The sequence below is a fragment of the Nonomuraea sp. NPDC050556 genome (genome assembly GCF_044457355.1).
In the GTDB taxonomy this organism is placed as follows: Bacteria; Actinomycetota; Actinomycetes; order Streptosporangiales; family Streptosporangiaceae; genus Nonomuraea.
This window is the reverse complement of record NZ_JBITGU010000001.1, coordinates 63,900-118,872: the sequence shown is the minus strand read 5'-3', so window position 1 is coordinate 118,872 and position 54,973 is coordinate 63,900. Positions and strand designations below refer to the sequence as shown.

Genomic DNA, 54,973 nt, shown 5'->3' with positions numbered 1-54,973 from the left:
GGTCGGCGGGCACGTCCTGGGCGGCGGCCGCCTGGTCGAAGGCGGCGCGGAGGGGGGCCGTACGGGCGGCGAGGGCGGGTTGCCCGGCGAAGATCAGCAGGAGTGCGACGAATGCCGCTAATCGTGCCATGAGCGCTCCTTGAAAACGGGGGGTGTGGCTGCAGAGTAAGAGGGTTCATGACAAATGTCGATAATTGACATCACTCTGGTAGTAGATGAAAATTTTCGCCTGTGACCCGATTAGCGGCCGTCGTCGCGCTCGTGCTCTCCCTCTTCGTCACTCCCGTCGCTTCCGCATACGCCGCCGTATGCACCCCGGATCCCGCGACGCCCAAGCGTCAGTTCAGGGCCATGTGGATCTCCTCCGTCGCCAACATCGACTGGCCGAGCCGTACCGGGCTCAGCGTCCCGGCGCAGCAGGCCGAGTTCCGCTCGTGGCTCGACCTGGCGGTCTCCAGGCGCATGAACGCCGTGGTCGTGCAGGTCAGGCCGACCGCCGACGCGTTCTGGCCCTCGACGTACGAGCCCTGGTCGCAGTGGCTCACCGGCACCCAGGGCGGCAACCCCGGCTACGACCCGCTCGCCTTCATGGTCGCCGAGGCGCACGCCCGCAACCTGGAGTTCCATGCCTGGTTCAACCCGTATCGGGTGTCGAACCAGGACGATCCGACCAAGCTGGTGGCCACGCATCCGGCCAGGCAGCACCCGGACTGGCGGTTCGCCTATGGCGGGAAGCTCTACTACAACCCGGGCATCCCCGCCGTGCGCGCCTTCATCGAGGACGCGATCATGGACGCGGTCGGCCGCTACGACGTTGACGGCGTACACCTGGACGACTACTTCTACCCGTATCCGGTCAGCGGGCAGGCGATTCCCGACTCGGCCGCCCATGCGCAGTACGGTTCCGGGCCGATCGCCGACTGGCGCCGCTCCAACGTCGACAAGCTGGTGCAGGAGCTCGGCGCCCGCATCCACACGGCCAAGGCGCACGTGGCGTTCGGGATCAGCCCGTTCGGTATCTGGCGCAACGCCTCCACCGATCCGCTGGGGTCGCAGACGTCGGGGCTGCAGTCGTACGACGCGATCTACGCCGACAGCCGGCGCTGGGTCAAGCAGGGGTGGATCGACTACATCAACCCGCAGCTCTACTGGCACATCGGGTTCGCCGCCGCCGACTACGCGGTGCTCACCGCCTGGTGGTCGGACGTGGTCAGGGGCACGAACGTGCAGCTCTACGCGGGGCAGGCGGCCTACCGGGCGGGGGCGTCCGGGCAGGACGCGGCCTGGCAGGACCCGGCGGAGCTGAGCGACCACCTGACCGACAACCGGCGACATCCCGAGGTGCTGGGCGACGTCTACTTCAGCGCCAAGGACGTGCGCGCCGACCGCATCGGGTCCTTCTCGCGGCTGGCCGCCGACCATTACACGCGCCCGTCCTTCGTTCCGTCTCGTGGTACGGCGAGCGCGCCTGCCGCGCCGACGATCACCACGGCGACGGCGGGGTCGGGCGGGGTCTCGCTCAGCTGGCAGGGGTCGGGGACGGCATACGCCGTATACCGAGCCGACGACCCGTGCTGGGCCAGCGACGCGCGCAACCTGCTCGGGACAACCAGGGGCACGTCGTTCACCGACACGACGGCCACGTCGGGCACGTATTACGTGACCGCGCTCACCAGGACCCACCAGGAGAGCACGCCCAGCGCGGGGAAGACGGTGGACGGGTCCGGCGGCCCGATCGTCGTGGACGCGGTCGAGGCGGGGGCGGCGTGGGGGGTGTCCAGTTACTCCTCTCAGCGTTACGGGGCCGACTACCGGTTCGCCAACCCGGTCGCGGCGAGCGACCCCGCGTGGTTCCGGGCTTCGGTTCCCGCTGCCGGTAGCTATCGGGTGGAGGTCTGGTATCCGGCCGATCCTGGATACAACAGCGCGACGCCGTACATCGTGGCTGCCGCTGGGGGTAACCAGACGGTGATCGTCGACCAGCGGAGCGGCGGGGGGCAGTGGCGGGTCCTCGGCACGTACGCGCTCAACGCCGGGACGGGCAACGTGGTGGGGGTCAGCAGGTGGACCTCCGCGACCGGCTACGTGATCGCCGACGCCATCCGCCTCACCCGAGTCCCCTGACCACGGCCACCTTCCCGGCCATCGCGCTCCCTCAACGCGCTGGATCTGACGACACTCCCCCGGTGTCGTGAGATCCAGCGCTCCCCGAAACACGCAACCTCCCTGACACGCTCAGGCCCTTGCGGGGCGTGCCGGGCCGGGTCTCGTGGGGAGCGTAGGTCTGGAGTGCGCTCGGGGCCGTGGCCTACTCGGGTCCCGCCGCACGCTCCAGCCCGGGGGCGTGCTCGGGGGCCTCGGCGGGTTCTGCGATGTGTACGGTGACCGCTCGGAACTGCTCCGGTGAAGCCTGCAGTACGGCGAGCCTGGGGTCGGGCACCGTCAGGAACGGGCCGGTCTCCAGGTCGAACACCCCCGCCAGCCGCCGGTCAGCGCGCAACGCGTCCACCGCCTTGCGGTCGCCGCCGAACACCACGCCCTCCAGCTCACCCAGACGCGGCACCACCACCCTGACCACCGTGTCCGCCGCCGCCTCGAAGGCCTTGTCCGCCTGGTTGGCGCGGCGTCGCGCGAACCGCTGCTGCGACCACCCGCCCGCCGCCGTGCGTCCCTGCACGAGGCGGGAGCCGACCTTGGAGGCGACCAGGTCGGCGCCGTCGAACACGCCTGCGGCGTACCCGCCCATCCTGACCAGCACCACCCCCAGGACGCGCCTGCGCTGGGCGTGCGTCACCAGCGACGACACCCACCGGCCACCGGCCCGCAGCGGCGGGAAGGGGACGGAGAAGGTCGCCACCGCGCCGTCCCGGGCGACGAGCCTCACCTCGGTGGTGGATCCTGTGGCTTCGAACGGCCCGTGGCGGGCGGCGAAGCCGTCGATCCACCTGTTGAGCCGCTCGGGCGGCACCGCCACCCGGCGTCCCCCGCCCTTGGCCGGTCGTGCCGTCATGCGGGCAGCGTATCGCCCACCCCAGGACAACGCGTCTGACCGACCTCCCCTCTGAGGGGCTCGCGTCCCTGAAGGGTGACCGTCCCTTGAGGGGATGCAGTGGGTGGGAGGGTGCCATGGGGAGCGGGGCGGGCGCGGCTCAGGGGGTGGGGCGCCGTGAGGGCGGAAGGGCGTGAGGGCGGGGTGCGATAAAGGATGGGCCGTTCAGGGGGTTGTGGGCGGTCGGTTGGGGTCTTTTGGTGCTGGTGGGAGTCCTGTCGGGGAAGAGTCGGTGAACTTCCAGCCAGAGGGCTTCACGCTCTGGTGGAATACGCCGGATCATCTCCACCGTGTCCGTTCAGACGATCCCGGTGGTGGATCTCGACACCGGGGGTGTCATCGCGCTGCACACGAGCCTGCCCAACATCGAGGCGGCTCGCACGGAGGCATTACCGCTCCTCCTCGACCTCCCCATCGACCTCGTCGTAGGCGGCACCGGCGCCCTCGCCCCGCTCCACGAAGCCCTCAGACGGGCCGGCAAGCGCCCCAGAGAGGTCATCCTCGTCGTCCGCGGCCAGTGCCCCGACCAGGACCGCCGCGCCCTGATGGTGGGCCTCGACGGCCTGCGCGCCATCGGCTACCTCCTGGCCTTCGCCGGCCCGGGCGGCTTCGACGGCATCCCCCTCGACCTGGTCTGCGACGCCGCGCCGTACCTGCTGGTCCTCCCCCCGGAGCTGGTCACCCCCAGGCGCGCCCCGGTGTCGCTGTCCATGGTGGCGCTGGCCCGCGGCCTGGGCGCGCACGTCCTGGCCCAGGGGGTGGAGCACGAGCAGCAGCTGGCCGCGCTCAGATCCTGGGGTGTACGGCTGGCGCAGGGCCCGCTGCTCGCCCCGGGACCCGGAGGCCGGGTGCACGTGCCGCTCCCCATGCCCGAGCAGACCGACTACGCCATGGCGCTCGGCCCCCGCGTCCAGGAGCTGCTGCTGCCCGCCGTGACGCTGCCCGAGGCGGCGAACGCGGAGGAGGTGGTCGAGGCGTTCGGCCACGAGCCGTCGATCACGAGCGTGATCCTGGTGGACGAGTACCAGCGGCCGAAGGCGAGCCTGGACCGCAGCAGGTTCCTGCTGTCGTTCGCCGCCCGCTACGGCCACGCGCTGCACGGCAAGAAACCCGCCCAGCGCCTGGCCGACCCGCCGCGCACGGTGCCGAAGACGACGCCCGCGATCGCCGCGATGCAGGTCGCGGGGCGCGACTCCGAGCGCGTCTACGACGACCTGGTGGTCACCGACGAGCTGAACCGCTGCCTGGGCATCGTCCGGGTGTCCGACCTCATCAGACAGGTGTCAGAAATGGAGTCAATTCGCCGCTGATTACCACTATCCTCACGCACCATGATCACCAAATGGTGCTTAGGACCCCTCGTCGCCGTGATCCTCGCCGCCGGTTCACCCGCGCTGGCGGCGGACGGCGCCGCTAAGCTCACCGCCGACCTGCACATCAGCCAGGCCAACCCCACCCAGACGCTCGACTCCTACGCCTGGCTGTCGGTCTGCCCCGCGACCTGCGGCACGACGGCCGACGCCGAGCGCCGCGCGCTGACCGCCTTCACCGTCTCCGGCGTGCCGGACGGCGCCACGGACGTGACGATGACGCTGCAGGTCACCGCCGCCAGGACCACGGACACCGCCCTGTCCGTGCACCCGGTGACGCAGGGCTGGTCCGAGGACACCGTCTCCTGGAACGCCAAGCCCGCCTTCGGCGCCGCGCTCGACCAGCACACCGGGTTCGTGAACGGCCAGGCCGTCAAGCTGGACGTGTCGAAGGCCTTCACCGGCAACGGCGACTACTCCTTCGGCCTGACCGCCTCCGCCGGGGCGCAGGCCGTCCTGCACTCCTCGCGCGCCGCGGGCGACCTGGGCCCGCGCCTGCTCGTCAGCTACACCGAGGGCCCGGTCGTGGCCAAGGGCCCGCTCCCCTTCGACCTGCCGTCGAAGCCGGCGCTGCGCGCGTCGAAGAAGAAGGTCTTCGCCCACTACTTCACGCCCTATCCCCTGTCGCTGGACAACAAGGCGCCCAGCGCCGACTACTACGCGCGCAACTACCTCAACCCGGCCGGTGAGAGCGGCAAGCACGCGGCCTACGGCGGCCTGCTGCGCGACCGGCCGCTCGGCCGCGACCCGCTGTCGGGCGACTACCAGCTGGCCGACATGGAGAAGGAGGTCCGTACGGCTGCCGCGGCCGGGATCGACGGCTTCACGCTCGACATCCTGTCGCTGACCAGCCAGCACTGGACCCGCGACAAGCTGCTCATCAAGGCGGCAGCGGCCGTCGACCCGGGCTTCTCGGTCATGCTGATGCCCGACATGACCGCCCTGACGGCCGACGCGCCGACCCTGGCCAAGGCGATGGCCGAGCTGGCCGCGTCCAAGGCGGTGCACCGGCTCGACGACGGCCGCGTGGTCGTCTCGCCGTTCAAGGCGGAGAACAGGACGCCCGCCTACTGGGCGGAGTTCGTCAAGGCGATGAAGGCCGACCACGGCATCCCGGTCGCCCTGGTGCCGGTGTTCCTGAACTTCACCGCCAACTACAAGAACTACGCCGCCGTCAGTTACGGCTTCTCCAACTGGGGCAACCGCAGCCCGGCCCAGCAGGCGGGCGTGGCGAACAACATCACCCTCGCCCACAACGCGGGCAAGATCTGGATGCAGCCGGTCGCGCCCCAGGACGAGCGCCCCAACCAGGGGATCTACGACGAGGCGCGCAACACCGAGAACCTCCGCACCACCTGGGAGAACGCCCTGGACGGCGGCACCGACTGGGTGCAGCTGACCACGTGGAACGACTTCTCGGAAGGCACCCAGGTCGCGCCGTCGCCGCACAACGGCTCCCTGTGGCTGGACCTGTGCTCCTACTACCTGACCAGGCTCAAGACCGGCAAGGCCCCGGCGATCGTGCGCGACACGCTCTACCTGACCCACCGCACGCAGTTCGCGGCGGCCAGGCCGGACTCAGGCGGCCAGACGAAGTTCATGACGTTGCGCGGCGGCTCCAGCCCGGCGCGCGACAGCGTGGAGGTGCTGTCGTTCCTGACCGGCGCCGCCACGGTGAACGCGACCGTGGGCGGGTCGGCGCAGAGCTACGCGGCGCAGGCCGGGATCTCGGCCAGGCTGTTCCCCCTGGCGTACGGGACGAACAAGGCCTCAGCCGTACGGCAGGGCAGGACGGTCGCCGCGGTGACCAGCCCCTTCGCGGTCGTCAAGAGCTTCGCCGCGCAGGACCTGCAGTACGTGGGCGCCACCAGCGGGCGGCCCTAGGGCGTCCAGCGGGCGGTGTCGGTGATCTGCGTCAGCGTCGCGATCCGCCCGTCGCGCACGGTCAGGACGTGGGCGAAGGCCGCCTCGAAAGGTGTGCCCGCCTCCCTGACCGTGCCGCGGTAGTGCCCGAGCACCACGCACCGCTCCGTCCCCTCCCAGACGTAGTCCTCGGGGACGGGGGCGGTGTCGTAGGCGCCGAAGATGACGCCCCAGCAGTCGCGCATCGCCGCCTGCGGCCCGTGGTGCTCTCCCCCGACGCCGAGCGGCATGCCGTCGCTGACCCTGAGCACGAACTCGGGGTGCAGCACGGCGAGCATCGTCTGGGGGTCGTGGCTCTCGAACCCCTTGTACAGCTGTTCCACCAGTTTTAGCGACATGTCTCCAAAACTACGGCAAGGGCGGCCGTCTCCGCCATCCCGGCCGCCCCTTCCGGGATGGGCGTGCCCGCCGTGAGGTGCCGCCTGACGGCCGCGAGGGGCACGTCGACCAGCGCGAACACCACCCGGTCCAGGTCCGCGCCGCTGCGCCGGGCCAGGTCGGCCATGGCCCGCTTCGTGGCGTCGTTGAGCCGCGCCAGCTCCTCGCCGAGCTCGTCCGGCCAGCGTTCGGTCAGGTCGCCGGCGTGGTGGGTGAGCAGCAGCCTGGCCTCGTCGGGGTGCGCCGCCGACCAGTGCACGGTGTGCGCGGCGGCCTGCCGTACGGCCTGGGGCAGGTCGTCGGCGGCGATCGCCGCCAGGAAGCCCTCCTGGAAACGGCGCACGGTCCTGATCCACAGGTGGGCGAGCAGCAGGTCGCGCGAGCCGTAGCGGTGGTAGACCGAGCCGCTGGGCGCGCCGAGCCTGGCCGCGATGGCGGTGATCGTCACCGCCCCGTGCCCGCTCTCCGCCGCGACGGCCGCCGCCGCGTCGAGGATGCCGTCCTGGTCGAACTTCGCCGGTCTCGCCACTCCAGCACGGTAACGACTGCGCGCGGCCTCTGGGCACGCCGACACGTCCAGGATAGGAAGGGGGCGTGAATCAGCCGTTGAACAGACGGGCCCTGCTCCTGGCCGGTTCCGGGCTCGCACTGGGCGCCTGCACGCCCGCCGTCGAACCCGTCGCGCAGCCAAAGGGCTTCGACCCCAAGGACTGGGCGTCCGTACGCGCCCAGTTCGCTCTCGCTCCCGGGTTCGCCAACTTCGCCGCTTTCGTGCTGGCCTCCCACCCTGCTCCGGTACGGCAGGCCATCGCGCGGCACCGCGAGGGGCTCGACGCCGACTTCGAGGGATATCGGGGCACAGACGACGCCGAGATCTCCGCTGCGGCCGCCAGGTTCCTGGGTGGCAAAGAGGGACAGGTCGCCCTCACCGACAGCACCACGATGGGTCTCAGCCTGCTCTACACCGGTTTCCGCCTGGAGCCAGGACAGGACGTGCTGACCACCGAGCACGACTTCCTGGCCACCCACGAGGCGCTGCGCATGCTGGCGGCGCGCACCGGCGCCGCCGTACGGAAGGTCAGGCTCTACGACGACCCGGCCAAGGCTTCGGTCGACCGGATCGTGTCCGCCGTCAAGGCCGGGATCCGGCCGCGCACCCGGATCGTCGCGATCACGTGGGTGCACTCCAGCACCGGGGTGCGGCTGCCGGTCAGGGCGATCGCCGACATGATCGCCGAGGTGAACAAGGACCGCGACGAGAAGGACAGGGCGCTGCTGTGCGTCGACGGGGTGCACGGCTTCGGCGCGATCGCCGACGGCGTGGACGACCTGGGCTGCGACTTCCTGTCCAGCGGTACGCACAAGTGGCTGTTCGGGCCGCGCGGCACCGGGATCCTGTGGGCGAGGAGCTGGGCGCCGCTCGACCCGGTGATCGCCAGCTTCAGCGCGGAGGCGTCAGAGGCGTGGTTCAGCGGGAGTCCCACGGTCGCGCCGAGCGCGGCGCTCATCACGCCGGGCGGGTACAAGGCGTTCGAGCACCGGTGGGCGATGCCGGACGCGTTCGCCTTCCAGGAGGCGATCGGCAAGGAGCGGATCCAGCAACGCACCCAGGACCTGGCGACCAGGCTCAAGAACGGCCTGGCGGGGATGACCTCGCTGCGGCTGGTCACGCCGGTCTCGCCGGATCTGTCGGCCGGGCTGGTGTGCTGCTCGGTGGCGGGCACCATGGCCGGGAACATCATGATGACGCTGCGCGACAAGCACAAGATCATCGCCAGCGTGACGCCCTACCGCGAGCAGTACCTGCGCTTCGGCACCAGCATGGTCAACACCCCGGAACAGGTCGACCAGCTCATCAAAGCCCTCACGACCCTCTAGAACGCCCGGCGGAATGCACCCCGGACAACCCCATGGGGTCTTCTAGAGCCAGCCCTGTGTCTGGGCGCGCTGGACGGCCTCGATGCGGTTGCGCGCGTGCGTCTTCTGGATGGCCGACGACAGGTAGTTGCGCACCGTGCCCTCCGACAGGTGCAGGTGCAGCGCGATGTCGACGATCGTCGAGCCGTCCGCCGAGGCGGCGAGCACGTCGCGCTCGCGCACCGACAGCGGGTTGGGCCCGGCGCTCAGCGCCGCGGCCGCCAGCGTCGGGTCGATCACCCGCTCGCCCCCGTGCACCCGGCGGATCGCCGCCGCCAGCTCCCTGGCCGGGCTGTCCTTGACGAGGAACGCCACCGCCCCCGCCTCCATCGCCCTGCGCAGGTAGCCGGGCCTGCCGAACGTCGTCAGGATCATCACCCGGCACCCGGCCACCTCGCGGCCGATCCGCGCCCCCGCCTCGATGCCGTCCAGTCCTGGCATCTCGATGTCGAGCAGCGCGATGTCGGGGCGCTCCCTGGCCGCCACCTCGACCGCCTCGACCCCGGTGGCCGCCTCGCCGACGACCTCGATGTCGGGCTCCAGCCCCAGCAGCGAGGCCAGCGCGCCGCGCACCATGCCCTGGTCCTCCGCCAGCATCACCCGGATCACGTGCGCGCCTCCACACCCACGGGCACCAGCACCCGCAACGCGAACCCGCCCGGCCGCGGGCCCGCCTCGAACGTGCCGCACGCGGCCTGCACGCGTTCGCTGAGGCCCTGCAGTCCGCTGCCCATCTCGTACGGCGAGCCGTTCCTGCCGTTGTCCACGATCTCCAGGGTGGCGCGAGATCCGTCGAACGTCACGCTGATCCGGCAGCGCGTCGCACCGGCGTGCCGTACGACGTTGGTGACGCCCTCGCGGGCCGCCCAGCCCAGCAGGCCGTCGATCGGGTCGGGCAGCGGCGTGCCGCTGACCGTCACCACGGGCTCCACCCCCGCGGCGCGCAGCACCGCGCGGGCGTTGTCCAGCTCGTCGGACAGGTTGCGCTGGCGGTAACCGGTGACCGCCTCGCGCACCTCCACCAGCGCCTGCCTGGCCACCGACTCGATGTCGGCGACCTCGGCGCGCACCCGCTCCGACCCCTCGGCCTCGGCCAGCCGTCCGGCGAGCTCGCTCTTCAGCACGATCAGCGACAGGCTGTGGCCGAGCAGGTCGTGCAGGTCGCGGGCGATGCGCAGCCGCTCGTCGCCCGCCGCGAGCCTGGCCACCTCGCCCTGCGCCTCGTGCAGCCGGTGCGCCAGCAGCCGGGTGCTGCGCACGCTGATGAACAGGACACCGAGGGTGAAGACCTGCAGCAGGAAGATGATGATCGTGCCGGGGTCGACGTGGTCGACGATCCCGCAGGCCACGACCGTCGCGCCCATGAGGAGCATTCCGGCGAACGCGCCGCGCGGCGGCAGCATGAAGCTGTACAGGACCGTGGTGTAGACGGGCAGCGTCATCCAGGCGTCGCCGAAGACCAGCGCGAACACGATCGCCATGACGGTCGTCAGGGCCAGCAGGTGGTAGGACCAGCGGCCGCGCTGGGTCAGCGTCAGGGGGCTGAGCGTCGTGGCGATGTAGGAGGTGACGAAGGCCGCCAGGGAGATCGCCCCCCAGACGGCCTTGGCTCCGGTCAGCTCCCCGGAGATGATCTCCAGGACCGGGAAGGCCAGGTAGATGAGCCCGACCGACATCCCGAGCAGTCGCCTCTTGCGGTCACGCGACCCGTCCGCCGTGCCGCCGAAGGTCAGCGCCTCGGTCAACTTCATGCCCGCAGCGTAGCCCGGCGGTAGGCGAACGTCGCCGCCAGTCCGAGCACCACGCCCCACGCCGCCACGATCAGCACGTCGGCGAGCCCGAGGCCCTGGCCCGAGGCGATGCCCCAGCCCATGCCCGCGTAACGGTAGGACGGGGTGATCTCGGCGATGGACTTCATGAAGCTGCCCATGACCTCGGCGGGGAACCACAGGCCGCCCAGGATCGCCAGCGCGAACATCCCGATCATGACCACCGGCTGGGCGGACTCCGCACTCAGCAGCGAGCCGATCGTCAGGCCGAGCGCGATGAACGGGATGGCGCCGATCCACATCGTCACCAGGATGCCCAGCCACTGCCCGGGCGACAGCGAGACGTGCTCGATCAGCATCGCCGCCAGGCTGACCAGCACCAGCGCGGGCAGCACCAGGATCAGCGCGGCGACCAGCTTCGTCATGATGATCATCCAGTTGGGCAACGGGGTGATCTGCAACTGGCGCAGCCATCCCGACTGCCGCTCGGTCGCCCACGGCACGGCCGAGCTCATCATCGAGGAGGCGAGCGCGCCATAAGCCGCCATCGACACCATCAGATAGACCTTGGCCTGCATGCCGCCGCCCTGCATGACCTGCTCGCCGTAAATGCTGGCGTTGAGCAGGTAGAGGCCGACGGGAAAGGCGATGACGAAGATGATGAACCGCTTGTTGCGCAACGTGCGCAGGATCTCGACCTTGACGTAGTTGAGCATGGCTCAGACCTCCTTGGTGAGGGCGAGGAAGGCGTCTTCGAGGTCGGCGCCGTTGAGCTGCAGGTCGCGGATGTCGAGCGTGGTGCCCCGGTAGAGCGCGGCCACGGTCGCGTCGGTGTCGGAGGTGCGCAGGGTGACGCCGCCCGATCCGATCTCCACCGAGGTGACGCCTGGCAGCAGGTCGAGGCCCGCAGCGGGCTGCTCGCCGAGGGTGAAGCGCACGGTGTGGCCGCCCACGCTCGTCTTGATCTCGGCGGCCGTGCCGTCGGCGACGAGCCTGCCCCTGGCGACCACGAGCACGCGGTCGGAGTACTCGTCGGCCTCCTCCATGTAGTGGGTGGCGAACAGCACGGTCCTGCCGCCTGCCGCGTAGGCGCGCATGGCGTCCCAGAACCGCATGCGCGACTCCACGTCCATGGCGGCCGTCGGCTCGTCCAGCACCAGGACGCGGGGCGCGCCCGCGATCGACAGGGCGAACCTGACGCGCTGCGTCTGGCCGCCGGACAGCTTGTCCGCCCGGCGCTTGACCAGCTCGGACAGGTCGGCCATCTTCAGGATCTCGTCGAGGTCGAGCGGGTTGGGGTAGAGCCGCCTGACCAGGTCGATGAGCTCCAGGACGGTCAGGTCGGGGATGAGCTGGCCGCTCTGCAGCATGGCGCCCACCTCGCCCTTGGCGACGGCCTCGTCGGGGGTGGAGCCGAAGACGGTGATCGTGCCGTGCGTGGGGCGCATCAGGCCGAGCAGCATGTTGATGGAGGTGGACTTGCCCGCGCCGTTGGGGCCGAGCATGGCGACTGTCTTGCCCGGCTCGATGGAGAGGGACAGCTGGTCGACGGCGAGCACGTCCCCGTAGGACTTGCTCACCTCGTCGAACACGATGGCGTTCATGTGATCAACGCTAGAAGCGGCGGGATGTGGCGGTTAGTGCCGACCATCCGGTGCTCGCGGTGACATTTGTCAGACCAGCCTCTCGACCAGACCGGAGTCGAGGTCGTAGCGGGCGCCGACCACCCGCGTCATCAGCGGATCGCGTCGCAGCGCCGCCACGACGCCGAGGACGTTCTCCCTGATCATCGCCTCGACGTCGCCACGCGCCCTGGCGTAGGCGGGCCGGAGGGCGCTCACGATCCTGGGCAGCTCGCCGGGGAGCGTGGCGTGCTCGCGCAGGGCGTGCGCCGCGGCGGTGACGGCGCCGCACCGCTGGTGGCCGAGGACGACGACGAGCGGGGCCTTGAGCTCCTGCGGGCCGTACTCCACGGCCGCGGTGACGAGCGGGTCGAGCGTGTGCGCGGCCGTACGGACCACCAGCAGGTCGCCGACGCCCGCGTCGAACACGACCTCGGGCGGCACCCGCGAGTCGACGCAGGACAGCACCACGGCGAACGGCGCCTGCGCGGCGGACACCTCACGCCTGCGCTGGGGGCTCTGGTGCGGGTGCCTGGCGGCGCCGGACGCCCACCGGCGGTTGCCCGCGACGAGCGCGGCCCACGCCGCGTCAGCCCCCCGCCCGGCCAGGCTGTTCCCGCCCGGCTCCGCCTGGTCGTCGCGGCGTGGTTCCGCGCGGCCCATGGCGATGCCGCCCAGGAAGCCCGCGCCGGTCAAGGCGGCGCCCGCCACGAGGGCGCCGCCGAACACTGCATTACGCCTGGTGATCCTCTTGTCACTCACAGTGCAGATGATCGAGCCCAGGCGAACCCGTGGCTATAGGCGGCAGGCGTAGATGTCCGTCACCAGGATGGCGCGCGCACCGATGTCCCACAGGCGGTCCATGACCTGCTGGTGGCCCTTGCGCGGGACCATGGCGCGCACCGCCACCCACCCCTCGCGGTGCAGCGGCGACACCGTGGGGCCCTCCATGCCCGGGGTGAGCGCGATGGCCTCCTCGATGCGCTCGGCCCGGATGTCGTAGTCCATCATCACGTAGTCGCGCGCGTGCAGGACGCCCTGCAGGCGGCGGATCAGCTGCTCGACGCCGGTGTTCTCCGGCGCGCCCTCCTGCCGGATCAGCACCGCCTCGGACCGCATGATGGGCTCGCCGAACACCTCCAGGCCCACGTTGCGCAGCGTGGTGCCCGTCTCGACGACGTCGGCGACCGCGTCGGCCACGCCCAGGTGGATGGCGGTCTCCACGGCGCCGTCGAGCTTGATGACCCGCGCGTCGACCTGGCTGTCGCTCAGGTATCTGCTCAGCAGGCCCGCGTAGGAGGTGGCGATGCGCAGGCCCTCCAGGTCCTTGACGGACTGCATCGTGCCCGCCCTGGCGGCCAGGCGGAACGTCGAGCCGCCGAAACCGAGCGGCAGGATCTCCTCGACCGGGGCGCCGGAGTCGATGAGCATGTCGCGGCCGGTGATCCCGGCGTCGAGCGTGCCCTCACCGACGTACACGGCGATGTCGCGAGGGCGGAGGAAGAACAGCTCGCAGGAGTTCTCCTCGTCGAAGACGACGAGCTCCTTGCTGTCCTTGCGCGACCGGTAGCCGGCCTCCTTGAGAATGATCTGGGCGGCCTCGTTGAGCACGCCCTTGTTGGGTACGGCCAGACGCAGCATCTTCGGCGATCCTTGGGGTTGCGAGCGGGTGGGGGCGAGGTGGCGCCTACAGATGTTTGTAGACCTCGTCCAGCCCGATCCCCTTGGCGATCATGAGAACCTGCACGTGGTAGAGCAGCTGGGAGATCTCCTCGGCGGCTCGTTCCCTGGACTCGTGCTCGGCGGCCATCCAGCTCTCGGCGGCCTCCTCGACGACCTTCTTGCCGATGGCATGGACACCTGCGTCCAGCGCGGCCACGGTGCCGGAACCCGCCGGCCGGGTAAGCGCCTTGTCGGACAGCTCGGCGAACAGCTCTTCGAAGGTCTTCATGGTCTCTCTCGACGGTCGGCAGATGTGCGGAACCAGCCTAGTCGTATCGATTCCCCGCCGACCCCCAGGTCCACAACCCGAGACACCCCGGTTCGCGGGCATGCTCGTATCGCCTGTGTTACGGCCGGCTCACATCGCCCGACGTTGAAAAGTTGAAGTTTCTCGCACTTGAATTCGACTATTGACCGCCGTTACCGATCATGTCACGCTCCCCCTGAAATGATCTAGTGCCCGGGATTCGCCACGAAAGGCAAGGGCTCAATGGGGCATTTATCAACCCTTCGCACCATCTCCAACTCCCTCCTCTCCCTCGAGGTCGACGACGCGGAATCCGCCTCGTTCTCCTCCTGGACCGGCCACGTCCGCTACACGCCGAAGTACGGCGGCCGGAAGGTCACCCCCGAGACCTGGGGGCTGGAGCTAGCACCCGTTTCATCCCTGGCGGCGGGCGTCAACTCGGTCCGCGGCAAGGAGCGCGAACGCTTCTCGCTGAACGGCGGCGAGGTCGTCGTCTACGACTGCGGTGACCCGTCCGACGCCCGGTGGGCCGCCTGGGTAGGCCCGTGGAACATGGCGCACGGCCTCTTCTACGCCCCCGAGTGGGAGTCGTCCGACATCGTCGAGGTGTTCAGCCGCGTGACGTGGGTGGACACCCCGGAAGGCATGACGGCCGACGGCGGCTCGCGCTTCAACGTCTCCACGCAGTTCTACGCGGCCTCGGTCGCGGGCGTCGGCACGCTCATGGTCGAGTCCAAGCAGGCCGGGCTCAGCCGGGTCCCCCAGTGGCGCGGCTTCGGCGCGGCCTCCGGTGAGATGTGGCGGCTGCCCGCGCCTCCGACCGGCGAGGAGACGCCGTTCCTGCTGGCCACCAGGTCCGCCATCGCGACCCTGTACCCCTGGGACGCTCCGGCGGCAGCGGGCAGGACGGGCGTCGCCGCCCGCACCGCGGCGGGCAGCGCGCAGACGGCCGCCGACTTCCTGAGCAAGGTCAAGCGCCTCGAGTGGCAGGCCTGACGTGGAGCCGTTGACAGCGGTGGTCATCATCCTGGCCATCCTCGTCGCCCTGCTGTTCGCGGCAGGCGCCGGTCTCTACCGGCGGGTCCGCGAACTGGAGCTGGCCACCTACAACGGCGTCGGGATCCGCCTGGGGGCCACCGGCCAGGAAAGCCAGGCGACCGCGCTGGCCGCCCCCGGCGTCACCACCATGGTGATCAAGGTCAACCGCCGCTGCCCGGTCTGCGAGGACGTCCTCATGGCCGCGGCCAAGCTGGCCGTCACCCTTCCCCAGGACCTGTCGTTCACGGTGCTGTCCGACGATCCGGAGTTCGACAAGCCCCTTCCCGAGTCCATCAGAGTGATCAAGGATCCGGCGGTCTGGCGGGCGGTCAGCGTGCCGTACGCCCCGGCCCTGCTGGTCGTGCACGAGAACGGCGTCGTGGGCTTCACCTCTCCGGTGGGGTCGGGAGAGGCGCTCACGGAGATCGTCGAGCGGGCCGTACCCATGAGAAAGGACGTGCAGCTGTGAAGGCTGAAGACCGCACCTCGATCCTCGGTCAGATTCCCAGCGCCGAGGAGATGCCCGTCCAGGCACAGCCCACGCTTGTGGGCGCCAAGCGGGAGGGCTGGAGCAGGCGGCGCCTGCTCGGCATGGCGACCGGCGCCGCGGTGGCGACCGGGCTCGGCATCCTCGACCTCCTGCCCTGGTCCAAGCCGCGCGCCGCGGAGGGCGCCGCCTACACCGCGTGGGAGACGTGCCACGGCTACGCGACCTCCAGCCAGGTCTGCACCCCGGCGACGGCGCTGTACTCCGGCAACTGCTCGGGCTCCTGGCACCGCAACGACGGCGCCAGCGGCACCTGCTACAACCTCAGGTACACCCACTACGCCAGCACCTGCGACGGCAACAACGCGTGGAAGTGGTACGGCGGCAGCACCAGCAGCCTCCGCCGCAAGTGCTCCGACGGCTGGTACGAGTACCACGACTGCGGCGGCGGCAACGTCTCCCGCTTCTCGATCTGCCGCACGGCGATCTGACCTGATCGCATGAGCGACTCCACGACCACTTCCGTCCGCCTGCTGGTGCCCGGCCTGGCGTTGATCGTCGCAGCCGAGGCGCTGGTGCTGTCCCTACGGCTGGCGGGCGCGGACACGAGGGGATTCACCTGGTTGGTGGCCGCCCTCGTCGCCGGCTTCTCCCTCTCCGGCTCGGTTTGAAGCCTGAACAGCGCCTGGGTGCTGTCCTCGTCGGTCCGGCGGGGTGCTGATATCGCCGGCTTCATCGCCGGGTTGTTCGTGGGAGCGGGCGCCGTCACGTTCGTGCTGGTGGTCGTCGGGTCGGTGATCCGGGTTCCGTTCCCCACGGTGGTCCTGCAGATCCTGGTCGCGGCGGCGGCGGTCGTCTTCCTGCTCCGCGAGCTGGATGTGCTCTCCTTCCCGTTGCTCCAGAACGCGCGGCTGGTGCCGCAGTTCGTCACCAGGATTCCCTTCTGGGGCGCCGTGCAGTTCGGCGCCGAGATGGGCACGGGAATGCGCACGTATTCGCCGACGGGATTGCCGCACATCATGGCGATCTCGATCATCTTCCTCGCTTCCTGGCAGGAGGCGCTCCTGGCGGGCGCGGGCTTCGCCGCGGCGCGGGCGATGATGATCGTCATCTTCACGCTGGCGCGGAACAAGATGGCGGCGGACACGGCGTTCTATTTCACTCTCCCGAGGTTGAAGATCCTCTTCGCCCTCCTCGCGATGCCCGTGGTGGCGATGCTGGTGATCGGTTGATCACCGTCGTCGCCCGCTACGGGCTGGGCATCGTCCTGGTCCTGGCCGTCCTGGGCAAGGTGCGGCACTTCGCCGCGTTCGGGAACAGCCTGGCGGCCTTCGGGCTGTCGGGACGGCTCGCCCGGGCGGGCGCCTTCACGGTCGTCACCGTGGAGGCGCTCGCCGCCCTGGTCGCCTTCTCGCCCGTCGCCGACCCAGTCGTGGGGGTGCTCGGCACCGCGCTGGGCCTGGGGTTCACCGCGGCGCAGACGTACCTGCTCATGATCGGAGACCAGTCCGTCTGCCTGTGCTTCGGCCCGGCGGAGCGGGTCTCGCTCCGCACCTGGGGCAGGGCGGCGCTGGTCCTGGTGCTCGGGCTGGCGGTCTGGATCTGAGCACGGCACTCAACCTTTCGCCCGTCTTGGTGAGTGTGTGGGGGTGAGGTACGCGACGGAAGGTGACAGGTGGCAGACGACGGGTTCCGCGAGTTCGTGGCCGCGCGCGGCCTGGCGCTGTCGCGCACCGCCTACCTGCTCACCGGGGACCACGGCCTGGCCGAGGACCTGGTGCAGGAGGCGTTGGTCAAGGTCGCCGCCCGCTGGCAGAAGCTGGTCAGGAAGGGCGACCCGGAACCCTATGTCCGCAGGGTCATGCTCAACCAGCTGCGCACGTGGCGGCGGCCTCGCCGGTTGACCTTCTTCCTCACCTCGCAGCTGCCTGAGCCTTCACCGCGTGCGGACGAGTCATCGCAGACCGACCTGAAGGTCGCGCTGGTGCGGGCGCTGGGCGTGCTCGGGCCGAAGCAGCGGATCGTGCTGTATCTCCGCTTCTACGAGGACCTGACGGAGAGCGCCGTGGCGGCCGAGCTCGGGTGTTCCGTCGGCACGGTCAAGCGGCACACGCACGACGCGCTGAGACGGTTGCGTCAGGTGGCTCCCGAACTACTCGAAGCGGAGGTGCGCTCGTGAACCCCCACCTCGGTGAGGCGTATCACCGGCTCGACCAGGACGCCCGCGACTACACCGACGCCGGTAGGGCACTGGGGACGCTGCGCGCGAGGCGGAGGCGGCGGGCGGTGGTGGCCGGGGTGCTGGCGATCGCCCTGGGCGTCGGCGTCCAGCAGTGGCTTTCCCCTCGTGGGGACGGCACGGCCACGGTCGCGTCGGCGCCGCCTTCCGTGCCTGCCATACAACCTCCAGCCGACGCCCCACCACTGCCTGTCACCGGGCCTGTGGGGCGGGGGGCGCTGGTGTACACGGCCTGCCAGTCCGCGTGCCCGACCTTCCTGGTGCTCACCGACGGCACGCAACGCCTGCTGGGGCAGCGGACCGTCTACCCACCGGGCAACATCACCCTCTCGCCGGACGGGCGGTGGCTCGGGCGGCCGGTCGACGGAGGATACGAGGTCAGGGACCTCCTGGGCAGCGCCGTCCACCACCTGGAGCCACCGGTGGGTGGGGGTGCTGACAGCGCGTACAGCCCGTGGGCGTGGTCTGCGGACTCGCGGCGGCTGATCGCCGGATACCACGCGAGCGGGAACGTCTCATCGTACGTGGTCCTGGACCTGTCGAACGGCGTTCACACTCCGCTCTCGGTGCCCGAGGGGCAGGAACCGGTGGGATTGCTGCCATCGGGCGCCCCCATCCTCCTGACCTCCAGCCCGTCCCCGCGGAACCGCCTCACCCTCCAGCACGACGGAAAGACCGTGGTGCTGACATCCGACGAAGGCGTGTTCTCGGACACCGACCACGGGGTCTCGATCCAGGTGTACGGCGAGAGCCTGTTCGTGCTGGAGTACTCCGCCGACCGGATCGCCGTTCTGACCTTCAACGCCGACGGCAAGCGACAGAACCGGGTGGCGCTATCGGCCGACGAGTTCCCCGTCGGCCCTGTCGCGGGCGGCTTCGCCATCATCCGCCTCCCCAACGACCAGGCCCGCGGCCGACAGCAGCTGGAGTCCGTCTCCCCCACCGGCCGCATTCCCCTCTTCGACCTCCCCGGCCAGGCCGCCATCGTCCTCCCCGGAGGCACACGCCACTAGGACCTCTTGCGTGTCCGCCCGGCCGGGCGCCGCAGCTTCGGCGATCATCGCCTCCATCAACCGCTCAAACAGCGGCGCCCTGACAACGGCCACCCCATCCAGGGCCCATCTGGTGGGGCAGGGGTATCCAGAGGGGCGGGTATCGCGGGGTCGTGTGTTTGCTTGCCATGCACTGACGCGAGCTGCCAGAGGTCGCGCGCCACAGCGGGACCAAGGGCGGGCGGGTGGGGAGTAGGGCACCGGATGGGGGCTAAGCGCAGGTGGCGGGAAAGCGAAAGGGCCCGTTGTGCCTCATGCGAGGTACAACGGGCCCTGTTCGTTCAGAGACTAACGGCCGTAGCGGCGGCCGCCGGTGGTGCCGCGGTCGGCGCGGTAGCCACCGCCGCCGCCCGTGTTACCCGAGCGGTACCCACCCGAGCGCTCCTCAGTGCGAGGAGCCCCGGCGCGGTAACCGTCACGGGGACGGTCCTCCGTACGAGGAGCACCCGCGCGGTAACCGTCACGAGGACGGTCGTCCGCACGGTAAGCGCCGCGGTCGGCGGAGAACGGACGGCCGCGGTCGCCACGGTCGTCGGAGCGGAAGCCGCCCCCACGCGGGCTGTCGTCGTTCGTGCGGTAACCACTGCGCGCACCACTGTCAGCCGAGAACGGGCGTCCACGGTCGTCGGAGCGGTAACCGCTAGAGGGTGCCGGGCGCTCCGAACGGTAGCCGCCAGAGGTGGCCGGGCGCTCAGAGCGGTAACCGCCCTCGTTCCCCCCGCGGTAACCGCCACCACCGGTGGACGGACCGCCGCGGTAACCACCCTGCCGGCCCTCACCGAAGGTGCGGGTCTCGCCGGAAGCGGCAGGCGCCGCACCGTCGTGCCGGCGCGGACGGCGCTCGCCGTCGAACTCCCGGCGCGGCCCACGACGGCCGCGACGGTCGCCGCCGCCACCACCGTGCGAACCCTCACGACGAGGACGCAGCGGCTTGCGGACGTCGGGCTCCCAGACCGGGATCGACTCGCCGCTCGGCTGGCGAGCGCCGGCGATCTCGGCCAGGCGCGGGTGACCCGGCGTGGCCTTGAGTCGGAACGGGTGGATCCCGGCCCGCTTGGTGAGCGACTCGGTGGAGCGGCGCTCGTTCGGCAGGACCAGGGTCACGACGGTGCCCTTCTCCCCCGCGCGAGCGGTACGGCCACCGCGGTGCAGGTAGCTCTTGTGGTCCTGCGGCGGGTCGACGTGCAGCACGAGGCTGATGTTGTCGACGTGGATGCCGCGGGCCGCGACGTCCGTGCAGACCAGGACGTCGACCTGGCCCTCCTTGAACTCGGCCAGGATGCGGGTGCGCTGGTTCTGGCGCTTGCCGCCGTGCAGGCCGCCCGACTTCACGCCGACGCGGGCGAGCTGCTTGCACAGCCGGTCGACGCCGTGCTGGGTGCGGACGAAGATGATCGTCCTGCCCTCGCGGTTGGCGATCTCGGCGGTGATGTCGAACTTGTCGTCGCGGGTCACCTGCAGCACGTGGTGCTCCATGGTGTCGACCGGGGAGGTCGCGGGCGCGATCGAGTGGTGGATCGGGTCCTTCATGAACCGGCGCACCAGCTTGTCCACGTCACCGTCGAGGGTGGCGGAGAACAGCAGCCGCTGGCCGTCAGCGGGCGTCATCGCCAGCAGCTCGGACACGACGGGGAAGAAGCCGAGGTCGCACATGTGGTCGGCCTCGTCGATGACGGTCACGTCGACCTCCTCCAGCGAACACTCACCCTGGCGGATGAGGTCGCCGAGGCGGCCGGGGGTGGCGATCACGATGTCGACGCCGCGGCGCAGCGCCTCGACCTGCTTGCCCATGGACATGCCGCCGACGACGACCTTCATCCGCAGGGACAGGCCGCGGCCGAGCGGCTCGAGAGCGTCGTGGACCTGGAGCGCGAGCTCGCGGGTCGGCACGAGGATGACCGCGCGGGGGCGGCCGGGGGTCGGGCGTCGGCCGGAGATGCGCGCCATGGTGGGCAGGCCGAACGCGAGGGTCTTGCCGGAGCCGGTCTGGCCACGGCCGAGCACGTCGTTACCGGCCAGAACGTCGGGAATCGTGGCGCTCTGGATGGGGAACGGGCTGTTGATGCCCTGACGGGACAGGCCGGTGATGAGCGGCTTCGGCAGGCCGAGCAGCTCGAATTCCGACGGGCCCTGCTCCTCGACGGAGGCGATTTCGGGCATAACAGCGTCAAGCATGGTCACGAAGGTCGTGCCTTTCAGTCGAAGTGGCGCGTCACTTCTGCGAAAAGGACGAGCCGGGACGTACGGCGGTGCCGTACACAGTGCAAGACACGGGCGTTCCCTCTGGAACGACCGCTGGGGTGGGGACTGGCCCCCCTGTCAAACGGGGGCCGTCTACGCGCACCCAAGTGCCGGCCGCAGGCGGCTCACGCATACTGATGCGTCAGGTGCACATGTTGCCAAACGCACGGAAGGACACGGTGTATTCCCGAGCGCGCGGCTCGGACTTTCCGGGCCTTGGCAGGCTGAAGCGGCTGACACCGAGGCGTCAGCCGTACAGCGGATCAGATCTTCAGAAGATCAGACATTGAAGCCTAGCATACGAAGCTGGTCACGACCGTCGTCGGAAATCTTGTCCGGGCCCCACGGGGGCAGCCAGACCCAGTTGATCTTGACGTCGGAGACCATGCCGTCGAGCGCGGAGTGCGCCTGGTCCTCGATGACGTCGGTCAGCGGGCAGGCCGCGCTGGTGAGCGTCATGTCGATGGTCGCGACGGGCTTGTCGGCGCCCTCGGCGGGGTCCAGGTTGAGGCCGTAGATGAGGCCGAGGTCGACGACGTTGATGCCGAGCTCGGGGTCGACGACGTCCTTGAGCGCCTCCATGACCTCGTCGTGCGTGGTCTCCCCGTCGAACCCGACGGGCGTCTCAACAGGCTTGCTCACAGTGCCTCCTTCGTCGGCCCTGTGGCAAGCAAGCTTGACGAGCCTATTTGTCGTTCGCTGCGCTCTCTCACGATGCCGTACTCCTCACAACAGCGTCCTTGTAGGCCATCCACGACAGCAGCGCGCACTTGACGCGGGCCGGGAACTTGGCCACACCCGCGAACGCCACGGCGTCGCCCAGCACGTCCTCGTCCGGCTCCACCTTGCCCCTGCCCTGCAGGAGCCTGGTGAACTCGTCGACGACCGAGAGCGTCTCCTCGACGGTCGAGCCGGTGGTCAGCTCGTGCAGGACCGAGGCGGCCGCCTGGCTGATGGAGCAGCCCTGGCCGTCGTAGGACACGTCCTCGACCTTGCCGCCGTCGCCCAGCTTGACCCGGAGCGTGATCTCGTCGCCGCACGTGGGGTTCACGTGGTGAACCTCGGCGTCGTACGGCTCGCGCAGCCCCCGGCCCTGCGGGTGCTTGTAGTGCTCCAGGATCAGCTCCTGGTACATCGACTCGGAGATCATGGCTATGCGAACACCTTCTGCACATGATGGAGGCCGCGCACCAGGGCGTCGATCTCGCCCGTGGTGTTGTACAGGTAGAACGACGCCCGCGTGGTCGCCGGTATTCCGAACCTCAGGTGGAGCGGCCGGGCGCAGTGATGACCCACCCGTACGGCGATGCCGAACTGGTCGTCCAAGATCTGCCCCACGTCGTGCGGATGAATCCCGTCCAGCGTGAACGACAGGATGCCGCCCCTGTCCTCCAGCGAGTCAGGGCCGATCAGCCGCAGCGCGGGGACGCTCCGCAGCGCCTCCAGCCCGTAGGCCGTCAGCTCCCGCTCGTGCGCCTCGATCGCGTCCATGCCGACCGCGTTGAGGTAGTCGACCGCCGCCCCGAGGCCGATGGCCTCGACGATCGGCGGCGTGCCCGCCTCGAACTTGTGCGGCACGGCCGCGTAGGTCGAGTGGTCCATCCAGACCGCCTCGATCATCTCGCCGCCGCCCAGGAACGGCGGCATGGCCTCCAGCAGCTCCTGACGCCCCCACAGGACCCCGATGCCGGACGGGCCGAGCATCTTGTGGCCGGTGAAGGCGACGAAGTCGACGTCCAGCCCGGCCACGTTCACCGGGTGGTGCGGCACGGACTGGGAGGCGTCGAGCATGACGAGCGCGCCGGCCGTGCGGGCCAGGCGCACGACCTCGGCGACCGGGTTGACCGAGCCGAGGACGTTCGACTGGTGCGCGATCGAGACGATCTTCGTCCGCTCGGTGATGACGCCGTCGGCCAGGTCGAGCCGGCCGTCGTCGGTCACGCCGAACCACTTCAGCGTCGCGCCGGTGCGCTGCACGAGCATCTGCCACGGCACGATGTTGGAGTGGTGCTCCATCTCGGAGATGACGATCTCGTCGCCGGGGCCGAGGGTGAAGCGCGGGTCGGTGTTGGTGCGGTTGCCGAAGGAGTAGGCGACCAGGTTGAGCGCCTCTGAGGCGTTCTTGGTGAAGATGACCTCGTCGCGCGACGGCGCGCCGATGAACGCCGCGATCTTGTCGCGGGCGTCCTCGTAGGCCTCGGTGGACTCGCTGCCGAGCACGTGCATGGCGCGGCCGACGTTGCTGTAGTGGTTCGCGAAGTGGTCGCGCATGGTCTCGACGACCTGCGTCGGCTTCTGCGAGGAGTTGCCCGAGTCGATGTAGATCAGCGGGCGCCCGCCGGGCAGCTCGCGGGACAGGACCGGGAAATCCTTCCTGATCCTGTCCACGTCGAACGTCTCGCTCATTACGCCGATGCCTTCGTGTAGGCCTCGTACCCCTCGGCCTCAAGCTTGTCGGCCAGCTCGGGGCCGCCCTCTTCGACGATGCGGCCGGCGGAGAAGACGTGCACGAAGTCGGGCTTCACGTACCGCAGGATGCGCGTGTAGTGCGTGATCAGCAGGACGCCGGTGTCGCCGGAGGCGCGGAAGCGGTTGACGCCCTCCGACACCACGCGCAGCGCGTCGACGTCGAGGCCGGAGTCGGTCTCGTCGAGCACGGCGATCTTCGGCTTGAGGAGCTCCATCTGGAGGATCTCGTGGCGCTTCTTCTCGCCGCCGGAGAAGCCCTCGTTGACGTTGCGGGTGGCGAAGGCGGCGTCGATGGACAGGGCGTCCATGCCGGCCTTCAGGTCCTTGGCGAACTCGCGCAGCTTCGGCGCCTCGCCGCGCACCGACGTCACCGCCGAGCGCAGGAAGTTGGAGACGCTGACGCCGGGAACCTCGACCGGGTACTGCATGGCCAGGAACAGGCCGGCGCGGGCCCGCTCGTCGACGGTCATCTCGAGCAGGTCGACGCCGTCGAGCAGCACCTGGCCACCGGTGATGGTGTATTTCGGGTGACCGGCGATCGCGTAGGCGAGCGTCGACTTGCCGGAGCCGTTGGGGCCCATGATGGCGTGGGTCTCCCCGGCCTTCACGGTGAGGTTGACGCCGCGCAGGATTTCCTTGTCCTCGACGGCGACGTGCAGGTCACGGATCTCAAGGGTGGACACGTTATGACTCCTTCGAGAGCGAGACGAGAACGTCGTCGCCGTCGATCTTGACTCGGTAGACGTTGACTGGCTTGGTGGCGGGCGGTCCTGTGGGCTTGCCGCTTCTGACGTCGAAGCACGAGCCGTGCAGCCAGCACTCCAGGGTGCCGTCGTAGACCTCGCCCTCGCTGAGCTTCACCTCGGCGTGCGAGCACACGTCGTGCAGCGCGAAGACCTCTTCGCCCTTGCGCACCAGCGCGACGGGGGTCTCCCCCACCTCCAGGCCGATGACGCCCCCGTCGGGGACGTCACTGACCTTGCAGACCTTCTCGAAGCTCATCGCGCGAGCTCCGCATCCAGTGCGGTGAGCACACGGTCGCGGATCTCTCCGATCTCGATCTTCTCGACGAGCTGGCCGAGGAAGCCCCTGATGACCAGGCGGCGCGCCTCGTCGTAGGGGATGCCGCGGGCCTGAAGGTAGAAGATGTGCTCGTCGTCGAGGCGGCCCGAGGCGGACGCGTGCCCGGCCCCGGCCACTTCGCCGGTGAGGATCTCCAGGTTGGGCACCGAGTCGGCGCGGGCGCCGTCGGTGAGGATCAGGTTGCGGTTGAGCTCGTAGGTGTCGGTGCCCTCGGCCTCGACCCTGATGATCACGTCGCCGATCCAGACCGCGTGGGCGTCCTCGCCCTGCAGCGCGCCGCGGTAGTCGACGTTGCTCTTGCAGTTGGGCTGCGAGTGGTCGACGAGCAGGCGGTGCTCCAGGTGCTGGCCGGCGTCCACGAAGTAGAGGCCGGACAGGTCGGCGTCGCCGCCGGGGCCGGTGTAGGACACGCTCGGCGACAGCCGTACGAGGTCTCCGCCGAAGGTCACCACGAAGCTGCGGAACGTCGCGTCCTTGGCGAGCTGCGCGTGGTGGTGGGAGACGTGCACGGCGTCGGCCGCCCAGTCCTGCAGGCTGACGACCTTGAGCGTGGCGCCGTCGCCGACGGCGAACTCGACGTTGTCGGCGTAGACGGCGCTGCCCTTGTGGTCGAGCACGATCACGGCTTCTGCCATCGGCTGTACGTCGATGACGATGTGGCCGTAGGCGGCGCCGTCACCGGAGCCGGTCAGCGTGAGCACGGTGGCCTTGGAGGCGACCGCCTCGCGCGGGACCGTGATCACGGTGGCCTTCTCGAAGGAGTTGTAGGCCTGGGCGCTGACGCGGTCGGTCGGCGTGTACGCCTTGCCGATGCGCGCGTCGTCGCGGCCGACCGTCTCCACGGTGACCTCGGGCGCGGCGTCGACGTCGACGATCACGTGACCGCTGGCGCTCGCCGTGCCGTTGTGCAGGCCCTTCAGACGGGAGAGCGGCGTGAAGCGCCAGCTCTCCTCGCGGCCCGTGGGCACCTCGAAGTCGTCCAGACTGTAGGACGCCTTCTCGTGCAGGGTCGACAGGGGCTTGTTGTCGTTCAGGCCCATCAGCCGACGGCTCCTTCCATCTGCAGCTCGATCAGGCGGTTCAGCTCGAGCGCGTATTCCATGGGCAGCTCACGCGCGATCGGCTCGACGAAGCCGCGCACGATCATCGCCATGGCCTCGTCCTCGCCCAGCCCGCGGCTCATGAGGTAGAACAGCTGGTCGTCGCTCACCTTGGAGACCGTGGCCTCGTGGCCCATCTGCACGTCGTCCTCGCGGACGTCGACGTAGGGGTAGGTGTCCGAGCGGCTGATCTGGTCGACCAGGAGCGCGTCGCACTTGACCGTGCTGGCCGAGCCGTACGCGCCCTCCTCGATCTGGACCAGGCCGCGGTAGGACGTCCGGCCGCCGCCGCGCGCCACCGACTTGGAGATCACGGTGGAGCTGGTGTGCGGGGCCAGGTGGACCATCTTGGACCCGGCGTCCTGGTGCTGGCCCTCGCCGGCGAACGCGACGCTCAGCGTCTCGCCCTTGGCGTGCTCGCCCATGAGGTAGACGGCCGGGTACTTCATCGTGACCTTGGACCCGATGTTGCCGTCGATCCACTCCATGGTGGCGCCCTCGTAGGCGACGGCGCGCTTGGTGACCAGGTTGTAGACGTTGTTCGACCAGTTCTGGATGGTCGTGTAACGGCAGCGGGCGCCCTTCTTCACGATGATCTCGACGACCGCGGAGTGCAGGGAGTCGCTGGAGTAGATCGGCGCAGTGCAGCCCTCGACGTAATGGACGTAGGAGTTCTCGTCCACGATGATCAGGGTGCGCTCGAACTGGCCCATGTTCTCGGTGTTGATCCGGAAGTAGGCCTGCAGCGGGATGTCGATGTTGGTGTTCGGCGGCACGTAGATGAACGAGCCACCGGACCAGGTCGCGGTGTTGAGCGCGGCGAACTTGTTGTCGCCGACCGGGATCACCGAGCCGAAGTACTCCTTGAAGAGCTCCTCGTGCTCGCGCAGGCCGGTGTCGGTGTCGACGAAGATGACACCCTTCTCCTCCAGGTCCTCGCGGATCTGGTGGTAGACCACCTCGGACTCGTACTGAGCCGCGACGCCGGCGATGAGGCGCTGCTTCTCCGCCTCGGGGATGCCGAGCTTGTCGTAGGTGTTCTTGATGTCCTCAGGCAGCTCTTCCCAGGAAGCGGCCTGCTTCTCGGTGGAGCGCACGAAGTACTTGATGTTGTCGAAGTCGATGCCGGTGAGGTCGGAGCCCCACGTCGGGAGCGGCTTCTTGCCGAACAGGCGGAGGCCCTTCAGGCGAAGGTCGAGCATCCACTCCGGCTCGTTCTTGAGCGCGGAGATGTTGCGGACGACCTCCTCGGACAGGCCTCGCTTGGCCGCGGCGCCCGCGGCGTCGGAGTCGGCCCAGCCGAACTTGTAATTCCCGAGGCCTTCCAGCTCCGGGCGGTCGGTGACAGTCACCTTCCGGTCTCCTTGCTCTCTTTATGTCTGACGGGGCTGACATGTGTCGTGCAGACCCCGTCGCCGTGTGCGATGGTGGCCAGGCGTTGCACCGGAGTGCCGAGAAGCTGCGCGAACGCCTCCGTCTCGGCCTCACACAGCTGCGGGAACTCCGCCGCCGCGTGCGCCACCGGGCAGTGGTGCTGGCAGAGCTGGTCGCCGCCGGACTGCGCCTTGCTGGCGCTGGCCGCGTACCCCTCTGCCGAGAGCGCCTCGGCCAGCACCTTCGCGCGCTGGTCCTCAGGCACCGTGCGCATGACGGGCTCAAGCCGCTGCAGCAGGCCAGAGACCTGCGAGCGGGCGAACTCCGCCACCGCTTGCTCGCCCATACGCTCGGCCATGAAGCGCAGGGCGCTTCCGGCCAGATCGTCGTAGGCGTGCTCGAACGCACTGCGCCCCGCGTCGGTGATGGCGAACAGCTTGGCAGGTCTGCCCCTGCCACGCTGGCCGCGCGGTCGCACGGTGCGGGGTTCGATCATCTCGTCGGCCAGCAGCGCGTCCAGGTGACGGCGCACCGCCGCGGGCGTGAGCCCGAGCCGCTCGCCGAGGGCGGCGGCCGTGACGGGACCATGCTCGAGGATGAGCCTCGCCACGCGTGCTCGCGTGGTGCTCTCGATCCCCTGCATGTTTTTCACAACATCAGTGTGCCTTAATTCGTTCCCGCATCTCAAACGAACGGCGAATGGAATTTCTCACGCAGGTAAGCCTTACCTAACTTTTCGAAGCACGGTGAATGCCACAAAAGCCGCAATAGTCAGTCCGAGAAGGACGACGGCCATCGGCAGCGCGCTGTCGGCGCCCGCCAGGCCCACCAGCGGAGCGGAGACCGCGCCGAGCGCGAACTGCAGCACGCCGAGCAGCGCCGAGGCGCTCCCGGCCACCTGCTGGGGCTGCCCGGCCAGGGCGAGCGCGCCCGCGCCAGGCAGGGTGAGCCCGGCGCCGCACATGATGACGAACAGGGCCGCCACCACGCCGCCGAGCCCGATGCCCGTGGAGGCGGCGACCAGCAGCAACACGCCGCCCGCCATGCTCACGCACAGGCCGATGAGCACCAGGCGGGCCGGATTGACCCGTCCGGCCAGCCTGCCCCCCACCTGCGCCATCAGCGTGAGACCGAGCGCGTTGAGGCCGAAGATGAGCGAATACTGCGTCGGCGTCGCGCCGTACACCTCCTGCAGCACGAACGGCGAGCCGGAGATGTAGGCGAACATCGCGCCGAAGCCGAGACCGGCGGCCAGCGCCGAAGCCATGAACGAGCGGTCCCTGAGCAGGGCCCAGAACGTGGCGGCGGTGTGTTTGAGCCCGCCGCTCTCCCGCTTGTCCGCGGGGAGCGTCTCGCGCACGCCGGGGATCACGGCCATCAGCAGCAGCAGACCGGCCAGGCTGAGCGCCACGAAGACGCCGCGCCAGGAGGTGAACTCCAGCAGCTGCGCGCCCGCGATCGGGGCCAGGATCGGCGCGAGGCCGCTGACGAGCATGAGGGTGGCGAAGATGCGGGCGATGGCCGCGCCGTCGTACAGGTCGCGCACCACCGCGCGGACGATCACCAGCGCCGCGCCGCCCAGGATGCCCTGGAGGAGGCGGAGCACGATGAGGACGGTGACCGAAGGCGCGAACGCGCACAGCAGCGAGGCGACCGCGTATCCGGCGATGCCGACGAGCAGCGGCATCCTGCGCCCGCGCACGTCGCTCAGCGGACCGGCGAGCACCTGGCCGACGGAGACGCCGATGAGACAGGCGGTGAGGGTCAGCTGCACCTGCGCCGGGCCTGTGAGCATCTCTTCGGTGATGGCGGGCAGCGCCGGAAGGTACATGTCGATGGACAGCGGCCCGATGGCCGACAGCGCTCCGAGGATCAGGAGCAGGAGCCCGCGTTTGCGGCTGCCCTCCGTGGCTGCGACCGTAGTGGCTTGTGCCACGGACATGCGTTTGACCCCTCTCCCGCGCAGGCGTTGCGACCCACGAGGGCCGAGGGATCAAACCGCTATGTGGTCAGCCGAATTCCCGATATCCGGAAATCTCACCCGTTTTCGTTAAGTTGGATGACCGCCAGGCCCGCACCCTGCGGGTCCATGAGCATTCCGAACCGGCCGAACGGCGAGTCCATGGCGTCGACCATGACCGTGGCGCCCAGCTCGCGGGCCTTGGCGATGGTGGCGTCGAGGTCGGCGACCGCGAAGTAGGTCGACCAGTGGGACGGCGTGCCCTCCGGGTAGTCGGGCGACATGGCCATCATGCCCGCGACGCTGTCGCCGCCGATCTGCCACTCGGTGTACTGCATGCCCTCCATCTCCTGGGTGTGCTCCGTCCAGCCGAACGCTGACGGGTAGAAGCGCTTGGCCGCCTCGACGTCGCTGCTGACGAGCTCGTTCCAGCAGAAGGCGCCCGGCTCGTTGACCAGCTCGGCGCCCTGGTGGTTGCCGGGCTGCCAGGCGGAGACGAAGGCGCCGTCCGGGGTCTGGAAGACGGCCATCGAGCCCTCTTCGAAGATGGCCATGGGCTCCATGACGACCTGGCCGCCGGAGTTCTTGACCTTGTCGGCGGTGGCGGCGATGTCGGAGGTGGAGACGTAGACGTTCCAGACCGACGGCATGCCCTCGGCGAACGACGGGCCCACGCCCGCGACCTTCTTGCCGTTGTAGACGAACTGCCCGTAGCCGCCCGCGGCCGGGTCGTCGACCATCTCGGCGCTCCAGCCGAACAGGTCGCCGTAGAACCGGGTCGAGGCGGGGACATCGGTGCTCGACAGATCCACCCAGCACGGGACGCCAGGCTGATAGCCATTGCGTTCTGACATTTTGCACCCTCCTGTGTGACCTGAACCACATGCCAGCCTTACACCTTGTGACCGACATTTCACGCGACTTGGGGAGATGTTCCGTCAGCCTTTACGCCACGGCAGGTCGGGCGCGGAACCACCCCGAGCAGTCCCTAAACTCGTGGCCATGGACTCCCCAGCCGTCGAGGTCGTCGAACTGGTCAAGCGCTACGGCGGCGCCACCGCCGTCGACGGCCTGACCCTGTCGGCGGCGCGCGGCGCCGTGACCGCGATCCTCGGTCCCAACGGCGCGGGCAAGACCTCCACCATCGAGATCTGCGAGGGGTTCCGCCGTCCCACGGCGGGGACGGTCAGGGTGCTCGGCCTCGACCCGGGCGACCACGCGCTGCGCGCCAAGGTGGGCGTGATGCTCCAGGCGGGCGGCGTTCCTCCGGCTTCGCGCTGCGCGGAATGGCTGCGGCTGGTCGCGCGCTTCTACGCCACCCCGCTCGACACCGGCGCGCTCCTGACCCGCCTCGGGCTGGCAGAACACGCCCGCACGCCGTACAGAAGGCTGTCCGGCGGGCAGCAGCAGCGGCTGTCGCTGGCCGCCGCGGTCGTCGGGCGGCCCGAGCTGGTCTTCCTCGACGAGCCGACGGCCGGGCTCGACCCGCAGGCCAGGCACGCCTGCTGGGAGCTGGTCGGCGAGCTGCGGGCCAGCGGGGTGTCCGTCGTGCTGACCACGCACCACATGGACGAGGCCGAACGGCTGGCCGACCAGGTCGTGATCATCGACAGGGGGCGCGTGGTGGCCGAGGGCAGCCCAGCGACGCTGACCGGCGCCGAGCGGCAGCTCCGCTTCCGCGCCCGGCCGGGGCTGGCCCTGGAGGAGCTGCTGACGGCCCTGCCGGACGGCAGCGCGGCCAAGGAGTCCCCGGCAGGCCACTACATCATCGAAGGGCAGGTCGGGCCCGAGCTGCTGGCGACGGTCACCGCCTGGTGCGCGGCAGAGGGCGTCACGGCCGACGACCTGAGCATCGAACGCCGCACGCTCGAAGACGTCTTCCTGGAGCTCACCGGGAGGGAGCTGCGATGACCTTGGATTTCGCCCCGGCTCCCGGGGCAGCGCCGCTGCCGCGCATGGTGCTCGCCCAGGCGGGCGCCGAGGTGCGGGCCATCCTGCGCAACGGCGAGCAGCTCCTGCTGACGCTGATCATCCCGGTGCTGCTGCTGGTCGGGTTCTCGCTGGCGCCGCTCGTCGACGTGGGCGCCGGGCGCCGGGTCGACTTCCTCGCTCCCGGCGTGCTGGCGCTGGCCGTCATGTCGACGGCGTTCACCGGGCAGGCGATCGCGACCGGTTTCGAGCGGCGGTACGGCGTGCTGAAGCGGCTGGGCGCGACGCCGCTGTCCAGGGCGGGGCTGATGCTGGCCAAGACGCTCGCGGTGCTGGCGGTCGAGGCGCTGCAGGTCGTGGTGATCGTCGGGGTGGCGCTGGCGCTGGGCTGGCAGCCGCGGGGCTCGTTCGCGGTGGCGCTGCTGCTGATCCTGCTCGGGACGGCGGCGTTCAGCGGGCTCGGGCTGTTCATGGCCGGGGTGCTGCGCGCCGAGGCGACGCTCGCCGCTGCCAACCTCGTCTACCTGGTGCTGCTGGGGTGCGGCGGGGTGATCTTCCCGCTCGCGGTCTTCCCCGACGCGGTGGAGCCGTTCCTGCGCGCGTTGCCGATCGGGGCGCTCACCACGGGGCTGCGCACGGCGCTCTCCGCCGGTGAGGGGCTGCCGTGGGGGCCGGTGGTGGTGCTGCTCCTCTGGGCGATCGGGACCCTCACGCTGGCCTCGCGCACGTTCCGCTGGGAGTAACCCCCGGGCACGGAAGATGTCAGTGGGGGTGGGTAGGCTCGCGAGCACGTTTGAGCCCCCTAGGAGTGCTTTGTGACCGCCTTCGCCCTTGACCAGCCCTTCGACGGACCAGGCCCGCGCAGGTCCTTCATCAGGACCGCGGTCGACGCGATCCCGCCGTCCGGCCTGCTGGTGCTGTCGATCTTCTCGGTGCAGCTCGGGGCTGGGCTGGCCAAGCAGCTGTTCGCCACGTTGCCGCCGAGCGCCGTGGTGTTCATGCGCATCGCGGCCGGGGCGCTGATCCTGGGGCTGGTGGCCAGGCCCAAGCTCAAGGGGATGACCTGGCGCGACGGGCTGGCGGTGCTGGCGTTCGGCGCGACTCTCGGGCTCATGAACCTTTCGTTTTATGAGTCCATCGCCAGGTTGCCGATCGGGATCGCGGTGGCCATCGAGTTCCTGGGGCCGCTCGGGGTGGCGCTGGCCGCCTCGCGCAGGCGGCTCGACCTGCTGTGGGTGGGGCTGGCGCTGACCGGGATGTTGTTGCTGGCGCCGTGGGGCGAGGCGGCGACGGTGAGCTGGCTGGGCATCGCGTTCGCGCTCGGCGCTGGGGTGTTGTGGGCGGCCTACATCCTGCTGTCGGCTTCGGTCGGGCAGCGGTTCTCGGGGACTTCCGGGCTGTCGATGGCGATGATCGTGTCGCTGGTGGTCGTGGCGCCGGTCGGGGTGACGACGGGCGGGGTGGACCTGCTGCAGCCGGAGATCATCCTCATCGGGCTGGGGGTGGGGCTGCTGTCGTCGGTGATCCCCTACTCGTTGGAGCTGGAGGCGTTGCGCCGGATGCCGAAGCACGTGTTCGGCATCCTGATGAGCCTGGAGCCGGCGGTGGCGGCGCTGGTGGGGGTGGTGGTGCTGGGCGAGCTGCTGGGGGTTCTGCAGTGGGCGGCCATCATGTGCATCGTCGCGGCCAGCCTGGGCGCGACCCGCTTCTCCCGCACCTGACGCTTTCTGGGAGGTTGCTGCTTTTTTGGGGGTACGGCTCGCGCCAGGGGACGGCCACCCGCCGCCGTGGGTGACCGCCTGTCTTTCATGGCACTCCAGGCCCGTGACGATCTCGCCGTTACATCGTCGTGTCGGGCGCTTCCCTGGTGGGTGCCTGACGGGCGATGTCGCGGCGGGTCGCTTCGGGCCTGGAGTGCCATGATCGACGGACGGTCACCGGCGTCGGCGGGTGGCTGTCTCCTGGCTCCGCCGTACCCCCAAAGGTTTTCGTCCTGAGACGAAAAGGGCCGCGCGCCCGACGGGTGGGGTCGGGCGCGCGGCGGGGTTCGTCGGTCGGGGCGGACCGGCGAACCGGGAGGGCCGGTGGGGATCGGGGTGGACGTGCCACCGGCCAGGCTTGGCTATCGGAGGATGGGGAGCCTCTTGACCAGGCTGGTCTCGGCCCACCGGCGGCCGAGGCCCAGGGTGGCGCCCGCGTTGGCGGCGGCCAGGCCGACGAGGACGAGCGCGTAGATCAGGTGGTCGTCGAGGAACGGGTTGCTCGACAGCGGCAGCGACGCCATCCACATGAACACCATCATCAGCGCCCCAGCTCCGGCGGCGATCCGCATCCCGACGCCCAGGACGAGCGCGAGCCCGATTCCGGCCAGTCCCGCCATGAACAGCACGTTCACCACCGGAGTGCCGGCCATCGCGTGGAACATCCCGGCGAAGGGCCCCTCGACCCCGCCGAGGAATCCGGCTGTCGGGTTGCCGCCGTTGATCCAGGCCTTGGCCGCCGGGGTGGCGAAGCCGAGGCCGAAGGTCTTGTCCAGGAACGCCCACAGGAAGATGAAGCCGAGCGCGATCCTGGTGACCGCCCAGATCACGGGCGCCACCCCGGCGCGTGGCGCGGGCGGTGCGGTGGTCGCGTGGCGGGCTTGCGGGCGTTCGACGGTCGGCGCGCTCATGGCTCTCCCTCCAGCACAAGATCGTGAAACTTTTCACAAGCTGGTGCTCATCAAAGACGTCGTTGTCTTTCCTCTCCAGGTTAACCGAAAAGGACTAAACGCCCAAACGGAGCTCCAGGGTCGACTCTTCCTGGTCCGCTGACTACGATGAGCCTTCGGTTGACTACCAAGGGTGGCACAGGATGACCGAGGGTGTCAGGTTGACCAGCGACTGGATGGCCATCGTTCGCAGGAACGAAACCGCCCACCCCGATGCTTACCACCGCGATCCATGCGCGACCGCGTTCGTCACTCCGGAGTCGGAGGCGTCGATGGCCGCCTTCCCCGCCGACCCGCCGTCCATGGTCGTCCCGATCCGGGCGCGGCTCGGTGACGAGACGCTGCTCATGTCCGGGGTACGGCAGGCGGTGTGTCTCGGGGCGGGCAGCGACGCCCGGCCGTACCGGCTGCCCGTCGACCACGACCTGCACTACTTCGACGTGGACCTGCCTGGGCATCTGGCGGGCAAGGCGGAGTTGCTGGCGGCGGCCGGGTTCCGTCCACGGTGCCGGATCGCCGACGTCGAGGCGGACCTGCGGGGCGACTGGGCCTCCCCGTTGCTGGCCGCCGGGTTCGACCCTTCGGTGGCCACGCACTGGATCGCCGACGGGCTGTTCTACTACCTCACGCCTGGCGAGGCGGACACCCTCATGGACACGCTCAGCGCGCTGGCCGCGGCGGGGTCGTGGCTGACGTTCGACGCGCCGCACGACAGCTTCATGGCCGATCCGGCGCTGGCGGGATTTCACGCGGCGATGCGCGCTCGGGGGGCGGAGTTCGTCGGCTCGTTCGCCGACCCGGTGGGGTGGCTGGCCCGTCGTGGGTGGCGTGGACAGGCGGTGACCACGGCGGAGCTGAGCATGGGCCGGTGCGCGTGGCTGCCGCCACTGCCCGCGCGCCTGCGGACGAACTGGGAACTCTGGCTCGCCAGGGCCACCATCGGCACACCCACCTGACCCCCGGCAGACCGCGCAACCCCACAGCGGACTGGGCGGGCCGTGCACCACCACGCGACACGCCGGTGCGGCGCGCAACGCCCCGTCACACCCCGGGGCGGGCAGGTACGCCCGCTGTGCTTGTGAGGGCTGCGGTCCAGCGCGCGGGGTTATTCGGGGCGGTTGGCCCAGATGCCGCGGACGTGCTGGATGTGGTCGCCCATGATGTGCTGCGCCGCCGAGCTGTCGCCCGCCTTCAGGGCGTCCAGAAGCTGCAGATGCTCCCGAGCCGAGTCCGTGAGCGTCCCCCGCTCCGACAACTGCGACAGCCCGTACAAACGCGCCCGGTTACGGAGATCTCTCACCACTTCCACCAGGTGCGCGTTACCTGACAGCGTCAGCAGTTCCACGTGAAACCGCAGGTCAGCGTCCACGTACCCCAGCAGATCGCCGCTTTCCGCCGCATCGACGATCTCCTGCGCGATCGGCCTGAGCCGTTCGAAATCAGCCGCCCGGGAAGCGTCCGCGAGGCGCGCGATCGTGGGCACCTCGATCAGTTGGCGGATCTCGGTGAGCTCGTCGAGGTCGCGGTCGGACAGCTCCGTCACCCGGAACCCCTTGTTGCGCACCGCCTCGACCAGGCCCTCCTTGGCCAGGTCGAGCATGGCCTCGCGCACCGGGGTGGCCGACACGCCGAACTGCCCGGCGAGCACGGGCGCGGAGTAGACCACGCCCGGCCGCATCTCGCCCGTGATGAGCGCGGCGCGGAGCGCGTGCGCCACCTGCTCGCGCAGGCTCTGCCGCTCCCCCACCACCGGTAGGACGAGCCGATCCTCCGCCGTCATCCCCGCTTCCCTTCCCGCTTCATGTGTCCCGCTTCCCGGAAACCCCAGGACCCCGCTGGTCGAGCCCCGGATCTCCGAGAACCCGCTCGCGCGGGTCCCCGAGTCTCCCAGAAGACCGGCCGGGCGAGTAGTCGCTCGCACGAGTCCTCGGTGCCCCGGGGGTCCGGGTTTCGCTTCATGCCTGCCACGCCTCGTATGCGGCCGCCGCGACCACCAGGTCCTCCCACGCCATACCCACGCTCTTGAAGACGCGGGGGCGGGGGCCGGCGATCACCCGTCCGGCGATCAGCTCGGCGAGGTTTCCGGCGAGATGACCACTGGTGATCGTACCGTGGCTCAACGGCACGATCACATCCCCCGCTTCCGCGAGGGCCGCGGACCTGGCCTCGACCACCAGGGTGGAGCGGGCGATGAGGTCGTCGTCGAGCTCCCTGGCGTCGGGTTCGTGGGAGCCGACGGCGACGGCGGTGACGGTGTCGCGGGCGAGCTTGCCGTCGAAGAGCGGGGTCCTGGCGGTGGTGCAGCACACGATGAGCTCAGCCTCACCGACCGCCTCCGCGACCGTGACATCCCCGAAGGCTCCCGAGGAGGAAGCGCTGAGGGCTCCTGCGCCGGGGGCCGGGGCGCCGGGTTGGGTTGCGGTGAGGGGGTCGTGGGCGAGGCGGGTGGGGAGGCCGAGGGCTTGGCAGCGGGTGGCCAGGGCCTGCGCCCGCTCGAGGTCGCGGCCCGCGATGGTGACTCTCGTCAGGGGGCGTACGGCGTGCAGGGCGAGCACGTGGCCCCACGCCTGGGGGCCGCTGCCGAAGACCAGCAGGTCCCCGGCGTCCGGCTCGGCCAGGTGTTTGACGGCCAGCGCCGAGACGGCGGGGGTGCGCAGGGTGGTGAGGGCCATGCCGTCCATGGCGGCCAGCGGGGCGAGGGTGTCGCCGTCGAACAGCAGGTACGTCCCCTGGATCCTGGGCAGGCCGCGCGCCGGGTTTCCCGGGGCGACGGTGACCGCCTTGACCCCGGCGTAGCGTCCCGCGGCTGCGGGCATCATGAGCAGCTGCCCGCCGGGGAGGTCGACGAGGGGGCGCTGCGGGGTGTCCTCGGGGTCGAGACCTGCGTGTAGGGCGTCCTCAAGCACCTGTACGGCACGCGACACGGGTACGAGGCGTTCGAGGGTGGCCGCGTCGAGGTAGGGCAGGGCGCTCATGTGCCCAGCATCGCGGGCCGCGCCGCCCGGAGGGAAGAGGCGCAGGTCAATGAAGTCCTCCGGGCGAAGAAGGGAGGATCCTCGGAGGAGAGACAACCACCCTCGGAGAGACGACCCTTCGCGAGGGAGTAACCGCCCAGGGAAGGGCAGGGCGGCCCGAGGGCGCGGGACCGGCCAGAGGCGCGCGACGGCTCTCAAGGCACGGGGCGGCCCTGAAGTGTGGAGCCGCCCCGAAGCATCGGGTGGGGGTCATCGGAGGGTGAAGCCGGTGCCGAGGGGGTCGTCGGGGTCCAGCTCGAAGCTGTGGTGTCCCGTCCGGTACGCCATGCCGTCGATCTCCGGGATCACGCCCTGGGGTGTCACCTCGACCACCCGCCCCGTGAAGACGGTGCCCACGATGCTCTCGTGGACCAGTGTCCCCGTGAACCCCTCCCCGTGCAGCAACGCCAGCCGCGCAGCCGTACCAGACCCGCAAGGAGACCGGTCGACCTCACCGTCGGCGAAGACAGTCACGTTGCGCTGCCGCCCGGGCTCCAGCTCGTCGTAGAAGATCACGCCGTAGATCCCCGACAGCCGGTCGTCGGCGGGGTGAAGAGAGGCAGGGTGTCCCGCCAGGTCGGCCTTGATGCGACGGGCCCGGGCGATCAACGCCGTCAGGTCCCCGGGCGTCACCGACAACCCGACCGAGGCCGCGGGCACCGAGGCGTAGATGGCCCCGCCGTACGCGATGTCGACCTTGACCCCGTCGGCCACCACCCCGCGCGCCAGCACGAACGACGGCACGTTCCGGAACGTCACCGACGTGATCCGCCCCTCGGAGCAGACCACCCGCGCCACCACCCGCCCGGACGGCACGTCGATGACCACGTCCGTGACACCAGACGGCGCGGCGGGGACCAGGCCCTCGCGCACCGCGTGCACCCCCAGGGCGATCGTCCCGTGCCCGCAGGCGGTGGAATAGCCGTCCTTGTGCCAGAACAGCACCCCGAAATGCGCCCCGGGATCGTCCGGCGGCACGAGGAAGCACCCGTACATGTCCGCGTGCCCCCGCGGCTCATGGCACAGCAGCCTGCGCACGTGGTCCACCTGTACGGCGTTGCTCCGGCGTTCGAGGACGGTACGCCCGGGGATGTCCGGCACCCCGCCGGTGGCGATCCTGAACGGCTCACCACCGGTGTGATAGTCGATCGTCGAGATCAAAGGATGAAACCTTCGGGGAAGGGGTCGCGGGGGTCGAGGAAGTACTGCGCGGTGCCGGTGACCCAGGCGCGCCCGGTGATCGTGGGCACCACGGCCGGGCGCCCGCCGACGGTGGTCTCCTCCACGAGCCTGCCGACGAACCGGGTGCCGATGAACGACTCGTTCACGAAGTCCTGCCCGACGGGCAGCTCGCCGCGCGCGTGCAGCTGGGCCATCCTGGCGCTGGTGCCGGTACCGCACGGGGAGCGGTCGAACCACCCCGGGTAGATCGCCATCGCATGCCTGGAGTGTGCCGCATCGGAGCCGGGCGCGGCGAAGTAGACGTGGTGGCAGCCGCGGATCCGGTCGTCCTCGGGGTGGACCGGCTCGTCCACCCCGTTGATCGCCTCCATCGTCGCCAGCCCGGCGGCGAGGATCTCGTTCTTGGCCGACCGGTCGAACGGCAGCTTGTAGGAGTCCAGGTCGACGATGGCATAGAAGTTGCCCCCATACGCCAGGTCGTAAGAAATCCGCCCATAGCCGGGGACCTCGACGAAGGCGTCGAGGCGCTCGGAGAAGCTGGGCACGTTGCGCAGCGTCACCGACATCGCCATGCCGTCCTGCACGGCCACGTCCACCACGACGAGCCCGGCGGGAACCTCCAGCCGCACGGTGGTGACGGGCTCGACGACCTCGACCATGCCCGTCTCGACGAGTACGGTCGCCACCCCGATCGTGCCGTGCCCGCACATCGGCAGGTACCCGGACACCTCGATGAACAGCACCCCCCAGTCCGCGTCCGGCCTGGTCGGCGGCTGCAGGATGGCGCCGCTCATCGCGGAGTGCCCGCGCGGCTCGTTCATCAGCAGCTGCTTGATGTGGTCGAAGTTGTCGCGGAAGTAGATGCGCCGCTCGGCCATGGAGTTGCCGGGGATCACGCCGACGCCGCCGGTGATGACCCGGGTCGGCATGCCCTCGGTGTGGGAGTCGACGGCGTGGAAGACGCGCTTGGTCCTCATCGCAGCCCCTCCGCGAGGACCTTCTCCGTGGCGGCGCGCACGACGGCCTCCTGCTCGGGGGTGAGGGGCAGCCTGGGCGCGCGGCACGGGCCGCCGCGGCGGCCCGCGAGGTCCATGGACAGCTTGATGGCCTGGACGAACTCGGTCTTGGAGTCCCAGCGCAGCAGCGGGTGCAGGGTGCGGTAGAGCGGCAGCGCGGTGTCGAGGTCGCCGGCGATCGCGGCCCGGTAGAGGGCGACGTTGGAGGCGGGCAGCGCGTTGGGGTATCCGGCGATCCAGCCGACGGCCCCGGCCAGCGCCAGCTCCAGCAGCACGTCGTCGGAGCCGATCAGCAGGTCGAGCCCGGGGGCGAGCTCGGCCAGCTCGTAGGCGCGGCGCGGGTCGCCGGTGAACTCCTTGACCGCGACGATGAGCCCCTCGTCGAACAGCTTGGCCAGCAGCGCCGGGGTAAGGTCGACCTTGGTGTCGTAGGGGTTGTTGTAGGCCACGATCGGCACCCCGGCCTTGGCCACCTCGCGGTAGTGCTCAAGGACGATGCGCTCGTCGGCGCGGTAGGAGTTGGGCGGCAGCAGCAGCACCGACTCGCAGCCCGCGTCGCGCGCCACCGAGGCCCAGCGCCGCGACTCGGCGGAGCCGTACGCGCCCACGCCCGGCATCACGTTGCGCCCGCCGACGGCTTCGACGGCCACCTCGACGATCCTGGCCCGCTCCTCGGCGGTCAGCGTCTGGTACTCGCCAAGGGAGCCGTTGGGCACCACGCCGTCGCAGCCCTGTTCCACCAGCCACCGGCAGTGCTCGCCATAGCCGTCGAAGTCGACGGACAGGTCATCGCGCAGGGGTGTCGCCGTGGCCACCATGACTCCATGCCAAGGCTTAACGCGATTCGTCATCATTGATCCTCTCAAGCGAACCCAGCGTGATGGGCTGGGCGATGGGACGGCGGGGAGCCTGGGGACGCTCCCCCGCCAGGCAGGAGACGGCGTAGCCGCACATCCGCCCCTGGCACCAGCCCATACCGGGCCTGGCCAGCAGTTTGATGGAACGGGCCTCGGTGGCGCCCAGCTCCTGCGCCTCGCGCACGCGCGACAGCGGCACCTCCTCGCAGCGGCAGACGAGCGTGTCGTCGCGCAGCCAGCTCTGCCAGCCCGGCCGTACGGGGTAGGCCTCGTGCAGCGCGGCCGCGAAGGCACGCAGCCGGGCCCGCCTGCGCAGCAGCAGTCCGGGTACGGCGACGCCGGACAGGGACAGTCCCGCGATGCGCCCCTCGACCTCGGCGAGCACAGCGCCGCCCACGCCGGTCGGTTCGCCGGCCGCGTAGACGCCGGGCACGCTGGTGCACTGGGCCGCGTCGACGGTGACGATGGGGCTGCCGTCGGCGTCGTGCCCGGTGGCGCAGCCGAGCTGGGTGAGCAGGTCGAGCTGCGGGACGAAGCCGTAGCCCGTGGCGAGCGTGTCGCACTCCACGGTCCGCGTGGACAGCACGTTCCAGTCGCGGTCGAGCTTGGCGACCGTCACGTGGGTGAGCCGGTCGTCGCCGTGCGCGGCGACCACGGCGTGTCTGGTCCTGTACGGCACGCGGTGCCTGGCCAGCGCGAAGCCGTACCCGGCCGCCTCGCCTGTCTTGGCAGCGGCGAGCACCGGGTGCCTGGCCAGCCCGAGGCCGCGGTTGGCCTCGAACACGCCCACCACGTCGGCGGCGAGCGAGGCGGCGACGGGCAGCAGGAACGGGCCGGTGCCCGAGACGACGACGCGGCGGCCGGCGCGCACGTTGTTGCCCTTGAGCAGCGCCTGCGCGCCTCCTGCCGTGAGGACGCCGGGCAGGTCCCAGCCGGGGAAGGGCAGGGGGCGGTCGTGCGCGCCGGTCGCGATGAGCAGCCGGGTCCCGCGCACGGTGACGGGCGTCTCGCCCGCGAGCGCGTGGACGGCGAAGCCTTCGTCCTCCCGCGAGACGGCCCAGACCTGGTGGCCGGTCAGCACGTCCGCGCGCTCGCCCAGGGCGTCGGCCTGCCGCAGGAAGCGGTCGAGGCCGTGGTGAAGGTCCTGGGGTGAGGCTGAGTGGCGGAAGTACTGCCCGCCGAGCCTCGGCCCCGCGTCCAGCAAGGCGACGCGCAGACCAGCGAGCGCCGCGGAGAGCGCGCCCGCGACCCCGGATGGGCCACCGCCGACGACAACGAGGTCATACGTGGTCATGAGGTGCTCACCTCGTCGCCGGGCCGGGCCTCCAGCAGGCAGGCGCGCTGCTCGCGGGCGCCGTTGACGCTGACCAGGCAGTCGAAGCACACGCCGATGCCGCAGAACAGCCCGCGCGGCCGCCCGCCGAACCTGGTCGTGCGCCACGAGACGATCCCGGCCGCGTGCAGCGCGGCGCCGATCGTCTGGCCGGGCGCCACGGGCACCGGGCGGCCGTCCACCGAGATCTCGAAGGCCATCACGACTCCTGGGCGAAACGGTCGGGGCGGAACGGGTGCAGGTCCAGGTCGGTGCCCGTCTCGCTGAGCTGCTGGGCGAGCAGGTAGCCGGTCGCCGGGGCCAGCCCGATGCCCGCGCCCTCGTGCCCGCACGCGTGGTAGAGGCCGGGCAGCCGCGGGTCGGCGCCGATCACCGGCAGGTGGTCGGGGCAGTAGGGGCGGAAGCCCAGGTAGGACCGGATGACACGGACGTCGCACAGCACCGGGAACAGCGCGGTCGCCTGCGCGGCGAGCCGTCCGAGGACGGGCAGCGACATCTCGCGGGAGAAGCCGACGCGTTCCCTGCTGGCGCCGATGAGGACGGTACCCGCCGGGGTGCCCTCCACGACGGCCGAGGTCTCCAGCGCCTCAGAGGAGCTGGCCACGTTGGTGACGTAGGCGGCGGTGTAGACCTTGTGCCTGATCAGGGGGTCGCGCAGGGGCTCGGTGACGAGGATGAAGCCGCGTCTGGGCAGGATGGGCAGGTGCGCGCCGCCCATCGCGGCGATCTCGCCGCCCCAGGTGCCCGCCGCGTTGACGACCGCGCCGCCGAGGATGTCGCCGTGGTCCGTACGGACTCCTGTGACGCGGCCTGAGGACTGGATGAGGCCGGTCACCGTCACGCCGGTGCGCAGGCGCAGCGCGCCGTGCCCGTAGGCCTCCGCGCCGTGCCTGATGAGCTGGGCCGCGGCGAGCATGGGCTGCACCTGGGCGTCCTGCGGGTAGTAGACGCCGCCGGCCAGGCCGGGGGCCAGGTGCGGCTCGTAGCCGTGCAGCGCGGGGCCGGGGACGACCGTGTGCTCGACGCCCTGCTTGACGGCCAGGTCGGTCAGTTGCTCCTGCACCTGCGGGGTCTCGGCGACGACCAGGCCGCCCTTGGCCTCGAACTCGAAGCCGCCGTGCTCGGCCAGGTCGCGCCAGAGGCGGTTGGACAGCAGCGCCAGGTCCAGCTCCGGTCCCGGCTCCTTGTCGGAGACCAGGATGTTGCCCTCGCCCGCGCCGGTCGTGCCCGCCGCGACCGGCCCCCGATCGACCACGGTCACGTCCAGCCCGGCGCGTGCCGCATAGTAGGCACAGGCCGCGCCGACGACCCCGGCGCCGATGATGATCACATCGGACATTCTGCAGTCCCACCTCCTTCCAGTAATATGTCACATATTCCGACTGGAGGGAACCCGCACCACACCCACGCCCACCTGGATGCGGACCTTGTAGATGACTACCCCTGCCGCGCCTCGATGGCACACGCGCCGCCCGGCACCTACCCGGCCTGGTTGAGCAGCTCGGTCGCCAGCGACGTGCGCTGGTAGAGGACGGCCCTGCCGTCCCGGCGCGAGGTCACCAGGCTGCTGCGGCGCAGCACCGACAGGTGCTGGCTCACCGCGGCCGGCGTCAGCCCCATGTACCCGGCCAGCTGCGTCGTCGACAGCGGCAGCTCCAGGTGCGCCAGCAGGCTGGCCCTGCTCCGCCCGATCAGGTCGCTCAGCGGCTCCTGCGCCATGTCCGGGATCTGGTTCCACACGTTGGCCACCCCGCGCGGCGCGTAGGAGAACGCCGACTGCCGCGGCTCGTCGAACAGCATGATCAGCTGCGGCCAGGCGAACACGCACGGGATGAGCACCAGCCCAGACCCGTTGAGCCGGTGCTCGCCCTTCCACCGCGGCGACAGCACCCGCATCCCCTCGGCCGAGTGCTCGATCCCCGGGTGCAGGTCGGCCAGCAGCTTGGCCAGCCCGCCCGTGGTGACCGCCTGGGCCCGGTAGCCGAGGTCGGCGTCGGCGACCGCGCGCAGCCTCGGCCACACCGGACGCACCGCGACCTTCCAGTACACGCTCAGCTCGTCGGCCACCTTGCCCAGCTCGCGCTCCGGGTCGTCGTAGAGCGCTGCCAGCACGGCGGGCACCTCGTCGTACATCTCGTCGATGGAGGCCCGCACCAGCGACGGCGACGAGGCGCGCACCCGCTCCAGCTCCTCCTCGAACTCCGCGCTCATCCGCACCGGCGGCGGGGTGAGGAAGTCGGCCGACCAGTGCGGCCCTCCCACCAGCGCGGGAAGGATCCGCAGGCGCACCCCGCGCAGCATCGGCTCGACGGCGCTCACCCACGGGCGGAAGACCGTCTGGCGGCCCGGGTCGCCCAGCAACTGCAGGGAGCTCGCCAGCTCTCCCATGGGCGAGCGGGCGAAGCGGATCCTGGCCAGGTCGTCGGGGCCGAGATGAATCTCGATCACACCGGGAACCGTACCCGGGTTGTGTCGTGACGAGGTCACGGCCTCGTGACCATTAAGCGCAAACGAAATCGTGGCTGCTCAGAGCCGCCTGGCGGCACGCTTCCCGCATGGTCGTCGAAGGCAGGTCGCTGGGGCGGATCGCCCTTTCCAGGCTGCGGCGCGATCGCGTGGCCATGGCCGGCGCGGGCGTCGTGGCGCTGCTCGTGCTGGGGTCGGTGTTCGCCCCGGCGATCGTGGCGCTGCTGGGCCACCCGCCCAACGAGTTCCACGGCGACCAGATCGACCAGACGCTCCTGGCGCCCAAGGCCGCCTTCGGCGGCATCAGCAGGGAGTTCCTGTTCGGCGTCGAACCGGTCAACGGCCGCGACCTGTTCAGCCGCATCATGTACGGCTCGCGCGTCTCGCTGCTGATCGCGTTCCTCGCCACGGCGCTGTCGCTGGTCATCGGGACGGCGGCGGGGCTGGTCGCCGGATATTTCGGCGGCTGGGTGGATCTGGTGGTCAGCAAGGCGATGGACGTGTTCCTGGCCTTCCCGCTGCTCGTGTTCGCGATCGCGCTCGTGGGCGTGATCCCCGACCACGCCTTCGGGCTCAGCGGCGACACCCTGCGCATGGCGCTGCTGGTGGTCATCATCGGCTTCTTCAGCTGGCCGTACGTGGGGCGCATCATCCGCGGGCAGACGCTGTCCATCCGCGGCCGCGAGTACGTCGAGGCGGCTCGCAGCCTCGGGGCGGGCGCGCCGTACATCATCGTCAGGGAGATCCTGCCGAACCTGGCGGCGCCGATCCTCATCTACTTCACGCTGCTGATCCCGACCAACATCCTGCTCGAAGCGGGGCTGTCCTTCCTGGGCGTCGGGGTGCGGCCACCCACGCCGACCTGGGGCGGGATGCTGGCCGACGCGGTGAACTTCTACACCATCTCCCCTCATTTCATGATCTTTCCAGGCTTGGCGATCTTCGTCACGGTCCTGGGCTTCAACCTCTTCGGCGACGGGCTGCGCGACGCGCTCGACCCCAAGGCGCGCTGAGATCCAAGGAGAAGCATGAGAAAGCTCGTATTAACCGCGACAGCCGTCGCCCTGGCCGTGTCCGGCTGCGGTGGTGGCGCCAAGCAGGCCTCCCCGCAGGCCAAGGCGGCGGAGCAGTTCAACGCCGCGCTCACCGAGGTGACCAACCCTTCAGACAAGAAGGGCGGCACGCTGCGGCTGGCCAACACCGACGACTGGGACAGCCTCGACCCCGGCGACACCTACTACGGCTACTCCTGGAACTTCGCCAGGCTGTACGGCAGGGCCCTGATGATGTCGCAGCCCGCGCCGGGCAGCGGCGGGCTCAAGCACGTGCCCGACCTGGCCGAGGCGCCCGGCGTGTCCAGCGACGGCGGCAAGACGTGGACCTACCGGCTGCGCGAGGGGGTGAAGTTCGAGGACGGCACCCCGGTCACCTCCAAGGACGTGAAGTACGCGGTGCTGCGCTCCACGGACTCGGAGATCCTGCGCAACGGGCCGCGTTACTTCGCCTCGTTCCTCGACCTGCAGGGCTACCGGGGACCGTACAAGGACAAGGGCAAGGACACCAAGGCGATCGAGACGCCGGACGACAGGACGGTCGTCTTCCACCTGAAGAAGCCCTACGGCGGGTTCGACTACTTCGCCGCGCTGCCGCAGACCGTGCCCGTGCCCGAGGCCAAGGACACCGGGATCAAGTACCGCGAGCACCCGGTCGCGACGGGACCGTACAAGTTCGAGACCGTGCAGCCGGGCAAGCAGTACACGCTGGTGCGCAACGACCAGTGGGACCCGGCGACCGACCCGTGGCGCAAGGCGCTGCCCGACCGCATCGAGGTCGCGCTCAAGGTCAACGGCAACGACATGGACGCCAGGGTCCTGGCCGGGACGCTGCACGCCGACATCTCGGGCAACGGCCTGCAGCAGGCGGCCGTGGGCAAGGTCCTCGGCAACCCGCAGATGCGCGCGAACGCCGACAACCCGGGGGTCGCGGCGGTCAACTACGTGGCGGTCAACTCGCAGGTCCCGCCGCTGGACAACCTCGACTGCCGCAAGGCGGTGATCTACGCCCAGGACAAGCTGGCCTGGCAGACCGCCGTCGGCGGCGAGGTGGCCGGTGGGCAGATCGCCACGAGCCTGCTCATGCCCGGCATCCCCGGCTACACCCGCACCGACGTCTACCCGGCGGGCGCCGACCAGCACGGCGACGTGGCCAAGGCCAGGGAGCACCTGGCCAAGTGCGGCAAGCCGGACGGCTTCGAGATGGCCATGGCCTACCGCGGCGAGCGGCCCAAGGAGAAGGCGGCGGCCGAGGCCACCCAGCAGGCGCTGGCCAGGGTCGGCATCAAGCTGACGCTCAAGTCGTATCCGGCGGGCGACTACTTCGCCCAGTACGCGGGCAACCCGCCGTTCGCCAAGCAGAACGGGCTCGGCCTGCTGGCCATGGCCTGGACGTGCGACTGGTTCGACGGGTTCGGCTGCCTGCAGCAGCTCGTCGACAGCAGGCTCATCCTGCCCGGCGGCGGCAACACCAACCTCAGCATCCGCAGCGACACCGTGGACGGGCTGGTCGACGAGGCGCTCGCCGAGGTCGACAACGCCAAGCGGGACGGGCTGTGGGCGCGGATCGACAAGCAGATCATGGACGAGGCGTTCGTGATCCCTGGCGCCTGGCGCAAGGTCCTGCTGTACCGCGGCAAGGGCGTGACGAACGTCTTCGTCAACGACGCCTTCGGCCACTACGACTACCTGGCGATGGGTGTGGAGTAAGTAAGGAAGGGAGACACCGGGGGTCCTGGGCGGTCCCACCCCTTCCGTCCAGGATCCCCGGTTCGCGCACATGATCACCTTCATTGTCCGCCGTGTGGCGGGAGCCCTCCTGATGCTCGTCGTGGTGAGCATCGCCACCTTCGCGATCTTCTTCCTGGTGCCTCGCCTGGCGGGGTCCAGCACCGACGCCCTGGCGGCGCGTTACGTCGGCAAGTCGGCTGACGCGCAGACGATCAGGGCGGTGGCGGACCGGCTCGGTTTCAACGACCCGCTGATCACCCAGTACGGCCGCTTCGCCAAGGCGATCGTCGCGGGGGCGGACTACGACTACGGGACGGGTGTGGAGCACTGCCCCGCGCCCTGTTTCGGCTACTCCTTCATCAGCCAGGTGCCGGTCTGGCCCGACCTGGCCGACCGCATCCCCGTCACGCTGTCCCTGGTGGTCGGGGCGTCGTCCCTGTGGTTGCTCGCGGGGGTGGCGACCGGCGTCCTGTCCGCGCTGCGCCGAGGAACGTTCTTCGACCGGGCGGCGATGACCGTGGCACTGGGCGGCGTCTCATTACCCATCTTCTTCACGGGCCTGGTGGCTTTGGCCGTCTTCAGCTACTCCCTCGGCATCACCGCAGAAGGCGGCAGCTGGTCAGACTTCACCACCAACCCTTTCCTGTGGGCATACAACCTGATCCTCCCGTGGGTGACCCTGGCCTTCCTGTACGCCGCCAGCTACGCGCGTTTGACGCGTGCGGGGATGCTGGAGGTGATGGGCGAGGACTACGTCCGTACGGCCCGCGCCAAGGGTTTGCCGGAACGCACCGTGATCGTCAGGCACGGGCTGCGCGCCGCGATCACCCCGATCGTCACCATCTTCGGGATGGACGTCGGCCTGCTCCTCGGCGGCGCCGTCCTGACGGAGAGCACCTTCTCCTTGCCGGGGATCGGCAAGTTCGCAGTGGACGCGATAGCCCGCAACGACCTCCCCCAGGTGCTGGGCGTCACCCTGGTGGGCGCGTTCTTCCTGGTGCTGGCCAACCTGGTGGTCGACGTCCTCTACGTCATAGCCGACCCCCGCGTCACAGTCTCCTGACCCCCTCACACCCCACAGCCCCGGGAAGGTGTCCTGAGCCGGTCGCGGGACCGGTGACCTGCGCCCCTACCATGAAGGCGTGAACAGCAACCTCCGCCGCCTCCTGTCCTTCTGGTATCCGACCGCGAGGTCGATGAGGGGCTGGGCGCTGGCGGCGGTCGTCGTCAACGCGGGCATCACGGTCACGGGCGTGGCCGTGCGCGTGACCGGGTCCGGGCTCGGCTGCCCGACCTGGCCCAAGTGCACCCCCGACAGCTTCATCCCCGTCGCCCACCCCGAGCTGTCGGCCGCGACCATGGCCGTGGAGTTCGGCAACCGCCTCCTCACCTTCCTGGTCCTCGCCGTCGGCGCCGCATGCGTGCTGGCCGCGATGCGGCTCAAGCCGCGCCGCCCCGCCCTGGTCAAGCTCGCCTGGCTCCAGCCCGCCGGCATCACCGCCCAGGCGCTCTGGGGCGGCCTGGTGGTCCGTACCATGCTGAACCCGGTCACCGTGAGCATGCACTTCCTCATCTCCATCGGCCTCATCGCCGGCGCCTGGATGCTCTACGCGCGCTCCAGCGAAGGCGACGCCCCCGCGGAGCGCGTCGTGCACCGCGACATCAGAAGGCTCACCCAGGTCCTCGTGCCCGCCGTCTTCGTGCTGCTCGTCGCGGGCGTCGTGGTCACCGGCACGGGGCCGCACTCCGGCGACGAGCGAGCCAGCAGGTTCGGCTTCGACATCGAGTCCGTGGCCCGCCTCCACGCCGACATCGTCTTCCTCGTGGTCGGCCTGACGTTCGCGGTGCTGTTCGCCCTGCACGTCACCGACGCCCCCAGGCACGTACGGCGAGCCGCCCTGCTCCTGCTCGGCGTCGAGCTCGCCCAGGGCCTGATCGGCTACGTGCAGTACTTCACCGCCGTCCCCGCCTTCCTGGTCGGCATGCACGTCCTCGGCTCCACCCTGGTGTGGATCACCGCCCTCCGCCTGTCCACCGCGGTACGCACCAGAGGCCCGATCCCGGCGGCAGTCGAACGCGAGCTGGCCCCCCTCCCCCACTGACCTCCCCGCACCGAGCGGGGCGGTATGCCAGGCTATGTGGGGAAAGGTCGGCCACTCCCCCACCGCGGCCCGAGGTGTGATTTGTCCCGTAAGCGGCTTAGGCGGCTCTACCAGGCGCTCGTCGCGCTCAGCGTGCTGGCGATCGCCCCGCTCACCTGGGCCTGGCTCGACAGCTCCGGCCACCGCGTCGTCGCCGGCACCCCCGGCTGGCTCCAGCAGGTCCCCGCCACGCAGGCCGCGCTGGTCCTCGGCGCCGGGCTCTACGCGGGCCACCCCTCGCCGATGCTGGCCGTCCGCCTCGACCTCGCCGCCCAGCTCTACCGCGCGGGCAAGGTCAAGGCCCTCCTGCTGTCCGGCGACAACAGCCGCAAGGACTACGACGAGCCCACCGCCATGCGCGACTACCTGCTGGCCAAGGGCGTGCCCGCCCAGGTGATGATCCTCGACTACGCGGGCTTCGACACCTGGGACTCCTGCGTACGAGCACGGAAGGTCTTCGGCGCAGGCAGTGTCACCGTGGTCACCCAGCTCTTCCACCTGCCACGCGCCGTCGCCCTGTGCAGGAAGGCCGGGCTGGCGACCGAGGGCGTCGGCGACGACTCCACCCGGCAGTGGCCCACCGCGACCTACAGCTACGCGGCCCGCGAGTTCTTCGCCGCGGCCAAGGGCTTCGCCGACGCGGTCGTGCTGCGCTCCGACCCCACGTTCCCCGGCCCCCGCGAGACGTCGCTGGAGCGCGTCATCGCCCAGCGCTGACCGGCAGGTTGGACTTCGCCGAGCTCATGCACTCCAGCAGCGCCCGCTGCTCCTGGTGGAAGGTCTGCTCGTCGATCATCGAGCGGGCCGCGCGCTCGTGCAGCAGGCCCAGCTCGGTCGCGGCGAGCTGGTAGTCGCTCATCGCCCGCGCCCCGCGCTTGCCACCGTGCGCCTTGGCCCACTGGCGCGCCTTGTTGCGCCGCGACAGCGACGACAGCATGGCGATGTCGATGCGGTCCACCAGCCCCGTCGGCTCGTACGGCGGCAGGTAGCGCTGGATGAGCGCCACGATGCGCCGCCGGTCGCGGAAGACCACCGCGATGAGCACGCACAGCACCACCAGCAGCGTCAGGTACGCCACGGCCAGACCGGGGAAGCCGCCCCACGAGGCCAGGCCGTTCCACATGCCGTGCAGCAACATCGCGCCGATCCAGCCGGCCAGGATGATGAACACCCGCTCGGAGCCGCTGCGCTGCGCCGCGTAGGCGACGGCCACGCCGATCATCGAGGTGAACAGCGGGTGCGCGAACGGCGACAGGATGCCGCGCAGCACCACCGTCACCGCCAGGCCCTGCACGCCCTGCTCGGAATTGAGGGCGGCGATGTAGTAGCTGACGTTCTCGCTCATCGCGAAGCCGAGGCCGACCATGCTGGCGTAGATGATGCCGTCGGTCGGCCCGTCGAGCTCGGCCCGCCTGAAGCGCAGCAGCCCGAGCAGGACCAGGCCCTTCATCGTCTCCTCGACGACCGGGGCGCCGAAGGTGGCCGCGATGCTGCGCGCCGCCGTCGGGTCGAGCCCGGCGGCGCCCTGGATGTAGTGCAGGTTGAGCGAGTTGACGACGCCCGCCACGAGCACCGCGACGCCCGCCCCCCAGGCGAAGGCGAAGACGAGGTTGCTGCGCGGCTCGGGCTCCATCCGGTCGAGCGCCAGCACCGCCGCCAGGAGGACGGGCACGGGCGCCAGGGCGAGCACGAGGGCGAAGAAGAACTGCACCGGCTCGCCGTTCAGCACGTCAAAAGAGAACGAGACAAGTGCGCAGATTCCGGTCAGAACCAGCCCGATGATGAGGGCGAACGAGGGGCGGTCCTTGAACACCCACCGTGGATCACGGGCCGTCATGGAGTGACTGTACCCAGACACGAGCCGGTTCAGGCCAGAAGCGGGTCGATGGCCACGGCCAGGAACAGCAGCGCGAGATAGGCGTTCGACCAGTGGAAGAAGCGCATCGGCCGCAGGTCGACGCCGGTCTTGCCCGAGTTGAGGCGGGCCAGGAGGCGGTAGACCTCCCACAGGCACATCACGCCGAGCAGCGCCGCCACGATCGGGTACATGAGCGTGGTCCCGGCCACCGGCCACAGCAGCAGCGAGCACGCGACCGTCGCCCAGGTGTAGGCGATCGACTCCAGCACGACCCGGCGCTCGGTGGCCACCACGGGCAGCATCGGGATCTTGGCCGCCGCGTAGTCCTCCTTGTAACGCATCGCCAGCGTCCACGTGTGCGGCGGCGTCCAGAAGAACACCACCCCGAACAGCACCAGCGGCGCCCAGTCGAGGCTGCCGGTGATGCCCGACCAGCCGATCACCACGGGCATGCAGCCCGCGAGGCCGCCCCACACGATGTTCTGCGACGTGCGCCGCTTGAGGAACATCGAGTAGACGAAGACGTAGAACAGGATCGCCGCCGTCGACAGCGCCGCCGCGAGCCAGTTGGTGGTTACCAGCAGGCCAATTGTCGACAAAATTCCGAGGACGATGCCGAAGACGAGCGCGTTGCGCGGCGAGACCTGGTGCCTGGCCAGCGGCCGCTTGCGCGTGCGGCGCATCTTCACGTCGATGTCGCGGTCGATGTAGCAGTTGAGCGCGTTGGCGCTGCCCGCCGACAGGGTGCCGAACACCATGACCGACAGGGCCGTCCACAGCGGCGGCAACCCGTCCGCTGCCAGGAACATCACCGGCAGGGTGGTGATGAGCAGGAGTTCGATGACCCGCGGCTTGGTCAGCGCGACGTAGGACTTGACGATGGCGCCCAGCGAGCGCGGCGCCTGGCCGGGTGCGGCCGGAGCCGTCGTCTGCCTGTTCGTGAGCACCGTCAAGGCGCTTCCAGCTGCTGCGGAGTCAACGCGTAACCTCAGAAGTAGGGCTGCAAGACTTAACGTCTCCTGCGAATAGACAAACTGTAGTCGCAGCGGTGGTCGGTCCAGCCAGCGGGTTGGTCAGCTCTGGCATGGTCGACTCAGTTAGGGTCGGTGTGGGCGGGAAAGCCGAGTAAGCAAGACCCATGAACATCGAGATTCCGGAGATCGAGCAGTTGACCACCTTTGAATGGACCGACCTCGACAAGCAGGCGGTCGACGTCGTCCGAGCCCTTGCCATGGACGCAGTGGAGAAGGCGGGCTCGGGTCACCCGGGCACCGCGATGAGTCTGGCGCCCGCCGCTTACCTGCTCTTCCAGCGGACGATGCGCCACGACCCCAGCGACCCGACGTGGGCGGGCCGTGACCGTTTCGTCCTCTCGTGCGGTCACTCCAGCCTGACCCTGTACATCCAGCTCTACCTGTCGGGCTACGGCCTCACCCTTGACGACCTCAAGGCGCTGCGCCAGTGGGAGAGCCTGACGCCGGGTCACCCCGAGCACGGGCACACCCCGGGCGTGGAGACCACGACCGGCCCGCTCGGCCAGGGCATCGGCAACGCCGTGGGCATGGCGATGGCCGCCCGCCGCGAGCGCGGACTGTTCGACCCGGACGCCGCTCCCGGTCAGAGCCCCTTCGACCACCACATCTGGTGCATCGCCTCCGAGGGTGACATCGAGGAGGGCATCAGCCACGAGGTCAGCGCGCTTGCCGGGCACCAGAAGCTGGGCAACCTGACCGTCGTCTTCGACTCCAACCACATCTCGATCGAGGACGACACGCAGATCGCCCTGTCCGAGGACGTCGTCAAGCGCTACGAGGCGTACGGCTGGCACACCCAGACCGTCGACTGGACCCGGACCGGCGAGTACGTCGAGGACGTCCAGGCCCTGCACGCCGCGCTGGAGGCCGCGCGCGCCGAGACCGACCGGCCGTCGTTCATCCGGCTGCGCACGATCATCGGCTGGCCCGCGCCGAACAAGCAGAACACCGGCAAGATCCACGGCTCCGCGCTGGGCGCCGACGAGGTCGCCGCGACGAAGAAGGTGCTGGGCATGGACCCGGCCAAGTCCTTCGACGTCCCGGCGGACGTGCTCGACCACGCGCGCGAGATCGTGGCGCGCGGCCACGCGGCCCGCGCCGCGTGGAACGTGGGCTACGACGCCTGGCGCCTGGCCAACCCGGAGCGCGCCGCCGAGTTCGACCGCATCTCCCGGCGCGAGCTGCCGGCCGACTGGGCGACCGCGCTGCCCGAGTTCGAGGTGGGCGCCTCCGTCGCGACCCGCGTCGCCTCCGGCGAGACGCTGAACGCGCTGTCGCGGGTGCTGCCCGAGCTGTGGGGCGGCTCTGCCGACCTCGCGGGCTCCAACAACACCACGATGAAGGGCGAGCCGTCCTTCATCCCCGAGGAGTACCAGACCAAGGAGTTCCCGGGTAACCGCTTCGGCCGCACGCTGCACTTCGGCATCCGCGAGCACGGCATGGGCGCGATTCTCAACGGCATCGCGCTGCACGGCGGCACCCGGCCCTACGGCGGCACGTTCCTGGTCTTCTCCGACTACATGCGGCCGGCCGTACGGCTGGCGGCGCTGATGAAGCTGCCGGTCACCTACGTGTGGACGCACGACTCCATCGGCCTGGGCGAGGACGGCCCGACGCACCAGCCGGTCGAGCACCTGTGGGCGCTGCGCGCGATCCCCGGCCTCGACGTGGTCCGTCCCGCCGACGCCAACGAGACGGCCGCCGCGTGGAAGGCCGTGCTGGAGCACAACGACCGCCCGGCCGCGCTCTCGCTGACCAGGCAGAACCTGCCGGTCTACGAGGGCACGGACGCCGACAAGGTCGCCAAGGGCGGCTACGTGCTGAGGGAGGCGACCGGCGGCCAGCCGGAGGTCGTCATCATCGGCACCGGCAGCGAGGTCGAGATCGCGGTGAACGCCCGCGAGATCCTCGAAGCCGAGGGGATCCCGACCCGCGTGGTGTCGATGCCGTGTGTCGAGTGGTTCCAGGGGCAGGACTCCGCTTACCGCCAGACGGTCCTGCCGCCCTCCGTCAAGGCCCGCGTCGCCGTCGAGGCGGGAATCGCGCTGGGCTGGCGGGAGTTCGTCGGAGATGCGGGCGAAGTGGTGAGCCTTGAGCACTTCGGCGCTTCCGCACCATACAAGACGCTGTACGAGCAGTTCGGCCTGACGGCCGAGCGCGTGGCGGTGGCGGCCAAGGCCAGCCTCGCCAAGCTCGGCCACGACAAGGGCGAGACGACGGGAAACTGAGATGAGCGAGAACCTCAAGAAGCTGTCCGGCCAGGGCGTGTCCATCTGGCTCGACGACATCAGCCGGGAGCGGCTGCGCACGGGCAACCTTGAGCAGCTGATCCGCGAGAAGAACGTGGTGGGGGTCACCTCCAACCCGACGATCTTCCAGGGCGCGCTCAGCAAGGGCGACGCCTACGACGCGCAGCTGCACGACCTGGCCGTGCGCGGGGTGGACGTCGGCGAAGCCGTACGCGCCATCACCACCTACGACATCCGCTGGGGCTGCGACGTGTTCCGCCCCGTCTTCGACGCCACCAACGGCGTCGACGGCCGGGTGTCCCTGGAGGTCGACCCGCGCCTGGCGCGCGAGACAGAGAAGACCATCGCCGAGGCGCGCTTCCTGTGGTGGGCGGTCGACCGGCCGAACCTGCTGATCAAGATCCCGGCGACGGTCGAGGGCCTGCCCGCGATCACCCAGGCGATCGCCGAGGGCATCAGCGTCAACGTCACGCTGATCTTCTCGCTGGAGCGTTACCGCCAGGTCATGGACGCCTGGCTCGCCGGTCTGGAGGCCGCGCAGGCCAAGGGGCTGGACCTGTCGACGATCGAGTCCGTGGCGTCGTTCTTCGTCAGCCGCGTCGACACCGAGATCGACAAGCGCCTCGACGCGCTGGGCAAGCCGGAGCTCAAGGGCAAGGCGGGCGTGGCCAACGCGCGCCTGGCCTACGCCGCCTTCGAGGAGGTCATGAACTCCGAGCGCTGGCAGCGGCTCAAGGCCGCCGGCGCCCGCCCGCAGCGCCCGCTGTGGGCCTCCACCGGCGTCAAGAACCCCGACTACTCCCCGACGATGTACGTCGACGAGCTCGTCGCCTCCGGCACGGTCAACACGATGCCGGAGAAGACGCTCGACGCCACCGCCGAGGTCGCCAACATCACCGGTGACACCATCCGCCCGTTCTACGAGCAGGCGTGGAACACCATGGCTGCGCTCAAGGACGCGGGCATCGACTACGACGACGTCGTGAAGGTGCTCGAGGACGAGGGCGTGGAGAAGTTCGAGGCGTCCTGGAACGACCTCCTGGAGACCATCAGCAAGAAGCTGGTCGTCTGATGGAGGTGACCTACCGCGACGAGGCGGCGGCCGAGGCCGCCGCCTCCGCGGCCGGCCGGCTCGTCGCCGACGGCGTGCCGGCGAAGCTGGCGGCCGGTGACCCCACGCTGTGGGGGCCGGACGCCGAGGCCGAGGCGGCCGTCCGCCTCGGCTGGCTCGGGCTGCCGCTCACCTCGCGCGAGCTGCTGCCCGAGCTGGGCAAGCTCGTGGAGCGGGCCAGGGCGGAGAGCCTCGACCACGTGGTGCTGGCCGGCATGGGCGGCTCGTCGCTGGCCCCCGAGGTCATCTG

58 protein-coding genes (2 of these 58 only partly in view) are annotated in these 54,973 nt (G+C 70.2%); 24 read left to right on the top strand and 34 right to left on the bottom strand.

The window, feature by feature from the left end; translation table 11 throughout:
- On the bottom strand, window positions 1-130 hold the start of the coding sequence (locus ACIBG8_RS00620; RefSeq protein ID WP_397340288.1) for an N-acetylmuramoyl-L-alanine amidase. The gene continues 1,340 nt to the left of window position 1, outside the view; the window shows 130 of its 1,470 coding nt (coding positions 1-130); it begins with the start codon at window positions 128-130; its stop codon lies beyond the left edge, outside the window.
- Window positions 131-231: 101 nt separating this feature from the next.
- On the opposite strand from ACIBG8_RS00620, the gene ACIBG8_RS00615 reads away from it, so the two are divergent.
- The gene (locus ACIBG8_RS00615) at window positions 232-2,124 is read left to right on the top strand and encodes a family 10 glycosylhydrolase (RefSeq protein ID WP_397340287.1); all 1,893 of its coding nucleotides are present in this window, start codon (window positions 232-234) and stop codon (window positions 2,122-2,124) included.
- Window positions 2,125-2,308: 184 nt separating this feature from the next.
- Here the strand turns inward: ACIBG8_RS00615 and ACIBG8_RS00610 are convergent, their stop codons facing one another.
- A complete protein-coding gene (locus ACIBG8_RS00610; protein ID WP_397340286.1) occupies window positions 2,309-3,010 on the bottom strand; it encodes an acVLRF1 family peptidyl-tRNA hydrolase in 702 nt (233 codons plus the stop codon).
- A gap of 329 nt (window positions 3,011-3,339) precedes the next feature.
- On the opposite strand from ACIBG8_RS00610, the gene ACIBG8_RS00605 reads away from it, so the two are divergent.
- Both ACIBG8_RS00605 and ACIBG8_RS00600 read left to right on the top strand, forming a co-directional pair.
- Window positions 3,340-4,359, top strand: coding sequence for an EAL domain-containing protein (locus ACIBG8_RS00605; RefSeq protein ID WP_397340285.1), 1,020 nt, complete (start codon window positions 3,340-3,342; stop codon window positions 4,357-4,359).
- A 21-nt stretch (window positions 4,360-4,380) separates the two neighbouring features.
- Window positions 4,381-6,303, top strand: coding sequence for an endo-1,3-alpha-glucanase family glycosylhydrolase (locus ACIBG8_RS00600; RefSeq protein WP_397340284.1), 1,923 nt, complete (start codon window positions 4,381-4,383; stop codon window positions 6,301-6,303).
- Here the strand turns inward: ACIBG8_RS00600 and ACIBG8_RS00595 are convergent.
- Both ACIBG8_RS00595 and ACIBG8_RS00590 read right to left on the bottom strand, forming a co-directional pair.
- Window positions 6,300-6,680, bottom strand: a complete 381-nt coding sequence (locus ACIBG8_RS00595; protein WP_397340283.1) for a nuclear transport factor 2 family protein — start codon at window positions 6,678-6,680, stop codon at window positions 6,300-6,302. The two genes, ACIBG8_RS00600 and ACIBG8_RS00595, sit on opposite strands and share 4 nt — an antisense overlap.
- Window positions 6,671-7,249 carry a TetR/AcrR family transcriptional regulator gene (locus ACIBG8_RS00590; protein WP_397340282.1) on the bottom strand — a complete coding sequence of 193 codons (579 nt, stop codon included), beginning with the start codon at window positions 7,247-7,249 and terminating at the stop codon, window positions 6,671-6,673. The genes ACIBG8_RS00595 and ACIBG8_RS00590 overlap by 10 nt, the downstream gene beginning before the upstream one ends.
- Before the next feature lie 77 nt (window positions 7,250-7,326).
- Here ACIBG8_RS00590 and ACIBG8_RS00585 point away from each other — a divergent pair, with 77 nt between their 5' ends.
- The gene (locus tag ACIBG8_RS00585; RefSeq protein ID WP_397340281.1) at window positions 7,327-8,598 is read left to right on the top strand and encodes an aminotransferase class V-fold PLP-dependent enzyme; all 1,272 of its coding nucleotides are present in this window, start codon (window positions 7,327-7,329) and stop codon (window positions 8,596-8,598) included.
- 42 nt (window positions 8,599-8,640) lie between these two features.
- On the opposite strand, the gene ACIBG8_RS00580 is transcribed toward ACIBG8_RS00585, so the two are convergent.
- The 7 genes from ACIBG8_RS00580 to ACIBG8_RS00550 form a co-directional block, all read right to left on the bottom strand.
- Window positions 8,641-9,246, bottom strand: coding sequence for a response regulator transcription factor (locus ACIBG8_RS00580; protein WP_397340280.1), 606 nt, complete (start codon window positions 9,244-9,246; stop codon window positions 8,641-8,643).
- Window positions 9,243-10,388, bottom strand: a complete 1,146-nt coding sequence (locus ACIBG8_RS00575) for a sensor histidine kinase (protein WP_397340279.1) — start codon at window positions 10,386-10,388, stop codon at window positions 9,243-9,245. The genes ACIBG8_RS00580 and ACIBG8_RS00575 overlap by 4 nt, the downstream gene beginning before the upstream one ends.
- Complete coding sequence (locus ACIBG8_RS00570) at window positions 10,385-11,122, bottom strand: ABC transporter permease (RefSeq protein WP_397340278.1); 738 nt, start codon at window positions 11,120-11,122, stop codon at window positions 10,385-10,387. The genes ACIBG8_RS00575 and ACIBG8_RS00570 overlap by 4 nt, the downstream gene beginning before the upstream one ends.
- A 3-nt stretch (window positions 11,123-11,125) precedes the next feature.
- On the bottom strand, window positions 11,126-12,010 hold the full coding sequence (locus ACIBG8_RS00565) for an ABC transporter ATP-binding protein (RefSeq protein ID WP_397340277.1): 885 nt from the start codon (window positions 12,008-12,010) through the stop codon (window positions 11,126-11,128).
- Between the two features lie 69 nt (window positions 12,011-12,079).
- A complete protein-coding gene (locus ACIBG8_RS00560) occupies window positions 12,080-12,790 on the bottom strand; it encodes a carbonic anhydrase (protein WP_397340276.1) in 711 nt (236 codons plus the stop codon).
- A gap of 33 nt (window positions 12,791-12,823) precedes the next feature.
- Window positions 12,824-13,669, bottom strand: a complete 846-nt coding sequence (gene hisG, locus ACIBG8_RS00555; RefSeq protein WP_397340275.1) for an ATP phosphoribosyltransferase — start codon at window positions 13,667-13,669, stop codon at window positions 12,824-12,826.
- 46 nt (window positions 13,670-13,715) lie between these two features.
- Complete coding sequence (locus ACIBG8_RS00550) at window positions 13,716-13,979, bottom strand: phosphoribosyl-ATP diphosphatase (protein ID WP_397340274.1); 264 nt, start codon at window positions 13,977-13,979, stop codon at window positions 13,716-13,718.
- 261 nt (window positions 13,980-14,240) lie between these two features.
- Here ACIBG8_RS00550 and ACIBG8_RS00545 point away from each other — a divergent pair, with 261 nt between their 5' ends.
- From ACIBG8_RS00545 to ACIBG8_RS00510, 8 genes are all read left to right on the top strand, one after another.
- Window positions 14,241-14,993, top strand: a complete 753-nt coding sequence (locus ACIBG8_RS00545) for a hypothetical protein (protein ID WP_397340273.1) — start codon at window positions 14,241-14,243, stop codon at window positions 14,991-14,993.
- A gap of 1 nt (window position 14,994) precedes the next feature.
- Entirely contained in the window at window positions 14,995-15,504 is a 510-nt protein-coding gene (locus ACIBG8_RS00540) for a hypothetical protein (RefSeq protein ID WP_397340272.1), read from the top strand.
- Window positions 15,501-16,013, top strand: a complete 513-nt coding sequence (locus tag ACIBG8_RS00535) for a twin-arginine translocation signal domain-containing protein (RefSeq protein WP_397340271.1) — start codon at window positions 15,501-15,503, stop codon at window positions 16,011-16,013. Before ACIBG8_RS00540 ends, ACIBG8_RS00535 begins: the two co-directional genes overlap by 4 nt.
- Window positions 16,014-16,022: 9 nt before the next feature.
- On the top strand, window positions 16,023-16,193 hold the full coding sequence (locus ACIBG8_RS00530) for a hypothetical protein (protein ID WP_397340270.1): 171 nt from the start codon (window positions 16,023-16,025) through the stop codon (window positions 16,191-16,193).
- Between the two features lie 18 nt (window positions 16,194-16,211).
- Complete coding sequence (locus ACIBG8_RS00525; protein WP_397340269.1) at window positions 16,212-16,754, top strand: hypothetical protein; 543 nt, start codon at window positions 16,212-16,214, stop codon at window positions 16,752-16,754.
- Complete coding sequence (locus ACIBG8_RS00520) at window positions 16,751-17,128, top strand: MauE/DoxX family redox-associated membrane protein (RefSeq protein WP_397340268.1); 378 nt, start codon at window positions 16,751-16,753, stop codon at window positions 17,126-17,128. Before ACIBG8_RS00525 ends, ACIBG8_RS00520 begins: the two co-directional genes overlap by 4 nt.
- 69 nt (window positions 17,129-17,197) lie before the next feature.
- The gene (locus tag ACIBG8_RS00515) at window positions 17,198-17,701 is read left to right on the top strand and encodes a SigE family RNA polymerase sigma factor (RefSeq protein WP_397340267.1); all 504 of its coding nucleotides are present in this window, start codon (window positions 17,198-17,200) and stop codon (window positions 17,699-17,701) included.
- Window positions 17,698-18,774: a hypothetical protein gene (locus ACIBG8_RS00510; protein WP_397340265.1), complete on the top strand. Its 1,077-nt coding sequence runs from the start codon at window positions 17,698-17,700 to the stop codon at window positions 18,772-18,774. The genes ACIBG8_RS00515 and ACIBG8_RS00510 overlap by 4 nt, the downstream gene beginning before the upstream one ends.
- A 327-nt stretch (window positions 18,775-19,101) precedes the next feature.
- On the opposite strand, the gene ACIBG8_RS00505 is transcribed toward ACIBG8_RS00510, so the two are convergent.
- The 11 genes from ACIBG8_RS00505 to ACIBG8_RS00455 form a co-directional block, all read right to left on the bottom strand.
- Window positions 19,102-20,988, bottom strand: a complete 1,887-nt coding sequence (locus tag ACIBG8_RS00505; protein WP_397340264.1) for a DEAD/DEAH box helicase — start codon at window positions 20,986-20,988, stop codon at window positions 19,102-19,104.
- Between the two features lie 345 nt (window positions 20,989-21,333).
- Window positions 21,334-21,696 (bottom strand): metal-sulfur cluster assembly factor, encoded by a 363-nt coding sequence (locus ACIBG8_RS00500; protein WP_397340263.1) that lies wholly within the window; start codon window positions 21,694-21,696, stop codon window positions 21,334-21,336.
- Window positions 21,697-21,763: 67 nt separating this feature from the next.
- A complete protein-coding gene (gene sufU, locus ACIBG8_RS00495; protein ID WP_397340262.1) occupies window positions 21,764-22,204 on the bottom strand; it encodes a Fe-S cluster assembly sulfur transfer protein SufU in 441 nt (146 codons plus the stop codon).
- Window positions 22,205-22,206: 2 nt separating this feature from the next.
- Window positions 22,207-23,460, bottom strand: coding sequence for a cysteine desulfurase (locus ACIBG8_RS00490; protein WP_397340261.1), 1,254 nt, complete (start codon window positions 23,458-23,460; stop codon window positions 22,207-22,209).
- The gene (gene sufC / locus ACIBG8_RS00485; RefSeq protein ID WP_397340260.1) at window positions 23,460-24,206 is read right to left on the bottom strand and encodes a Fe-S cluster assembly ATPase SufC; all 747 of its coding nucleotides are present in this window, start codon (window positions 24,204-24,206) and stop codon (window positions 23,460-23,462) included. Before sufC ends, ACIBG8_RS00490 begins: the two co-directional genes overlap by 1 nt.
- A 1-nt stretch (window position 24,207) precedes the next feature.
- Complete coding sequence (locus tag ACIBG8_RS00480) at window positions 24,208-24,525, bottom strand: non-heme iron oxygenase ferredoxin subunit (RefSeq protein WP_397340259.1); 318 nt, start codon at window positions 24,523-24,525, stop codon at window positions 24,208-24,210.
- Window positions 24,522-25,646 carry a Fe-S cluster assembly protein SufD gene (gene sufD, locus ACIBG8_RS00475; RefSeq protein ID WP_397340258.1) on the bottom strand — a complete coding sequence of 375 codons (1,125 nt, stop codon included), beginning with the start codon at window positions 25,644-25,646 and terminating at the stop codon, window positions 24,522-24,524. The genes ACIBG8_RS00480 and sufD overlap by 4 nt, the downstream gene beginning before the upstream one ends.
- Complete coding sequence (gene sufB / locus ACIBG8_RS00470) at window positions 25,646-27,058, bottom strand: Fe-S cluster assembly protein SufB (protein WP_397340257.1); 1,413 nt, start codon at window positions 27,056-27,058, stop codon at window positions 25,646-25,648. The genes sufD and sufB overlap by 1 nt, the downstream gene beginning before the upstream one ends.
- On the bottom strand, window positions 27,055-27,723 hold the full coding sequence (locus tag ACIBG8_RS00465) for a helix-turn-helix transcriptional regulator (RefSeq protein WP_397343878.1): 669 nt from the start codon (window positions 27,721-27,723) through the stop codon (window positions 27,055-27,057). The genes sufB and ACIBG8_RS00465 overlap by 4 nt, the downstream gene beginning before the upstream one ends.
- An 81-nt stretch (window positions 27,724-27,804) precedes the next feature.
- Window positions 27,805-29,022, bottom strand: coding sequence for a multidrug effflux MFS transporter (locus ACIBG8_RS00460; protein WP_397340256.1), 1,218 nt, complete (start codon window positions 29,020-29,022; stop codon window positions 27,805-27,807).
- A gap of 95 nt (window positions 29,023-29,117) precedes the next feature.
- The gene (locus ACIBG8_RS00455) at window positions 29,118-29,894 is read right to left on the bottom strand and encodes a VOC family protein (protein WP_397340255.1); all 777 of its coding nucleotides are present in this window, start codon (window positions 29,892-29,894) and stop codon (window positions 29,118-29,120) included.
- Between the two features lie 148 nt (window positions 29,895-30,042).
- Between ACIBG8_RS00455 and ACIBG8_RS00450 the strand changes: the two genes are divergently transcribed.
- From ACIBG8_RS00450 to ACIBG8_RS00440, 3 genes are all read left to right on the top strand, one after another.
- Window positions 30,043-30,951: an ABC transporter ATP-binding protein gene (locus tag ACIBG8_RS00450; RefSeq protein WP_397340254.1), complete on the top strand. Its 909-nt coding sequence runs from the start codon at window positions 30,043-30,045 to the stop codon at window positions 30,949-30,951.
- A complete protein-coding gene (locus ACIBG8_RS00445) occupies window positions 30,948-31,712 on the top strand; it encodes an ABC transporter permease (RefSeq protein WP_397340253.1) in 765 nt (254 codons plus the stop codon). Before ACIBG8_RS00450 ends, ACIBG8_RS00445 begins: the two co-directional genes overlap by 4 nt.
- Window positions 31,713-31,784: 72 nt before the next feature.
- The gene (locus tag ACIBG8_RS00440) at window positions 31,785-32,690 is read left to right on the top strand and encodes an EamA family transporter (RefSeq protein WP_397340252.1); all 906 of its coding nucleotides are present in this window, start codon (window positions 31,785-31,787) and stop codon (window positions 32,688-32,690) included.
- Between the two features lie 401 nt (window positions 32,691-33,091).
- Here the strand turns inward: ACIBG8_RS00440 and ACIBG8_RS00435 are convergent, their stop codons facing one another.
- Window positions 33,092-33,640: a hypothetical protein gene (locus ACIBG8_RS00435; RefSeq protein WP_397340251.1), complete on the bottom strand. Its 549-nt coding sequence runs from the start codon at window positions 33,638-33,640 to the stop codon at window positions 33,092-33,094.
- Between the two features lie 182 nt (window positions 33,641-33,822).
- Here ACIBG8_RS00435 and ACIBG8_RS00430 point away from each other — a divergent pair, with 182 nt between their 5' ends.
- Complete coding sequence (locus tag ACIBG8_RS00430; protein ID WP_397340250.1) at window positions 33,823-34,635, top strand: SAM-dependent methyltransferase; 813 nt, start codon at window positions 33,823-33,825, stop codon at window positions 34,633-34,635.
- 149 nt (window positions 34,636-34,784) lie between these two features.
- On the opposite strand, the gene ACIBG8_RS00425 is transcribed toward ACIBG8_RS00430, so the two are convergent.
- The 9 genes from ACIBG8_RS00425 to ACIBG8_RS00385 all read right to left on the bottom strand — a co-directional run bounded on the left by ACIBG8_RS00425 (window position 34,785) and on the right by ACIBG8_RS00385 (window position 43,529).
- The gene (locus ACIBG8_RS00425) at window positions 34,785-35,459 is read right to left on the bottom strand and encodes a GntR family transcriptional regulator (RefSeq protein WP_397340249.1); all 675 of its coding nucleotides are present in this window, start codon (window positions 35,457-35,459) and stop codon (window positions 34,785-34,787) included.
- Window positions 35,460-35,634: 175 nt separating this feature from the next.
- Window positions 35,635-36,654, bottom strand: coding sequence for an ornithine cyclodeaminase family protein (locus ACIBG8_RS00420; protein ID WP_397340248.1), 1,020 nt, complete (start codon window positions 36,652-36,654; stop codon window positions 35,635-35,637).
- A gap of 249 nt (window positions 36,655-36,903) precedes the next feature.
- On the bottom strand, window positions 36,904-37,854 hold the full coding sequence (locus tag ACIBG8_RS00415) for a proline racemase family protein (RefSeq protein ID WP_397340247.1): 951 nt from the start codon (window positions 37,852-37,854) through the stop codon (window positions 36,904-36,906).
- On the bottom strand, window positions 37,851-38,852 hold the full coding sequence (locus tag ACIBG8_RS00410; protein ID WP_397340246.1) for a proline racemase family protein: 1,002 nt from the start codon (window positions 38,850-38,852) through the stop codon (window positions 37,851-37,853). Before ACIBG8_RS00410 ends, ACIBG8_RS00415 begins: the two co-directional genes overlap by 4 nt.
- The gene (locus ACIBG8_RS00405) at window positions 38,849-39,709 is read right to left on the bottom strand and encodes a dihydrodipicolinate synthase family protein (protein ID WP_397340245.1); all 861 of its coding nucleotides are present in this window, start codon (window positions 39,707-39,709) and stop codon (window positions 38,849-38,851) included. The genes ACIBG8_RS00410 and ACIBG8_RS00405 overlap by 4 nt, the downstream gene beginning before the upstream one ends.
- 16 nt (window positions 39,710-39,725) lie before the next feature.
- Window positions 39,726-41,042, bottom strand: a complete 1,317-nt coding sequence (locus ACIBG8_RS00400; protein ID WP_397340244.1) for an FAD-dependent oxidoreductase — start codon at window positions 41,040-41,042, stop codon at window positions 39,726-39,728.
- Complete coding sequence (locus tag ACIBG8_RS00395) at window positions 41,039-41,281, bottom strand: (2Fe-2S)-binding protein (RefSeq protein ID WP_397340243.1); 243 nt, start codon at window positions 41,279-41,281, stop codon at window positions 41,039-41,041. The genes ACIBG8_RS00400 and ACIBG8_RS00395 overlap by 4 nt, the downstream gene beginning before the upstream one ends.
- On the bottom strand, window positions 41,281-42,420 hold the full coding sequence (locus tag ACIBG8_RS00390) for an NAD(P)/FAD-dependent oxidoreductase (RefSeq protein ID WP_397340242.1): 1,140 nt from the start codon (window positions 42,418-42,420) through the stop codon (window positions 41,281-41,283). The genes ACIBG8_RS00395 and ACIBG8_RS00390 overlap by 1 nt, the downstream gene beginning before the upstream one ends.
- 140 nt (window positions 42,421-42,560) lie before the next feature.
- Window positions 42,561-43,529 (bottom strand): helix-turn-helix domain-containing protein, encoded by a 969-nt coding sequence (locus tag ACIBG8_RS00385; RefSeq protein ID WP_397340241.1) that lies wholly within the window; start codon window positions 43,527-43,529, stop codon window positions 42,561-42,563.
- 107 nt (window positions 43,530-43,636) lie between these two features.
- On the opposite strand from ACIBG8_RS00385, the gene ACIBG8_RS00380 reads away from it, so the two are divergent.
- From ACIBG8_RS00380 to ACIBG8_RS00360, 5 genes are all read left to right on the top strand, one after another.
- On the top strand, window positions 43,637-44,560 hold the full coding sequence (locus ACIBG8_RS00380; protein WP_397340240.1) for an ABC transporter permease: 924 nt from the start codon (window positions 43,637-43,639) through the stop codon (window positions 44,558-44,560).
- Between the two features lie 15 nt (window positions 44,561-44,575).
- A complete protein-coding gene (locus ACIBG8_RS00375; protein ID WP_397340239.1) occupies window positions 44,576-46,309 on the top strand; it encodes an ABC transporter substrate-binding protein in 1,734 nt (577 codons plus the stop codon).
- 70 nt (window positions 46,310-46,379) lie between these two features.
- Window positions 46,380-47,393 (top strand): ABC transporter permease, encoded by a 1,014-nt coding sequence (locus ACIBG8_RS00370; protein ID WP_397340238.1) that lies wholly within the window; start codon window positions 46,380-46,382, stop codon window positions 47,391-47,393.
- Window positions 47,394-47,472: 79 nt separating this feature from the next.
- The gene (locus tag ACIBG8_RS00365; protein WP_397340236.1) at window positions 47,473-48,432 is read left to right on the top strand and encodes a heme A synthase; all 960 of its coding nucleotides are present in this window, start codon (window positions 47,473-47,475) and stop codon (window positions 48,430-48,432) included.
- Window positions 48,433-48,513: 81 nt separating this feature from the next.
- Window positions 48,514-49,188 carry a vancomycin high temperature exclusion protein gene (locus ACIBG8_RS00360; protein ID WP_397340235.1) on the top strand — a complete coding sequence of 225 codons (675 nt, stop codon included), beginning with the start codon at window positions 48,514-48,516 and terminating at the stop codon, window positions 49,186-49,188.
- Here the strand turns inward: ACIBG8_RS00360 and ACIBG8_RS00355 are convergent.
- Both ACIBG8_RS00355 and ACIBG8_RS00350 read right to left on the bottom strand, forming a co-directional pair.
- Complete coding sequence (locus ACIBG8_RS00355) at window positions 49,172-50,308, bottom strand: PrsW family intramembrane metalloprotease (RefSeq protein ID WP_397340234.1); 1,137 nt, start codon at window positions 50,306-50,308, stop codon at window positions 49,172-49,174. The two genes, ACIBG8_RS00360 and ACIBG8_RS00355, sit on opposite strands and share 17 nt — an antisense overlap.
- Window positions 50,309-50,337: 29 nt before the next feature.
- Window positions 50,338-51,282, bottom strand: a complete 945-nt coding sequence (locus tag ACIBG8_RS00350; RefSeq protein WP_397340232.1) for a heme o synthase — start codon at window positions 51,280-51,282, stop codon at window positions 50,338-50,340.
- Between the two features lie 185 nt (window positions 51,283-51,467).
- Here ACIBG8_RS00350 and tkt point away from each other — a divergent pair, with 185 nt between their 5' ends.
- The 3 genes in view from tkt to ACIBG8_RS00335 are tightly spaced (at most 1 nt apart) and all read left to right on the top strand, a layout consistent with a single transcriptional unit that may run on beyond the window.
- Entirely contained in the window at window positions 51,468-53,591 is a 2,124-nt protein-coding gene (tkt, locus tag ACIBG8_RS00345; protein WP_397340230.1) for a transketolase, read from the top strand.
- A 1-nt stretch (window position 53,592) separates the two neighbouring features.
- A complete protein-coding gene (gene tal / locus ACIBG8_RS00340; RefSeq protein WP_397340229.1) occupies window positions 53,593-54,684 on the top strand; it encodes a transaldolase in 1,092 nt (363 codons plus the stop codon).
- A protein-coding gene (locus ACIBG8_RS00335; protein WP_397340228.1) for a glucose-6-phosphate isomerase crosses the window boundary here: on the top strand, window positions 54,684-54,973 show its 5' portion. Its footprint extends 1,324 nt past the window's final position; only the first 290 of its 1,614 coding nucleotides appear in the window; its start codon is at window positions 54,684-54,686; the stop codon falls past the right edge of the window. Before tal ends, ACIBG8_RS00335 begins: the two co-directional genes overlap by 1 nt.

Excerpts from the sequence above, each read along its gene's own strand:
- ACIBG8_RS00610 (WP_397340286.1), bottom strand. The coding sequence starts at position 3,010 with ATGACGGCACGACCGGCCAAGGGCGGGGGACGCCGGGTGGCGGTGCCG.
- ACIBG8_RS00600 (WP_397340284.1), top strand. The coding sequence starts at position 4,381 with ATGATCACCAAATGGTGCTTAGGACCCCTCGTCGCCGTGATCCTCGCC.
- ACIBG8_RS00595 (WP_397340283.1), bottom strand. The coding sequence starts at position 6,680 with ATGTCGCTAAAACTGGTGGAACAGCTGTACAAGGGGTTCGAGAGCCAC.
- ACIBG8_RS00575 (WP_397340279.1), bottom strand. The coding sequence starts at position 10,388 with ATGAAGTTGACCGAGGCGCTGACCTTCGGCGGCACGGCGGACGGGTCG.
- ACIBG8_RS00570 (WP_397340278.1), bottom strand. The coding sequence starts at position 11,122 with ATGCTCAACTACGTCAAGGTCGAGATCCTGCGCACGTTGCGCAACAAG.
- ACIBG8_RS00565 (WP_397340277.1), bottom strand. The coding sequence starts at position 12,010 with ATGAACGCCATCGTGTTCGACGAGGTGAGCAAGTCCTACGGGGACGTG.
- hisG (WP_397340275.1), bottom strand. The coding sequence starts at position 13,669 with ATGCTGCGTCTGGCCGTACCCAACAAGGGCGTGCTCAACGAGGCCGCC.
- ACIBG8_RS00550 (WP_397340274.1), bottom strand. The coding sequence starts at position 13,979 with ATGAAGACCTTCGAAGAGCTGTTCGCCGAGCTGTCCGACAAGGCGCTT.
- ACIBG8_RS00545 (WP_397340273.1), top strand. The coding sequence starts at position 14,241 with ATGGGGCATTTATCAACCCTTCGCACCATCTCCAACTCCCTCCTCTCC.
- ACIBG8_RS00530 (WP_397340270.1), top strand. The coding sequence starts at position 16,023 with ATGAGCGACTCCACGACCACTTCCGTCCGCCTGCTGGTGCCCGGCCTG.
- ACIBG8_RS00505 (WP_397340264.1), bottom strand. The coding sequence starts at position 20,988 with ATGCTTGACGCTGTTATGCCCGAAATCGCCTCCGTCGAGGAGCAGGGC.
- sufU (WP_397340262.1), bottom strand. The coding sequence starts at position 22,204 with ATGATCTCCGAGTCGATGTACCAGGAGCTGATCCTGGAGCACTACAAG.
- ACIBG8_RS00490 (WP_397340261.1), bottom strand. The coding sequence starts at position 23,460 with ATGAGCGAGACGTTCGACGTGGACAGGATCAGGAAGGATTTCCCGGTC.
- ACIBG8_RS00480 (WP_397340259.1), bottom strand. The coding sequence starts at position 24,525 with ATGAGCTTCGAGAAGGTCTGCAAGGTCAGTGACGTCCCCGACGGGGGC.
- sufD (WP_397340258.1), bottom strand. The coding sequence starts at position 25,646 with ATGGGCCTGAACGACAACAAGCCCCTGTCGACCCTGCACGAGAAGGCG.
- ACIBG8_RS00465 (WP_397343878.1), bottom strand. The coding sequence starts at position 27,723 with ATGCAGGGGATCGAGAGCACCACGCGAGCACGCGTGGCGAGGCTCATC.
- ACIBG8_RS00460 (WP_397340256.1), bottom strand. The coding sequence starts at position 29,022 with ATGTCCGTGGCACAAGCCACTACGGTCGCAGCCACGGAGGGCAGCCGC.
- ACIBG8_RS00455 (WP_397340255.1), bottom strand. The coding sequence starts at position 29,894 with ATGTCAGAACGCAATGGCTATCAGCCTGGCGTCCCGTGCTGGGTGGAT.
- ACIBG8_RS00450 (WP_397340254.1), top strand. The coding sequence starts at position 30,043 with ATGGACTCCCCAGCCGTCGAGGTCGTCGAACTGGTCAAGCGCTACGGC.
- ACIBG8_RS00445 (WP_397340253.1), top strand. The coding sequence starts at position 30,948 with ATGACCTTGGATTTCGCCCCGGCTCCCGGGGCAGCGCCGCTGCCGCGC.
- ACIBG8_RS00435 (WP_397340251.1), bottom strand. The coding sequence starts at position 33,640 with ATGAGCGCGCCGACCGTCGAACGCCCGCAAGCCCGCCACGCGACCACC.
- ACIBG8_RS00430 (WP_397340250.1), top strand. The coding sequence starts at position 33,823 with ATGACCGAGGGTGTCAGGTTGACCAGCGACTGGATGGCCATCGTTCGC.
- ACIBG8_RS00425 (WP_397340249.1), bottom strand. The coding sequence starts at position 35,459 with ATGACGGCGGAGGATCGGCTCGTCCTACCGGTGGTGGGGGAGCGGCAG.
- ACIBG8_RS00420 (WP_397340248.1), bottom strand. The coding sequence starts at position 36,654 with ATGAGCGCCCTGCCCTACCTCGACGCGGCCACCCTCGAACGCCTCGTA.
- ACIBG8_RS00410 (WP_397340246.1), bottom strand. The coding sequence starts at position 38,852 with ATGAGGACCAAGCGCGTCTTCCACGCCGTCGACTCCCACACCGAGGGC.
- ACIBG8_RS00405 (WP_397340245.1), bottom strand. The coding sequence starts at position 39,709 with ATGGTGGCCACGGCGACACCCCTGCGCGATGACCTGTCCGTCGACTTC.
- ACIBG8_RS00400 (WP_397340244.1), bottom strand. The coding sequence starts at position 41,042 with ATGACCACGTATGACCTCGTTGTCGTCGGCGGTGGCCCATCCGGGGTC.
- ACIBG8_RS00395 (WP_397340243.1), bottom strand. The coding sequence starts at position 41,281 with ATGGCCTTCGAGATCTCGGTGGACGGCCGCCCGGTGCCCGTGGCGCCC.
- ACIBG8_RS00390 (WP_397340242.1), bottom strand. The coding sequence starts at position 42,420 with ATGTCCGATGTGATCATCATCGGCGCCGGGGTCGTCGGCGCGGCCTGT.
- ACIBG8_RS00380 (WP_397340240.1), top strand. The coding sequence starts at position 43,637 with ATGGTCGTCGAAGGCAGGTCGCTGGGGCGGATCGCCCTTTCCAGGCTG.
- ACIBG8_RS00375 (WP_397340239.1), top strand. The coding sequence starts at position 44,576 with ATGAGAAAGCTCGTATTAACCGCGACAGCCGTCGCCCTGGCCGTGTCC.
- ACIBG8_RS00370 (WP_397340238.1), top strand. The coding sequence starts at position 46,380 with ATGATCACCTTCATTGTCCGCCGTGTGGCGGGAGCCCTCCTGATGCTC.
- ACIBG8_RS00355 (WP_397340234.1), bottom strand. The coding sequence starts at position 50,308 with ATGACGGCCCGTGATCCACGGTGGGTGTTCAAGGACCGCCCCTCGTTC.
- tkt (WP_397340230.1), top strand. The coding sequence starts at position 51,468 with ATGAACATCGAGATTCCGGAGATCGAGCAGTTGACCACCTTTGAATGG.
- tal (WP_397340229.1), top strand. The coding sequence starts at position 53,593 with ATGAGCGAGAACCTCAAGAAGCTGTCCGGCCAGGGCGTGTCCATCTGG.